This window comes from Bacillus atrophaeus (assembly GCF_001584335.1).
GTDB lineage: Bacteria > Bacillota > Bacilli > Bacillales > Bacillaceae > Bacillus > Bacillus atrophaeus.
Map to the genome: position 1 here is coordinate 978029 of NZ_LSBB01000001.1, position 43534 is coordinate 1021562.

At 42.5% G+C, this 43534-nt stretch carries 38 protein-coding genes, 1 tRNA gene, 3 pseudogenes and 2 riboswitches (1 of these 44 only partly in view); of the genes and pseudogenes, 28 read left to right on the top strand and 14 right to left on the bottom strand.

Annotated features, from left to right (window positions below):
• The 5 genes from AXI57_RS04820 to AXI57_RS04840 form a co-directional block, all read left to right on the top strand.
• On the top strand, positions 1 to 966 hold the 3' portion of the coding sequence (locus AXI57_RS04820) for a hemolysin family protein (RefSeq protein ID WP_003327200.1). The gene continues 324 nt to the left of window position 1, outside the view; 966 of the gene's 1290 nt are visible here — the last part of the coding sequence; the start codon falls outside the window, past its left edge; the stop codon is at positions 964 to 966.
• 239 nt (positions 967 to 1205) lie between these two features.
• Positions 1206 to 2867: a glycoside hydrolase family 13 protein gene (locus tag AXI57_RS04825; RefSeq protein WP_061669383.1), complete on the top strand. Its 1662-nt coding sequence runs from the start codon at positions 1206 to 1208 to the stop codon at positions 2865 to 2867.
• Positions 2868 to 2985: 118 nt separating this feature from the next.
• Positions 2986 to 3384 carry a secondary thiamine-phosphate synthase enzyme YjbQ gene (locus AXI57_RS04830; RefSeq protein WP_061669384.1) on the top strand — a complete coding sequence of 133 codons (399 nt, stop codon included), beginning with the start codon at positions 2986 to 2988 and terminating at the stop codon, positions 3382 to 3384.
• A gap of 16 nt (positions 3385 to 3400) precedes the next feature.
• Complete coding sequence (locus AXI57_RS04835) at positions 3401 to 4426, top strand: nitronate monooxygenase (protein WP_061669385.1); 1026 nt, start codon at positions 3401 to 3403, stop codon at positions 4424 to 4426.
• Between the two features lie 31 nt (positions 4427 to 4457).
• Entirely contained in the window at positions 4458 to 4712 is a 255-nt protein-coding gene (locus AXI57_RS04840; RefSeq protein WP_003327205.1) for a hypothetical protein, read from the top strand.
• A 14-nt stretch (positions 4713 to 4726) separates the two neighbouring features.
• On the opposite strand, the gene AXI57_RS04845 is transcribed toward AXI57_RS04840, so the two are convergent.
• Positions 4727 to 5464 (bottom strand): protein-glutamine gamma-glutamyltransferase, encoded by a 738-nt coding sequence (locus tag AXI57_RS04845; protein ID WP_061669386.1) that lies wholly within the window; start codon positions 5462 to 5464, stop codon positions 4727 to 4729.
• Between the two features lie 170 nt (positions 5465 to 5634).
• Between AXI57_RS04845 and tlpB (AXI57_RS04850) the strand changes: the two genes are divergently transcribed.
• The 10 genes from tlpB (AXI57_RS04850) (at position 5635) to AXI57_RS04895 (ending at position 20976) form a co-directional block, all read left to right on the top strand.
• Complete coding sequence (gene tlpB, locus AXI57_RS04850) at positions 5635 to 7623, top strand: HAMP domain-containing methyl-accepting chemotaxis protein (RefSeq protein WP_061669387.1); 1989 nt, start codon at positions 5635 to 5637, stop codon at positions 7621 to 7623.
• Positions 7624 to 7807: 184 nt separating this feature from the next.
• Positions 7808 to 9793: a methyl-accepting chemotaxis protein gene (gene tlpB / locus AXI57_RS22550; RefSeq protein WP_061669388.1), complete on the top strand. Its 1986-nt coding sequence runs from the start codon at positions 7808 to 7810 to the stop codon at positions 9791 to 9793.
• Positions 9794 to 9971: 178 nt separating this feature from the next.
• A complete protein-coding gene (gene tlpB / locus AXI57_RS04860) occupies positions 9972 to 11954 on the top strand; it encodes a methyl-accepting chemotaxis protein (protein ID WP_061669389.1) in 1983 nt (660 codons plus the stop codon).
• A 121-nt stretch (positions 11955 to 12075) separates the two neighbouring features.
• Positions 12076 to 14064 (top strand): methyl-accepting chemotaxis protein, encoded by a 1989-nt coding sequence (gene tlpB / locus AXI57_RS04865; RefSeq protein WP_061669390.1) that lies wholly within the window; start codon positions 12076 to 12078, stop codon positions 14062 to 14064.
• A gap of 134 nt (positions 14065 to 14198) precedes the next feature.
• Positions 14199 to 16268, top strand: coding sequence for a bifunctional aldolase/short-chain dehydrogenase (locus tag AXI57_RS04870; RefSeq protein WP_061669391.1), 2070 nt, complete (start codon positions 14199 to 14201; stop codon positions 16266 to 16268).
• A gap of 101 nt (positions 16269 to 16369) precedes the next feature.
• Positions 16370 to 17140, top strand: coding sequence for a DeoR/GlpR family DNA-binding transcription regulator (locus tag AXI57_RS04875; protein WP_061669392.1), 771 nt, complete (start codon positions 16370 to 16372; stop codon positions 17138 to 17140).
• Between the two features lie 149 nt (positions 17141 to 17289).
• The gene (gene rhaB, locus AXI57_RS04880; protein ID WP_061669393.1) at positions 17290 to 18732 is read left to right on the top strand and encodes a rhamnulokinase; all 1443 of its coding nucleotides are present in this window, start codon (positions 17290 to 17292) and stop codon (positions 18730 to 18732) included.
• Between the two features lie 36 nt (positions 18733 to 18768).
• On the top strand, positions 18769 to 19083 hold the full coding sequence (rhaM, locus tag AXI57_RS04885; protein ID WP_004429944.1) for an L-rhamnose mutarotase: 315 nt from the start codon (positions 18769 to 18771) through the stop codon (positions 19081 to 19083).
• 30 nt (positions 19084 to 19113) lie between these two features.
• Positions 19114 to 20388 (top strand): L-rhamnose isomerase, encoded by a 1275-nt coding sequence (rhaA, locus tag AXI57_RS04890; protein ID WP_061669394.1) that lies wholly within the window; start codon positions 19114 to 19116, stop codon positions 20386 to 20388.
• 63 nt (positions 20389 to 20451) lie between these two features.
• Positions 20452 to 20976 carry a type 1 glutamine amidotransferase domain-containing protein gene (locus AXI57_RS04895; protein ID WP_004429950.1) on the top strand — a complete coding sequence of 175 codons (525 nt, stop codon included), beginning with the start codon at positions 20452 to 20454 and terminating at the stop codon, positions 20974 to 20976.
• Between the two features lie 42 nt (positions 20977 to 21018).
• Here the strand turns inward: AXI57_RS04895 and AXI57_RS04900 are convergent, their stop codons facing one another.
• Positions 21019 to 22002: a Gfo/Idh/MocA family protein gene (locus AXI57_RS04900; RefSeq protein ID WP_061669395.1), complete on the bottom strand. Its 984-nt coding sequence runs from the start codon at positions 22000 to 22002 to the stop codon at positions 21019 to 21021.
• A gap of 289 nt (positions 22003 to 22291) precedes the next feature.
• On the opposite strand from AXI57_RS04900, the gene AXI57_RS04905 reads away from it, so the two are divergent.
• Both AXI57_RS04905 and AXI57_RS04910 read left to right on the top strand, forming a co-directional pair.
• Complete coding sequence (locus tag AXI57_RS04905; protein ID WP_004429956.1) at positions 22292 to 23458, top strand: AI-2E family transporter; 1167 nt, start codon at positions 22292 to 22294, stop codon at positions 23456 to 23458.
• A 90-nt stretch (positions 23459 to 23548) separates the two neighbouring features.
• Complete coding sequence (locus tag AXI57_RS04910) at positions 23549 to 24379, top strand: undecaprenyl-diphosphate phosphatase (RefSeq protein WP_061669396.1); 831 nt, start codon at positions 23549 to 23551, stop codon at positions 24377 to 24379.
• Positions 24380 to 24428: 49 nt separating this feature from the next.
• Here the strand turns inward: AXI57_RS04910 and AXI57_RS04915 are convergent, their stop codons facing one another.
• On the bottom strand, positions 24429 to 24635 hold the full coding sequence (locus tag AXI57_RS04915; RefSeq protein WP_063236606.1) for a hypothetical protein: 207 nt from the start codon (positions 24633 to 24635) through the stop codon (positions 24429 to 24431).
• Between the two features lie 37 nt (positions 24636 to 24672).
• Between AXI57_RS04915 and AXI57_RS04920 the strand changes: the two genes are divergently transcribed.
• Positions 24673 to 24745 (top strand) — tRNA-Ala (locus tag AXI57_RS04920).
• A gap of 113 nt (positions 24746 to 24858) precedes the next feature.
• On the opposite strand, the pseudogene AXI57_RS20645 reads toward AXI57_RS04920, so the two are convergent.
• From AXI57_RS20645 to AXI57_RS04930, 5 genes and pseudogenes are all read right to left on the bottom strand, one after another.
• Positions 24859 to 25125 (bottom strand): annotated as a pseudogene (locus AXI57_RS20645) (tyrosine-type recombinase/integrase); the annotation flags it as partial.
• Positions 25126 to 25177: 52 nt separating this feature from the next.
• Positions 25178 to 25594, bottom strand: a complete 417-nt coding sequence (arr, locus tag AXI57_RS04925; protein ID WP_061669398.1) for an NAD(+)--rifampin ADP-ribosyltransferase — start codon at positions 25592 to 25594, stop codon at positions 25178 to 25180.
• 187 nt (positions 25595 to 25781) lie between these two features.
• The gene (locus AXI57_RS22450; RefSeq protein WP_081112742.1) at positions 25782 to 25898 is read right to left on the bottom strand and encodes a DUF3967 domain-containing protein; all 117 of its coding nucleotides are present in this window, start codon (positions 25896 to 25898) and stop codon (positions 25782 to 25784) included.
• 20 nt (positions 25899 to 25918) lie between these two features.
• Positions 25919 to 26047 (bottom strand): annotated as a pseudogene (locus AXI57_RS20655) (hypothetical protein); the annotation flags it as partial.
• A gap of 37 nt (positions 26048 to 26084) precedes the next feature.
• A complete protein-coding gene (locus AXI57_RS04930) occupies positions 26085 to 26273 on the bottom strand; it encodes a hypothetical protein (protein ID WP_061669399.1) in 189 nt (62 codons plus the stop codon).
• A 625-nt stretch (positions 26274 to 26898) separates the two neighbouring features.
• Between AXI57_RS04930 and AXI57_RS22555 the strand changes: the two are divergent.
• The 3 genes and pseudogenes from AXI57_RS22555 to AXI57_RS04945 all read left to right on the top strand — a co-directional run bounded on the left by AXI57_RS22555 (position 26899) and on the right by AXI57_RS04945 (position 30039).
• Positions 26899 to 28478: pseudogene (locus AXI57_RS22555) on the top strand (MFS transporter).
• Between the two features lie 334 nt (positions 28479 to 28812).
• Positions 28813 to 29658 carry a glucosaminidase domain-containing protein gene (locus AXI57_RS04940; protein WP_061669400.1) on the top strand — a complete coding sequence of 282 codons (846 nt, stop codon included), beginning with the start codon at positions 28813 to 28815 and terminating at the stop codon, positions 29656 to 29658.
• 120 nt (positions 29659 to 29778) lie between these two features.
• Positions 29779 to 30039 carry a YiaA/YiaB family inner membrane protein gene (locus AXI57_RS04945; RefSeq protein WP_010789278.1) on the top strand — a complete coding sequence of 87 codons (261 nt, stop codon included), beginning with the start codon at positions 29779 to 29781 and terminating at the stop codon, positions 30037 to 30039.
• A 34-nt stretch (positions 30040 to 30073) separates the two neighbouring features.
• Here AXI57_RS04945 and AXI57_RS04950 read toward each other — a convergent pair whose 3' ends face one another.
• From AXI57_RS04950 to cudC, 4 genes are all read right to left on the bottom strand, one after another.
• Positions 30074 to 31411 (bottom strand): TrkH family potassium uptake protein, encoded by a 1338-nt coding sequence (locus AXI57_RS04950; RefSeq protein WP_061669401.1) that lies wholly within the window; start codon positions 31409 to 31411, stop codon positions 30074 to 30076.
• Between the two features lie 6 nt (positions 31412 to 31417).
• Positions 31418 to 32086: a potassium uptake protein KtrA gene (gene ktrA, locus AXI57_RS04955; RefSeq protein ID WP_010789276.1), complete on the bottom strand. Its 669-nt coding sequence runs from the start codon at positions 32084 to 32086 to the stop codon at positions 31418 to 31420.
• 80 nt (positions 32087 to 32166) lie between these two features.
• Positions 32167 to 32315: riboswitch (cyclic di-AMP (ydaO/yuaA leader) on the bottom strand.
• A 128-nt stretch (positions 32316 to 32443) separates the two neighbouring features.
• Positions 32444 to 32983 carry a biofilm surface layer hydrophobin BslA gene (gene bslA, locus AXI57_RS04960; protein ID WP_003327215.1) on the bottom strand — a complete coding sequence of 180 codons (540 nt, stop codon included), beginning with the start codon at positions 32981 to 32983 and terminating at the stop codon, positions 32444 to 32446.
• Between the two features lie 210 nt (positions 32984 to 33193).
• On the bottom strand, positions 33194 to 33751 hold the full coding sequence (cudC, locus tag AXI57_RS04965) for a choline uptake/conversion transcriptional regulator CudC (RefSeq protein ID WP_061669402.1): 558 nt from the start codon (positions 33749 to 33751) through the stop codon (positions 33194 to 33196).
• 202 nt (positions 33752 to 33953) lie between these two features.
• Between cudC and betB the strand changes: the two genes are divergently transcribed.
• The 3 genes from betB to AXI57_RS04980 all read left to right on the top strand — a co-directional run bounded on the left by betB (position 33954) and on the right by AXI57_RS04980 (position 37328).
• A complete protein-coding gene (gene betB / locus AXI57_RS04970; RefSeq protein WP_003327217.1) occupies positions 33954 to 35426 on the top strand; it encodes a betaine-aldehyde dehydrogenase in 1473 nt (490 codons plus the stop codon).
• A gap of 17 nt (positions 35427 to 35443) precedes the next feature.
• On the top strand, positions 35444 to 36652 hold the full coding sequence (gene gbsB / locus AXI57_RS04975) for a choline dehydrogenase (protein WP_010789274.1): 1209 nt from the start codon (positions 35444 to 35446) through the stop codon (positions 36650 to 36652).
• A 94-nt stretch (positions 36653 to 36746) separates the two neighbouring features.
• Positions 36747 to 37328, top strand: a complete 582-nt coding sequence (locus AXI57_RS04980) for an MOSC domain-containing protein (protein ID WP_061669403.1) — start codon at positions 36747 to 36749, stop codon at positions 37326 to 37328.
• Between the two features lie 21 nt (positions 37329 to 37349).
• On the opposite strand, the gene AXI57_RS04985 is transcribed toward AXI57_RS04980, so the two are convergent.
• Entirely contained in the window at positions 37350 to 37829 is a 480-nt protein-coding gene (locus tag AXI57_RS04985; protein ID WP_003327221.1) for a DinB family protein, read from the bottom strand.
• A gap of 223 nt (positions 37830 to 38052) precedes the next feature.
• On the opposite strand from AXI57_RS04985, the gene AXI57_RS04990 reads away from it, so the two are divergent.
• The 4 genes from AXI57_RS04990 to AXI57_RS05005 all read left to right on the top strand — a co-directional run bounded on the left by AXI57_RS04990 (position 38053) and on the right by AXI57_RS05005 (position 42164).
• Positions 38053 to 38580, top strand: a complete 528-nt coding sequence (locus AXI57_RS04990; RefSeq protein WP_061669404.1) for an NfeD family membrane protein — start codon at positions 38053 to 38055, stop codon at positions 38578 to 38580.
• An 18-nt stretch (positions 38581 to 38598) separates the two neighbouring features.
• Positions 38599 to 40149, top strand: coding sequence for a flotillin lipid rafts scaffold protein FloT (gene floT, locus AXI57_RS04995; RefSeq protein ID WP_003327223.1), 1551 nt, complete (start codon positions 38599 to 38601; stop codon positions 40147 to 40149).
• A 178-nt stretch (positions 40150 to 40327) separates the two neighbouring features.
• Positions 40328 to 41515: a processed acidic surface protein gene (locus tag AXI57_RS05000; RefSeq protein ID WP_061669405.1), complete on the top strand. Its 1188-nt coding sequence runs from the start codon at positions 40328 to 40330 to the stop codon at positions 41513 to 41515.
• Positions 41516 to 41579: 64 nt separating this feature from the next.
• Positions 41580 to 42164 carry a class D sortase gene (locus tag AXI57_RS05005; RefSeq protein ID WP_061669406.1) on the top strand — a complete coding sequence of 195 codons (585 nt, stop codon included), beginning with the start codon at positions 41580 to 41582 and terminating at the stop codon, positions 42162 to 42164.
• Positions 42165 to 42200: 36 nt separating this feature from the next.
• Here AXI57_RS05005 and thiT read toward each other — a convergent pair whose 3' ends face one another.
• A complete protein-coding gene (gene thiT, locus AXI57_RS05010; RefSeq protein ID WP_061669407.1) occupies positions 42201 to 42779 on the bottom strand; it encodes an energy-coupled thiamine transporter ThiT in 579 nt (192 codons plus the stop codon).
• 98 nt (positions 42780 to 42877) lie between these two features.
• A riboswitch (TPP riboswitch) is annotated at positions 42878 to 42979 on the bottom strand.
• Positions 42980 to 43534 lie beyond the last annotated feature (555 nt).

Here is a 43534-nt window from a genome sequence, read left to right on the forward strand (position 1 = left end):
ATCGTCATTACATTTTTGCACGTCGTGATTGGCGAGCTGGCTCCAAAGACCATCTCCATTCAAAAAGCGGAGGCTGTCAGCCTGTGGACAGCCAAACCGCTCATTGTGTTTTACAAAGTGATGTATCCGTTTATTAAAGCTTTAAACGGGTCCGCGCGTTTTTTAGTCAAGCTGTTCGGCTTCCATTCGGTGAAGGAGCATGAGGTGGCGATCAGTGAGGAAGAATTGAGGCTGATCCTTTCAGAAAGCTATAAAAAGGGAGAAATCAACCAATCTGAATTCCGGTACGTCAATAAAATATTTGAATTTGATAATCGCGTGGCCAGGGAAATTATGATACCGAGAACGGAAATGGCAACGATTTCAATTGATCAAACCATTGACGAAGCGATTCATTCAATCATAAACGAACGATATACGCGTTACCCCGTGATAAAAGAAGATAAAGACCATATTATCGGCATTATAAACAGTAAAGACACGTTTAAAGCGTTTTTTCTCGGACAGTCGATTAAACTGAGCCAATTAACGCGGCCTGTTATCAGAGTCATTGAAAGCATTCCTGTTCAAGAGCTGCTGATCCGTATGCAGAAAGAACGGATTCATATGGCGATTCTCGTCGATGAATACGGAGGAACCGCAGGGCTTGTCACCGTCGAGGATATCTTAGAAGAAATCGTCGGAGAGATTCGGGATGAATATGATCAGGATGAAATGCCGCACATCGTGAAAAAAGGCGAGCACCATTATATTATGGATGGCAAGGCTTTAATAGACGAAGTAAATGAGCTGCTTGATATCGCCATTGAAAATGAGGAGATTGACACAATTGCGGGCTGGCTTCTGACACAAAAAATGGAACTGAAAAACGGCGATGTCTTTTATACGGAAGGGTGCGAATTTAAAGTTCTCGATGCTGAAGATCATCACATCCGGTTTGTAGAAATTAAAAAAACAGATTTTTAAGGTAAAAACAGTCGCATATTACGCAATGCGGCTGTTTTCGGCGCGGTGAGCATTCGGGACAGAAATCTTCGGAGGCAGCGGGCAAGTCAATTTCTCAAAATGGGAATGTTCAAGTCAAATAACACTTTTATTATCAGTCTCTTGCAAATAGCGAGAGACTTTTTTCTGAAAAAAGAATGCTTCTTAGCCTTTTTTCTCCATATCATATAATAACCGTACTATGAGTAAGGAGTGGTTTCATGGAAAAGGCTTGGTGGAAAGAAGCGGTGGTATATCAAATCTATCCCCGCAGCTTCAAGGATTCGAATGGGGATGGAATCGGCGATATCAACGGGATCAGATCAATGCTGCCTTACATAAAAGACTTGGGGGCGGATGTCATCTGGATATGTCCGGTCTTTGACTCGCCCAATGCGGATAACGGATATGATATAAGGGATTACAAAAAGATTTTAACTGAGTTTGGAACCATGGATGATCTTGATAGCCTGCTTAATGAAATACACGAGCTTGGCATGAAGCTGATTATCGACCTTGTCGTCAACCATACGAGTGATGAGCATCCGTGGTTCATTGAGTCACGCTCGGCCTTAGACTCCGAAAAAAGGGACTGGTACATCTGGAAAGATGGAAAAAACGGCAAAGAACCGAACAACTGGGAAAGCATTTTCAGCGGATCAGCCTGGCAGTACGATCAAACGACAGACCAATACTATCTCCATCTGTTTGACAAAAAGCAGCCGGATCTGAATTGGGAAAACCAAAACATGCGGTTTGCCGTTTATGAAATGGTGAATTGGTGGCTGGACAAAGGAATTGACGGATTTCGGGTGGACGCCATTTCTCATATCAAGAAAAAGAAAGGGCTTCCCGATCTGCCGAATCCCGAGGATCTTCCATATGTCCCCTCTTTTCCGTACCATATGAACGTGGAAGGGATCATGGATTTTTTAAAAGAACTGAAAAAAGAAACGTTTTCCCGCTATCCGATCGTGACAGTCGGAGAGGCGAATGGCGTTACGGCGGACGAAGCAGCGGATTGGGCCGGAGGAAAATCCGGCATTTTTGATATGATTTTTCAATTTGAACACCTTGGTTTGTGGGATATTGACGCAGATGAGCGCATTGATGTCGCGGAGTTGAAAAGGATTTTGTCTAAATGGCAAAACAGTTTGGAAGGCGTAGGCTGGAACGCTCTCTTTATGGAGAATCACGATCAGCCCCGCTCGGTCTCCGCATGGGGAGACGATCAAACCTATGTAACTGAAAGCGCAAAAGCACTCGCCGCTATGTACTTTTTGATGAAAGGCACCCCGTTTATCTATCAGGGACAAGAAATCGGCATGACAAATGTGGCCTTTCCTTCAATTGAAGATTACGATGACGTGGCGATGAAACGGTTATACGATATAGAGACGGCCAAAGGGGTTCCTCATAAAGAAGTGATGAAGATGATCTGGAAAAAGGGAAGAGATAACTCAAGAACTCCGATGCAATGGAATGAAAGCAAGTACGCAGGATTTTCGGATGCTCCCCCGTGGATCGGCATCAATGACAATTACACATGGCTGAATGCTAAATCACAAATGAAGGATAAGGCATCCGTTTATCATTTTTATAAAAATCTAATCGCACTTCGACGAAAACATGATGTATTTATTTACGGTTTGTACCAATTGCTTCTGCCGGAAGATAAACAAATCTTTGCTTACTTGCGAAAGAGCAATCGGCAAACCGCGCTTATCCTGACAAACCTGACGAAGACACCCGCTCTATACAGACATCCCGCCTATCCGTTAAGCTCAGATTCGCTCGTCTTATCGAACATCGAGACAACACATCATCAGCATACCACCTCAATCCTCTTACAACCTTACGAGACAAGAATATACGTATGGTAGCCAGGCTCCAGTTTCATACTGGAGTTTTTTTGTGAATTAAGTTTATGACCGCAAATTTACAGGAAAAAAAGAAGATAGAACGAATAATCAAGTAGATAGAAGTGAAAGGGGAGAAAACATGCTGAAACAATTGCAGATTAACACGGAAAAACGGGATGAAATGCTTGATATCACTCATGAAGCTGAAGCATTTCTGCAAGAAACCGGAGTGAAAAGCGGCACGGCGCTAATCTACTGCCCTCATACGACAGCCGGCATTACGATAAATGAAAATGCCGATCCTGATGTAAAAAAAGACATGCTTAGAAGATTCGATGAGGTATATCCGTGGGAACACGAACTTGACCGCCATATGGAAGGAAATACGGCAGCCCATTTGAAATCAAGTACAGTCGGGGCTTCCCAGCATGTCATCATCGAAAACGGCCGCTTGCTGCTCGGTACATGGCAAGGCATTTATTTTTGCGAATTCGACGGCCCGAGAACCCGGACATGCTATATCAAAATAACGGGATAAACAGGAGGCTTTGCCCATGAAGGAATGGATGAATATTTTATCGCTGACAAAGCCTGTCATACAGGCTCCGATGGCCGGCGGGCTTGTCACGCCACGTCTTGCCGCCGCCGTCTCTCGTGAAGGAGCGCTTGGAAGCCTTGCGTCAGGCTATCTCAGCCCGCAAGTTCTGGAAAAGCAAATAGCTGAGATGCAGGCGTTAACAAGCCGCTCTTTTCAGGTGAATGTATTTGTCCCTGAATCGAGAGAAACACCGGACGAAAAGGCACTGGAGAAATGGAAAACCAGCATACCGCTGGCAGAACAGGCTCCGCCGATGACCACTGAGGAGCAGGATTGGGAAGATTTTTATGAGAAAATAAAGCTTATCATCAAATATAAGGTAAAAGCATGCTCATTCACATTCGGGATGCCGCCCGCTGCCACGGTGCGGGAGCTAAAGGACAATGGCTGCTTTCTCATTGGCACGGCCACATCAATAGAGGAAGCTGTTGCCCTTGAAGAACGGGGAATGGATATGATCGCGCTGCAAGGAAGCGAAGCGGGAGGACATCGCGGCACCTTTCTGCCGGCAAAAGGTGAATCCTCTCTGGGCTTGATAGCATTCATTCCGCAGGCGGCTGATGCCGTTAACGTTCCTGTCATCGCGGCCGGAGGGATTTTTGACCGCCGTGGAGTACAGGCTGCTGAAATCCTCGGCGCTCAAGGAGTTCAGGTTGGAACCGCATTTCTTATGTGTGCAGAAAGCGAAGCATCAAGAATATACAAACGGGAACTGCTTGCCGCTCATGGCACGGATACTCGGCTGACCTCATTGTTTTCAGGAAAACCGGCAAGGGGGATCGTCAATGAGTGGATGAAGCAAAAACAGTCAGAAGAGGCGGACACATTGCCTTATCCTCTTCAGAACACTTTAACAAAGCCGATGCGCCAAAACGCGGCCGCTCAGCAAGATTCCGGGCATATATCCCTGTGGGCCGGACAATCAGCAGGAGGCCTGCATGCTGCGACAGATGTGAAAACCTTATTAGACCAACTCTGCTAAACCTAAGGCGAATCAACGGAGGTGACTGCTAATGAATATCCTTCAGTATTCGTATAAAAAAAGAGGAGAAATACAATTTGTATTTGAAGGCTGGCCTCATTCTAAAGTAATCATGGCGCCGATCAAAGGTTATTATTTTGTCCGCTTGATCAGATGGAGCGGACGCGATCCGATCGTCACAAGGCATGACCTTGAAAAGATGGAGTGGGCCGCGAATCAGTATCTTGGCACAGTCCCGTTCTACAGAAAAAGAAAAGCATTACAAATCCCATCGTCATCCCGATAGACGATGGGATTTTTTTAATGCATCGTACGATAGAGAGATGGAATGTCCAGTCTTGTCGCTTGTGCAAGAAGGTAAGCGGACTGTACGGCGTCTTTTTTTCTAAAGGAATTCAGCTTTTCAATGATTTTTTCACCGCTCAAAATGCCAAGGCCGTGGGCGAAATACTGATCCTTTTCTAATAAAATGACATTTTCCCCTCTCCACTGCGCTTTTTGCGGATTAAAGTCCGGATTATTAAAATATAAACAATCTCCTATTACAAAATCGCGGCCGGCTTCCGTGTAAATCGGCAGCTTTTCATAGTGCCAATCATAAAGCGTTATTCTCTGGAAGTTCAAATCAAACCTGTCATCACCGATGGTTTTAAGTACGGCCATATAATAAATCACGACGATAGCGGTCGCACATTCAAACGCGTAAAATGTCCCGTTTTCAAAAATATCCCGAATAGCCTTTGAAGGCGGCATTTTGTATTTCAACTCTAAAGCCCCTTCAGGCGAAACTCTCCAGAATGCCTTATTCCCATACGTTTTGACGAAGGTAGCGAATTTCGCGCCGCTTTGATGCAGCGCTCTGGCCGATGCCACGATGTTTTTGCGTATATTTAGTTCGAAAATAAGTTCAGCGACAGAATTGTAGTCAAACTGAATGGGTGAAGCGATCATCTCGTTTAGCAGCGGATGCAGACCCTCTTCAATCTGCCAGTTTGCCGTATCCTGGGGACGGAGCCATTGTCCTGATACAATAATCATCTAAAGCCCCCCTAAGCTTTTTTATAAGATATGCATCAAGCTTGGGCAATGAAAACTCTTTTCGGAGAGGCCCAAAAGTGAGATAACCGTAAAAAAGACGATCTTGATATTATAAAACTTTTTAAAGCAGCCGATATATAATGTATCTAACCCCGAAGGAGCAACAATACATGAAGACATTTATTAATTGGCTTAGACGTCCGTCCATATCAAAGAAATTAATTATTTCCTTTTGCATCATCCTAATCATCCCGATTCTCATTTTAGAATGGAGCTCATATCGCACGGCAAGCGGCACGCTCGATCAGGAAATCATGGGAAACGCAAAAAATAATGTCAACACATTCGATACAACCATTACGAATAATTTAGACGGCAAGGCGAAGGCGGTTTCTTATTTCAGTGAACTGCTGAAAGCCAAATCATTTGAAGGGAAAAACCAACAGCAGCTTGAAGAGAAATTCTCGCAATATACCTCCATTAATGAAGATGTCGCCAGAATTTACGGAGGAGCGGAAGACGGCGCTTATGTACAAGCCCCGACAGAAAAAGTGCCGGACGGCTATGACCCGAGGGAACGCCCCTGGTACAAGGACGCGGTAAAGGCCGGCGGCACACTTATCGTGACTGACCCTTATGTAGCAGCCAATGACGGAAGCATGGTCATTACGATCGCGCAAGAATTAAAAGACGGTTCAGGCGTTATCGCTATGGATATTACGATAGACCAGCTTCTTGCACAGATGAAACAAATCAAGATCGGTAAAAAAGGCTATGTCTTCATCGCAACTAAAAATAAAACGTATGTGGCCCATCGAGACCATAAATCAGGTGAAAAGCTGTCCGGCGATTGGGTAGCCGACATGTATGATAATGACAGCGGGCAAGTACAATACAGCAAGAAAAATGAAGATAAAAAAATGGCCTTTACGACAAATAAACTGACAGGCTGGAAAATAGCCGGAACAATGTATAAAAGTGAAATCGAAGAGGCCTCACAGCCGGTGCTTAATATGGGCATGATCGTACTTGCCGCCTCCATTCTCATTGGCGGAATCCTGATCATTTTCATTGTCGGCTCAATCACAAGACCGTTAAAACGCCTCGTACAGTCGTCTCAAAAAATCAGCAGCGGCGATTTGACTGAAACGGTTCAAATCCGATCGAAGGATGAACTAGGCGAGCTCGGCGATAGCTTTAACGAGATGGGAGAATCTTTACGCTCCTTGATCAGCGCCATTCAAGATTCTGTCGACAATGTCGCGGCTTCATCTGAACAGCTTACAGCGTCCGCTTCGCAAACAAGCAAGGCGACTGAGCATATTACGATGGCGATTGAACAATTTTCGAACGGCAATGAAGATCAAAGCGAAAAAGTCGAGTCAAGCTCCAAGCAGCTGAGTATGATGAATGACGGTCTGCACCATATGACCCAAACCACATCAGCCGTTACAGAAGCTTCTTTGCAGTCCACAGAAATTGCGGGAACCGGAGAACAGCTTGTCCAGCAAACCGTCGGACAAATGAATTCCATAAATGAGTCAGTGCAGCAGGCTGAATCTGTGGTAAAAGGACTGGAAGGAAAATCAAAGGATATCACAAACATTTTGAGAGTCATAAACAGCATTGCCGATCAGACGAATCTGCTTGCGTTAAATGCGGCAATTGAAGCTGCAAGAGCCGGAGAGTATGGCCGGGGCTTCTCGGTTGTGGCGGAGGAAGTGCGCAAGCTTGCTGTCCAGTCAGCCGACTCTTCAAAAGAAATAGAAAAACTGATTCAAGAAATCGTTTCAGAGATTGAAAAATCATTGCATATGTTTAAAGCGGTGAATCAAGAAGTCCAATCCGGGCTTAGCATTACAGACGATACAAAAGAAAGCTTCCAAAACATATTCGGCATGACAAATGAAATAGCCGGCAAGCTGCAAACGATGAATACCACAGCGGAGCAGCTTTCTGACAACTCACAGCACGTCACGTCAGCAGTCAGTGACATCGCGGACGTATCAAGAGAAAGTTCAGCAAGCATTCAGGACATCGCGGCATCAGCCGAAGAGCAGCTCGCGTCGATGGAAGAGATCAGTTCCTCAGCGAATACGTTAGCGCAGATGGCAGAAGAACTGCGCGATTTAACAAAACGATTTAAAATAGAATCATAAGAAAAAACAGCACTTTCCCGAGATGGGAGGTGCTGTTTTTTATATAGTCAATAAAATTAAGAATAAAGACCCTTTTATTACAGAGTATTTAGAACTAATTTTCATTTTTACCTTCTTTTTCAATGTAATTATAAGGAATATCATCCGATATAATATGTAAATTATTGAAAGAGGTATCCAGCTAATGAAAAAAACAATCACCACGGTGCGAAAATCATCTATTGGCAGAAGACTCATTATTTCATTTTTTTTAATCTTGATTCTTCCAATCGCTGTACTCGCAACAAGTGCTTATAAATCGGCGGTCTCATCACTTGAAAAACAGATGGTGCAAAGCGCGAAGGAAAATGTCGCAATATTAGATAAAATAATCAATGAAAAAGTTAACAGCAATAAAAAGTATACGGAATTTTTCAGCAAAGACGTAACCGCCGAGAAATTAAAAGAAAAGAACCAAAAAAAGCTTTACCAAGAATTTGAACAATTTATTCAGATGAATGACGAGGTTGAAGCTGTATTTTCAAGCAGCAATGACGGAACATTCACTCGCTATCCGAAAGCAGACATGCCGGATGATTTTAATTCCTTAGAACGAGACTGGTATAAAGAAGCGGTTGCACATAAAGGAGAAGCGATTATCAGTGAGCCATATGAATCCATCTCGACGGGAAAAATGGTCGTCACCATCGCCAGGCAGACAAAAGACGGTTCAGGGGTAGTTGCTGTTGATATGAAAATAGACGGTCTGGTCAAAACAGCAAAAGCAATTAATATCGGAGAGAAAGGATACGCCTTTATTTTAAGTGCAAATAAAAAAGTCATCGCCTATTCCGGTGAAAAAGCAGGAACTGAATTAAAAGGGAAGTGGGTTGATAAACTTTTTAATGAGAAAAACGGCGACTTCGAATACAAGCACGATAATAAGGCGAAAAAAATGGCTTTTGAAACGAGTGATACAACGGGCTGGAAAATCAGCGGAACGATGTATGCGGATGAAATTAAGCAGGCGGCAAGAGATGTCTTAATTAAAGCATGGATCGTACTCGGAATCGCAATCATATGCGGAGTGACCGCAATCTACTTTATTATCCGTTCGATCACAAAACCATTAAGGCACCTTGTCGCATCGGCGAAAAAGATCAGCAACGGCGATTTGACTGAAACAATAGAGGCTAGATCAAAAGACGAACTGGGGGTGTTAAGCCAAAGCTTCAATGACATGCTGCACTCCCTCCGTTCTCTGATTCACGGCATTAAGGACTCAGTCGAGAATGTAGCGGCTTCATCAGAAGAGCTGACGGCTTCGGCTGACCAAACAAGCAAAGCGACTGAACATATTACAATGGCAATTGAACGATTTTCAAACGGCAGCGATGCGCAAAGTGACAAAATCGAAACGACAACAGAACAGATAAACGAAATGAAAGACGGTCTGAGCGACATGGCGCGCGTCACAGCAGTAATTACGGAATCTTCCATTCAATCAACTGAAATATCGGGAGCCGGAGAACAGCTTGTCCAAAAAACGACGGGCCAGATGACTGCCATTGACCAATCTGTAAAAGAAGCTGAGCAGGTAGTGAAGGGCCTGGAGATTAAATCAAAAGATATTACAAATATTTTGCGTGTCATTAATGGAATAGCGGATCAAACCAATCTGCTTGCCTTAAACGCGGCCATCGAAGCGGCGCGGGCGGGAGAATATGGCCGCGGCTTTTCCGTAGTAGCTGAAGAAGTAAGAAAACTTGCCGTGCAATCGGCGGATTCAGCCAAGGAAATTGAAACCCTGATTAATGATATTGTCAAAGAAATCAATACATCACTAGGCATGTTCCAATCCGTCAATCAAGAGGTGGAGGCAGGACTTGTCATAACCAATCAAACCAAGGCAAGCTTTGATGATATATCGGAAAAGACAAACCAAATCGCGGGAGAAATGCAAAATATCAACGCCACAGTCGAACAGCTTTCCGCAGGCTCAGAAGAAATATCCGGGGCATCAGAGGAGATTTCAGCCATTTCAAAAGAAAGTGCGGCAAGTATTCAAGATATTGCAGCATCGGCGGAGGAACAGCTTGCTTCAATGGAAGAAATCAGCTCATCAGCCAATACATTAGCGGGAATGGCGGAAGAACTTCGCGAGCTGACAAAGCGTTTTAAAATAGAATAGAGTCTGAAATGTGAAAAAGCACCCCATCACAAGGGTGCTTTTTCATTTTAAATAGGTATATATTACTATCTAACTTTAGGTATAAAGTTCTTTTTATCTGATTTATCTTTTAACTTTGTATATATTTACCCATATAGAGCCGATATGAAGAATAACCTAGTTAAGGAGAAATGAATAAATGAAAAAACTAATCAATCTAATCAAACAGCGATCCATTACAAGAAAACTAGTTGTATCTTTCTTGATCATTCTTATTATTCCAATTTCTATATTGGCCTTTAGCGCCTATCAATCCACAAAGAGCTCGCTTGATAAACAGATGATGGGCAGCGCATTAGAAAATGTTCAGCAGCTGAATGAAATCATTAATGACAATATCGGCGAAAAAGAAGACAGCACTGCTTACTTTAGCGAATGGCTGAATCAAAAAGTGTACAAAGACAAAAAAGCTTCAATAAAAGACAAATTCGCACAATATATCAGTCTCAATAAAGATGTTGAATCTATTTACACAAGTGATCAAAACGGGTCATTTACGCGTTATCCGGACATCCCTATGCCGAGAAATTATAATCCGGTCGAACGGGACTGGTACAAAAAAGCTGTGGAAAGCAAAGGAAAAGTGGTGATTACAGATCCTTATAAAACAGCTTCCACAGATACAATGGTGGTGACGATCGCCCAGCAGACAAAAGACGGGTCAGGGGTAGTCGCCATTAATATGACCATCGACCAGCTTTTAGAAACGACGAAAAAAGTGAAAATCGGGAAAGAAGGCTACGGATTTATTCTGGGCAAAGACAAAAAAGTGGTCGCCCACCCTGAACAAACACCGGGAACCGAGCAAAAGGGCGATTGGGTGAATCAGCTTTATGATAATAAGAAAGGCGATTTTCAATATGCTTATGAAGGCTCAGAGAAAAAAATGGTGTTTGATACCAATACATTAACCGGATGGAAAATCTCAGGAACCATGTATCAGGATGAAATTCACGAGGCAGCTGTACCCGTGCTTCATCTCGCGTTAATCGTTCTTACGGCCGCCATTGCTGCGGGGCTTGTCGTAATGACGCTCATCATCCGCTCAATTACCGGCCCTCTGAAAAAACTTGTGGTTTCTTCAAAACGAATCAGTGAGGGAGATCTCACTGAAACCATTGACATCCGTTCAAAGGATGAATTAGGTGATTTAGGAAACAGCTTTAATCATATGGCAGGCTCACTCCGTTCGCTCATTCATGCCATCCAAGATTCTGTCGACAATGTCGCGTCTTCTTCTGAGGAGCTGACGGCGTCGGCTGAACAGACAAGCAAAGCAACTGAACATATCACAATGGCGATTGAACAATTTTCAAGCGGAAATGAAAGCCAAAGTGAAAAAATTGAAGAAGCAGCTGAGCATATCTATCAAATGAATGACGGCCTCTCGGATATGGCAAAAGCCTCCTCCGTCATTACGGAATCATCCATTCAGTCCACTGAAGCAGCCAGTAACGGAGGAAAGCTGGTTCACAAAACGGCCGGACAAATGAACATGATTGATCAATCTGTAAAAGAAGCTGAAAACGTCGTAAGAGGATTAGAAACAAAATCGAAAGACATTACAAACATTTTACGTGTCATTAACGGAATCGCAGATCAGACCAACCTGCTGGCACTAAACGCTGCCATCGAAGCGGCACGTGCCGGGGAATACGGACGGGGCTTCTCCGTTGTCGCGGAAGAAGTGAGAAAACTAGCGGTTCAATCGGCTGATTCCGCAAAAGAAATCGAAGGCCTGATCAAAGAAATCGTCAAGGAAATCAATACATCACTCGGCATGTTCCAATCAGTGAATCACGAAGTGAAGACGGGACTTGAGATTACAAACGAAACGGAATCCAGCTTTAAACAAATTTCTGAGATGACAAACCAAATTGCGGGTGAATTGCAAAATATGAACGCTACAGTCGAGCAGCTGTCCGCGGGCTCCCAAGAAATATCAGGGGCTTCAGAAGACATTGCGGCCATCGCTAAAGAAAGCTCAGCAGGTATCCAAGATATCGCGGCATCTGCCGAGGAACAGCTGGCCTCAATGGAAGAAATCAGCTCATCAGCGGAGACACTGTCCCGAATGGCTGAAGAATTAAGAGACATGACGAAGCGATTCACAATTGAATAAAGCCTGTTAACGTATAAAAATACCCGGGAGCACATTCTCGGGTATTTTTTTTAGTTTTTAAATTAAACCTTTTGACCTATCTGACGATAATAGTTTTATCTTAAAGAAGGAGTCACCACGAATGAAAAAATTAATGAAATGGATCAAACAACCATCAATCAGCAAACCCCTTATTGCTGCGTTTCTGGCAATATTGATTTTGCCAATTGGGGTATTAGCATATTTCAGCTATCAATCAGCAGGAAGTTCTTTGGACAAAGAACTGATGCACAGTGCCAAGGGCAACGTCGAGGAGTTGAACAACGTTCTGCAAAATAAGCTGGACGACAAAACAAAAGCTCTCGATTATTACAGTAAATTGATTAACACAGATTTATTTAATGGAAAGAACAAATCTTTATTAATTGAGAAATTCAAGCAATATACCATGCTGAATGACGATGTGTCAGCGGTCTATACAGCTTCAAACGACAAAACATTATATAGATATCCTGAAGGCGGCGTACCGAAGGACTTTGACCCGACAACACGGGATTGGTTCAAAAACGCCGTTGAGAAAAAAGGGCAAGTGGTTTTCTCTGAACCATACACTGATGCAGCAACAGATAAAACGGTCATCACCATTTCACAGCAAACAAAAGACGGATCAGGTATCGTTGCGCTTGATTTAAATCTGGATGAACTGCTTGCCGCCTCAGAAAGAATTCAAATCGGACGCAAAGGATTCACATTTATTACAACGGGCGATAAAAAATATATTACCCATCCGACGATTGACCCGGGTACAGCAGGTACAGGAGCGTGGACGAACGAAGTATATTCGAAAAATGAAGGCGAATTCCAATATACCTTCGAAGGGCAAGAAAAGAAAATGGCCTTTACGACAAATAAACAGACAGGCTGGAAAATCGCCGGCACTTTCTTTGTCAGTGAAATTAAAGATGCGTCAAGCCCGGTATTACACATGGCACTCATTATTTTTTGTGCATCATTGATGATTGGCGGCATTTTAATTTTCTTCATTATCAGAGCCATATCAAAACCTTTAAGAAAGCTTGTCTCAACATCTGCCAAAATCAGCGGAGGCGATTTAACGGAAGTCATCGAAATTCGATCGAAAAACGAATTGGGCCAGCTCAGTGAAAGCTTTAACGAAATGTCTGCATCACTGCGCTCTGTGATCGGCGTCATTCAAACATCAGTTGAAAATGTCGCCTCCTCATCAGAAGAACTGACGGCCAGCGCCGAACAAACAAGCAAGGCGACCGAACATATTACACTGGCTATCGAGCGGTTTTCAAATGGAAACGAAGCGCAAAGCGAGAAAATGGAAGCAAGCTCAGAACACCTTTCTGAAATGAATGCAGGCATCGCCGAAGTTGCCCGGGCTTCCGCTAAAATTACCGAGACCTCCATTCAATCCTCTGAAACGGCAGGAAGCGGAGAATCATTAGTGGAGCACACAGTCGGCCAAATGAAAACGATAGATCAATCCGTTCAGAAAGCGGAGGCCGTGGTAAAAGGGCTGGAGATAAAATCAAAAGACATCACCAGTATTTTAAATGTGATTAACGGTATAGCAGATCAAACAAATCTGCTGGCGCTAAATGCGGCTATCGAATCGGCCCGTGCCGGAGAATACGGCCGCGGCTTCTCAGTGGTGGCGGAAGAAGTAAGAAAACTGGCTGTCCAATCAGCAGACTCAGCCAAGGAAATCGAAGCGCTTATCCAAGAGATTGTAAGAGAAATCAGCACATCGCTGTCCATGTTCCAATCAGTCAATCATGAAGTCAAAGAAGGCTTGAACATTACAGATCAAACAGCATCAAGCTTCAAAAAAATCTTTGATATGACGACACAAATTTCCGGTGAATTGCAAAATATGAATGCAACGGTTGAACAGCTGTCAGCCGGATCACAAGAAGTGTCAACAGCTGTAGACGACATCTCAGCGGTTGCAAAAGAAAGCACGGCAAGCATACAAGACATCGCAGCCTCAGCCGAAGAACAGCTTGCCTCAATGGAAGAGATCAGCTCATCTGCCGAAACTCTCGCCAACATGGCCGAAGAACTGCAAGAGATTACGAAAAAATTTAAAATTGAATCTTAACCTAACAAGAGAGCGGCATGGTGACATGCTGCTTTCTTTTTTATAAAAACAAAAAAATAAAAATATTCAAAAATAAACAAAGGTTATATATAATAAAATGAGAAACAAAAACAGAGAAACGGAGGTTAACAAAAATGGTGAAGCATTTATGGGAAGAACAAAAGGCTGACCGATTGCCGCAGGGAGCCGAAGAATTGGTGTACCGTTCTAATCTGATCGGCTCAGACCGCGCTGTATGCAACTGGGGCGGCGGGAACACGTCTATGAAAACCTATGAGAAGGATTTTAGAGGCCGAGATATTGAAGTCATGTGGGTAAAGGGCAGCGGTTCAGACTTGGCAACAATGAAAGCGCATAACTTTACCGGCTTAAAGCTGGAAGACATACGTCCATTAATCGAAAGAGAAGAAATGACGGATGAGGAAATGGTAGAGTACTTGGCTCATTGTATGATAGACAGCAAACATCCCCGGCCGTCTATTGAAACGCTGCTGCACGCATTCCTGCCTTATCAACATATTGACCACACACACCCAGACGCCATCATAAGCATTTGCTGCGCAGATAATGGAAAACAAATCGCTGAAGACATATACGGAAACCGTTTTGTGTGGGTTCCATATGTCCGTCCCGGGTTCACCTTGTCAAAAATGATCGCCGAAGGTGTGGCAAACAACCCGCACGCTGAGCTGGTTTTAATGGAAAAACACGGCCTAGTCACTTGGGGAAATACGTCAGCAGAGAGCTATGAAAAAACCATTTCCATTATTAACGAAGCAGAGAGGTACATCAACGAACGAATTGAAGAAAAAAACGCTTTTGGAGGCGAAAGATACGAGTCTCTCCAGGCCGAAGAACGCAGACAAATCTTAGCGAAGATCATGCCTGTCATCCGCGGCGCGGTAAGCAGTGAAAAGAAAATGATACTCTCATACGATGACGCAGACGATGTTCTGCAATTTGTAAACAGTGTAAAAGCACCCGAGCTTTCACAAACCGGCGCAGCCTGCCCGGACCACCTCGTTCATACAAAGCGCGTTCCATTGTATGTTGACTGGAATCTGCAAGAACAAGACATTGATGCACTATTGAAAAACGTGAAAGCAGGCATCACACGTTTTAAATCAGAATATAAAGCGTATGTTGAACGCAATAAACAGAAAGGTGACCAGTGCTTTGAATCAGCGCCCAGAGTCATATTAATTCCGGGCATTGGTATGATAAACACAGGGAAAAGCCTGGAAATGTCCAAAGTAAGCGGCGCATTATACCATCGGGCGATTGCGGTGATGAAAGGTTCTTCCGCTTTGGGACGTTTTGTTTCTTTAAGTGAAAATGAATCTTACAATATCGAATACTGGCCGCTTGAGCTTTACAAACTCACTCTGGCACCGGCAGAAGCTGAGTTTTCACGAAAAGTGGCGTTTGTTACGGGAGGTGCAGGCGGAATCGGAAGTGCTGCCTGCCGCCGTTTCGTTTCGGAAGGCGCGCACGTTGTTGTAGCTGATCTTAATGTTGAGGGCGCTCAAAGAATTGCCGGGGAAATAAACAAAACATACGGAGAAGGCCGCGCAATGGCCCTGAAGATGGATGTTACAAAGGAAGAAGAGGTACAGCAGGCTTTCAAACAAACCGCGCTTACATACGGCGGTGTTGATTTTATTGTTAATAATGCAGGTTTGGCCACTTCAAGTCCGCTTGAAGAAACCACGTTAAAAGAATGGAATCTCAATATCAATGTATTGGGAACAGGCTATTTCTTAGTGGCCCGTGAAGCGTTCAAACAAATGAAGCAGCAGAATGCCGGCGGAAATATGGTCTTTGTCGGATCAAAAAATTCTGTTTACGCAGGGAAAAACGCAGCCGCCTACAGCTCGGTTAAAGCGCTCGAAACGCATTTGGCAAGATGTATCGCTGCTGAAGGAGGCGAACATGGCATTCGGGTCAACTCGGTTTTGCCTGACGCCGTATTGCAAGGATCGGCGATCTGGGGGTCGAGTTGGCGGGAAGAACGGGCTGCGGCGTATGGCATTGAACCAGATCAATTAGAGGAGCATTACCGAAAACGCACAACCCTGTTAGTCAATATTTATCCAAAAGATATTGCGGAATCAATCGCTTTTTTAGCATCCTCTAAAGCGGAAAAAACGACGGGCTGCATGATTACGGTAGACGGCGGCGTTCCGGCAGCGTTCACACGCTAACAAAATACGGTAATGAACCAAGGAAAAAATATGCTATGATATAAAGACAAAAACACAGAATGAAACTGTGCACAACGTAGAATAGAGGAAGGGCGTTGCCGATGCTAGTAGCCGAACGACACCAAAGAATAGTCGAATTAGTCAATTTACGTTCAAGCATACGTGTATCTGAATTGAGTGATATATTCTCTGTAACCGAAGAAACCATTCGGCGCGATCTTGAAAAACTCGAAAAAGAAAACAAGCTGAGCCGCAGTCATGGGGGCGCGGTCAGTATTCAGCAGCAGGAGTCGGAGGTTCACTTTTCTGAACGGGAAATCACAAATGTATCGGAAAAGAAAGCGATCGCCCGTGAAGCCGCTGAATATGTGGAAAGCGGAGACCGAATCATTCTTGATGCAAGCACAACCGCGTGGTACATGGCAAAAATACTTCCCGATATTCAGGTGACCGTCATTACGAATTCAATGAAAGCGGCGATTGAACTCAGTCAAAAAGACAAAATTGAAGTGATATCGACGGGAGGATTTTTGCTGTCTGAATCTTTATCATATGTCGGGCCTCTAGCGGAACGTTCCCTTGAGACCTATCATGTAAACAAAACATTTCTTTCCTGTAAAGGGTTTGATATAAACGGCGGATTGAGCGACTCAAATGAATGGCAGGCGCTGTTAAAGAAACGGATGATTGAACGGTCAGACCAGACAATCCTGATGGCGGATTCAAGTAAATTCGGCAGCCGTGAGTTTTCTCATATTGCGCGTATTCATGACATCAGCCGGATCATCACCGATTCCAAGATCAATCCGGAATACACGAAAGCGCTTGAAGAGAAAAAAGTAAAAGTGACAACCGTACACCCCTCATCATAAAAAGACAAACTTTTGCTTGTTTGTCTTTTTATTTCCTGTAAAACAAAAACAAAGAAAGAATATACTGTTGAAATGTTTTTGTTTGTATAATAAGATAATCATAAAAAAAGAAATGAATGGCCGATTCTCTGAAGGAGAGTGGAGAGCAGATGGTCTATGCCGCGGTAGATATAGGGGCGTCGAGTGGAAGAGTAATGATAGGAGAAATAAAAAATAGCAAATTATTAACAAGGGAAATTCACAGATTTGCAAACGGATTTACGATTCATAACGGGGTTTGCTGCTGGGATATTGACCATCTATTGGAGCAAACCATAAAGGGTCTGGAAAAAGTAAAATCTCTTGGCTATGAGCACTGTACCGTCGGCATTGATACGTGGGCGGTAGATTATGTTTTATTAGACCAAAAAGGAAAGCGCTTACGAGAAGTTGTCTCATATCGGGACAAAAGAACAGAACGAACGATTGACATACTGACTGTTGCCATCTCCAAAGAAACCATTTATCAGAAAACAGGCATACAATTTTTACCCTTCAACACGATCTATCAGTTATATGAAGAGGACCATGCAGTTTTGGAAAAAACAGACCGAATTTTAATGGTGCCTGATTATTTAGGCTATTGCTTAACCGGCAACTGTGTAACAGAAGCAACCAACGCTTCTACCATGCAGCTCTTACATGCCTCAAAAAGAACATTTGATAAAGACTTGCTTGATGCGATATCCGTAAAGAAGGAGCAATTCGCTCCGTTGATAGAACCGGGACAGGAACTCGGCATGCTGAAAAACGAGCGATTTCCCGCCTTTGATCTGCCGATATGCAAAGTGATAACCGTAGCCTCCCATGACACAGCCTCAGCGGTCATCGCGGCGCCCGCTGAAAGTGATGAGTGGGCCTATATCAGCAGCGGGACGTGGTCGTTAATCGGTGTGGAAAACGCCACGCCTATTCTCACTGATCTGGCTATGTATAGCAACTATACAAATGAATGGGGCGCTTTTAAGACCATTCGATTCTTAAAAAATATTATCGGTATGTGGGTGTTGCAAGAAGTAAGAAAACAATTAAAAGAAGATTACAGTTTTGCACAGTTAGTAGAAGAAGCACAAAAAACAGTGCCGTTCCAGCAATTTGTTAACTTCAACGATGATCGTTTCCTACATCCTGATAACATGATAAAGGAAATACAGGATTATTGCCGGGAAACGCACCAAAAGATTCCTCACACAGCAGGTGAATTGGCCTGCTGCATCTACACCAATCTGGCCATCATTTATGCAATTGCCATCAAGGACTTAGAACAAATCACAGGGAGACTCATTCAGCAGCTTCACATTGTCGGCGGCGGCGCTCACAATGATCTGCTAAACCAGCTAACAGCCGATATGTGCGGCAAAACGGTATACGCCGGACCGGCGGAAGCGACGGCAATTGGAAATCTGCTCATGCAAATGATTGCATCAAAAGAAATACAGGACCTAAAACAAGCACGCCTATTGGTAAAGAACTCATTTGACATCAAAGCCTTCACTCCGCAGGAAACAGACCGGGATTCTATGATTCAATTATTTAAGCGGACAGTTTTGTAAGCGCTGTTAATTCAGATAATGAAAGCGGTGATGATCTTGAAAAGAAAAGCAGGCGTTATGTTTGTTCATCAAAATAAGTATCAGGAATACAAGAAACGTCACGACGAAATTTGGCCAGAGATGGCAGAAGCGCTGAAAGCTCATGGCGCACATAACTATTCTATTTTTCTAGACGAACAAACAGGCTGTTTATTTGCTTATTTAGAAATAGAGAGTGAAGAGAAGTGGAGCAAGATGGCGGAAACGGAGATTTGTCAAAAATGGTGGAAATCAATGTCGCCATTAATGAAAACAAATCCTGACCACAGCCCGGTTTCAAAAGACTTACAGGAAGTATTTCATTTGTCTTAATCTTTATTCAGAGAAAGGATTGAAGCCGAGATGACAAGTAATGAGAACTTTGAAAGAGCAAAACAAGAGTACGAAAAATGGGGAATAAATGTAGAACAAGTCTTAGAGAAAATAAAACAAGTCCCGATTTCAATCCATTGCTGGCAGGGTGATGACATCGAAGGGTTTGAACCGAATAAAAGCGAACTTTCCGGAGGTATTGACGTGACGGGAAACCACCCCGGAAAAGCGCATACCCCTGAAGAATTAAGAAGAGATTTAGAGAAAGCACTCTCTCTTATTCCGGGAAAACACCGTGTAAACTTGCATGCCATTTATGCAGAAACAAGTGGGGAAGCTGTCGAACGTGATGAACTGCTGCCCCGCCATTTTGAAAAATGGGTGAGATGGGCAAAAGATCGCGGCCTTGGATTAGATTTTAATCCGACATTGTTTTCACACCCCAAAGCGGCCGACGGTCTTACACTCTCCCACCCTGATATAGAGATCAGGGAATTTTGGATCAATCACTGCATAGCGTGCCGACGTATCGGTGAGTATTTTGGCAAAGAATTAGGAACGCCTTGTTTAACAAACATCTGGATACCGGACGGCTATAAAGACATCCCAAGCGACAGGCTGACACCGAGAAAAAGATTAAAAGAGTCATTAGATCGAATCTTTAAGGAAAACATCAGCGAGAAACACAATCTCGACTCTGTAGAGAGCAAATTATTCGGATTGGGTTCAGAGTCATTTGTCGTCGGCTCACATGAATTTTATCTCGGCTACGCGCTTAAAAATAATAAGCTGTGCTTACTTGATACTGGCCACTTTCATCCGACAGAAGCGGTGTCAAACAAAATCTCAGCAATGCTGCTTTACAGTGACAAGCTCGCCCTGCACGTCTCGCGCCCGGTCCGCTGGGATAGTGACCATGTCATCACGTTAGACGATGAACTGCGCGAAATTGCCCTTGAAATAGTCCGTAATGAGGCATTGGATAACGTCATGATCGGCCTCGATTTCTTTGATGCCAGCATTAACCGAGTCGCCGCTTGGACAATCGGGACGCGCAATATGATTAAAGCGTTATTGTATGCAATGCTTGTGCCGAACGGACATTTAAAACAATTACAAGAAGAAGGGCGCTTCACAGAAAGGCTGGCTTTATTCGAAGAGTTCAAAACGTACCCATTCGGCGCCATCTGGGATTACTACTGCGAACAAATGGGTGTTCCGGTAAAAGAGGCATGGCTGAAAGAAGTAAAGCAATATGAACGGGAAGTTCTGTTTAAAAGACAGGCGCCGTCCCAAACAGTGTGAGAGCTTTTATTTCCTTAACCGCGAATCATGTCGTACACTGGGGGAAAGAAAGGAGCTGTCTATATGAGACTTGAAGGGAAAAAGGTCATCGCTTTCGTCAGTGATGATTTTGAAGATTTAGAGCTTTGGTATCCTGTTTACCGGCTGAGAGAAGAAGGGGCAATCGTCCATTTGGCAGGAGAAAAGGCGAACCATCAATATAAAGGGAAATACGGTGTTCCGGCTGTTTCCGATTATGATTTCAAAAGCATTAACGTGAATGAATACGATGCGGTGCTTGTTCCAGGCGGCTGGGCTCCTGATAAACTCAGAAGATATCCGGAGGTTTTGGAGATCATTCGCACGATGAATAAAAAAGAAAAACCAATCGGCCAGATTTGTCATGCAGGCTGGGTGCTTATTTCCTCGGGAATATTGTCAGGTAAAAAAGTAACAAGCACACCGGGCATTAAGGATGATATGACAAATGCAGGGGCTGAATGGTTTGATGAAGCAGTTGTTGTAGACGGACATCTCGTTTCAAGCCGCCGCCCGCCCGACCTTCCGCAGTACGCAAAAGCGTTTGCCGACATTTTAGCGGGTGAATAATGTAAGGAAATCCGCCGACGGCCAACAGCCGCGGCGGATTTTTTAATGATCAGCTGGAAAAACCACACCGATTTGTTTTCTGGCTTCATCCATAATGTTTAAGGTCATCAACGAGCGGCCGAATGTATTTCCGGCAGATTCAAGCTGTTGCTCTTTGATTAATGTGATGAATTCGGCAGCTTCATAAAACATGGCAGGTTTATCGTCGGCGACTGATATGTCCTCAACACGTCCGTCACGGTATCGAATTTCAACCTTTTCAGGCCGGTGAACGGTATCTAATATTATGGTTCCGTCTTCTCCCTGAATTTCTGCAGGGGAATAAGATGTAGCAATCTTAGAATGCATCAGAACGGCTTCCAACCCGTCATACGACAGAATAACCGTTCCCTCTCCATCAACGCCGGATGATAAGAGGTATCCGCTCGCTTTGACTTCCTTTGGTTCGCCGAACAGTACAACCGCGGGATATATACAATACACTCCTATATCCATTAATGAACCATTGGACAATTCAGGCTTAAACGCATTAAGCACGGTGCCGTTTCTAAAAGCATCATATCGGGAAGAGTATTGGCAGTAGCTTGCGGTAAATCTTCGGACTTCCCCGATTTTATGTATGTGGTTTTGTATATTGACGAAATTAGGGAGAAAGGTTGTCTTCATGGCTTCCATTAAGACAACTTCATTTGCCTTAGCCGCTGAAATCATATCGGCAGCATCTTTGGCGTTTGAAGCAAGCGGTTTTTCGCACAATACATGCTTGCCGTGGTTCATAAAGAGAATGGCCTGTTCTTTATGATAAGCATTCGGGCTGGCGATGTATACGGCGTCAAAGCAGTCGCTCGCCGCCATGTCCTGAAGGTTTGAGAAAGAATGGGCGGCGCCGTGTGTTTTTGCAAATTCGGCAGCGCGTTCATCTGATCTTGAATAAACAGCAGTTAACTGAAAATCTTGAATATCAGACGCGGATTGGAGAAAACGTTCCGTAATCCAATTAGTTCCTACAATTGCAAATCGAATCATAATGATTGCTCCTTTTTATACAAGATATCTTTAATTATAGCTGTTTTTTCTGAGAAAAGGGATAAAGAGAGACGGAAACAAATATGAAAGCGAAAACGGCGAGCTTTGGCGGCACAAGCATTTTTTATTTTATCTGAAAATCTAAGCTATATCGGGATGGACCGCGGCAATACTACCAGTGTCAGTTGCATGAACAACAGAAAAATCCAATTCTTAAGCGGTTTTCATTTTTCATTATATGAGCGATAGTGTACAATTTAAATAAAATATGTATGACGGAGGAACGACAGTGGAAACGTTGCAAACATGGAGCGGCAGATTCAAGCGATTCTTCTTAGATAATAAATTTGTCTTATTTTTACTTGTTTTGCTGCTCATCGGCTTAAATATACTGGTTTTTACTAAAACATCATTTATCTTTACTCCAATTATCGTTCTGCTCAAAACAATATCACTGCCAATTATTTTAACGGGCATTGTCTTTTATCTGCTAAATCCTATAGTCGATTTCCTTGAACGGAGAAAAGTAAAAAGGATTTATTCCATTTTGCTGCTATATATCTTAATTATCGGGCTGATTACGATCACCATCGTGTCAATCATTCCATTTTTGAAAGAGCAGATCATGAGTTTGATTGATAATCTGCCGAGATATGTGGATATTGTAGAAGATCAGACCGCACAGCTGATCGGCAGTGATTTTGTCAATCAGGCGCAGCAGACGATGAATATTAATATTTCAGATCTGGCCAACAAAGTATCAGATCAGGCGGCAACAATTGTGAACAGCACATTTACAGGCGTGGGGAATTTTATCGGCGCGATTACCGAGATCGTGATTTCTATTATAACGGTGCCATTTATTCTTTTCTATCTGTTAAAAGACGGAAAGAAATTGCCGGTTTACATATTAAAATTTGTGCCGACTCGCTTAAAAGAACAGACATTCACTGTATTAAGCGAAATGAACCACCGTTTAAGTTCCTATATCAGAGGCCAGATTATCGTCAGCTTCTGCATCGGTTTTTTGCTATTTATCGGTTATCTGATTATCGGTCTAGATTATGCATCTCTGCTTGCGATCATCGCAGCATGTACAAGCATTGTTCCGTATTTGGGCCCGACAATCGCGATTACACCCGCCATTATCATTGCGCTTGTCACATCGCCTCTTATGCTGCTGAAGCTTGTGATTGTGTGGACAATCGTCCAGCTGATTGAAGGGAAACTGATTTCTCCGCAAATTATGGGGAAAAACCTTCATATTCATCCCATCACCATCATTTTCGTTCTCTTAACCGCAGGCAAGCTTTTCGGCGTTGTCGGAATTATTCTGGCAATCCCCGGCTATGCCGTAGTTAAAGTGATAACAACCCATTTATTTGACTGGTTTAAAATGCGCTCCAATTTATACGGTGAAGAAAAAAATGGACGTGCTGCAGGTCATAAAAAGTAGGCATGACCGATATTTATAGAAGACGGGCTTTCCATTAATGGAAAGCTTCAGTTTTGCCAAAAATAAATGTCTGATGAAGGGAAGAAAATCATGACTCTATGGGAGATTTTTGTAGCAGCTGTTTTAGGGATAGTAGAGGGGTTAACAGAGTACGCGCCGGTTTCTTCTACGGGACATATGATCATAGTTGATGACATCTGGCTCAAATCTAAGAGCCTCATGACGCCTGAAGCGGCAAACACATTTAAAGTGGTCATCCAGCTAGGTTCAATTCTGGCCGTAGCCATTGTATTTAAAGACCGTATTCTGAATTTGCTGGGAATGAAAAAAAACATCACAAGCGATCAAACGAAAGGGCACAAACTGAGCATTGCCCAAATTGCAGTAGGTCTTGTTCCTGCCACAATCCTCGGCTTTTTGTTCGAAGATTACATTGATCAATATTTGTTTTCCGTCAAAACCGTAGCATTCGGTTTAATCGCCGGTGCCATATTGATGCTTGCGGCCGACTTTATGAACAAAAGAAAAGAAACAACGGAAACGGTGGACCGAATCACATATAAACAAGCGATCGGAGCCGGATTATTTCAATGTCTCGCATTATGGCCGGGCTTTTCCCGTTCAGGCTCAACAATCGCCGGAGGTGTCATTCTCGGTTTAAATCACCGAGCCGCCGCCGACTTCACTTTCATTATGGCGATTCCGATCATGATTGGCGCAAGCACTTTAACGCTTGTGAAAAACTGGGATAGCTTAAACGCGGATCTTCTGCCGTTTTTTTCCGTCGGCTTTATCAGTGCGTTCATCGTGGCTCTGTTCGTCGTCCGCTTTTTCTTACGGCTCATTAACAAAATCAAGCTTGTTCCATTCGCGATCTACAGAATCATTCTCGGCATTGTGTTGCTGATGATCTTCTTCTAAAATAAAAATAAGACCTCTGAGCAGGTCTTATTTTTTATTTAGGAATCAATCATTTAAGATGATGCAGCAATAAAAATGTCTTCCTTATCATAAATCTAATTCCATAAAACAACACTTCAAATAAATCAGCATATTCAAACCACTCGCTTCTTTTTTTCTTACTTCTCTTTTCCATAACAGTCACCTCGTCTGCTATACGTACGAAAATCAAATAAAAAAGTTCCTCTAAAAAGAAAAAAACAACTTGTGTTTCCAAAAAAAATCTTCTATAATAAAACATGACGTTATAACACGGGGCCATAGCTCAGCTGGGAGAGCGCTACGCTGGCAGCGTAGAGGTCAGGGGTTCGAGCCCCCTTGGCTCCATACCTTCAAAACCCTTATTCTATAAGGGTTTTTTTGTTTGTCAGGAATAGAGCCAATAACCCAAATAAGCAATTGGGAACGATTTGGGGACCGAAATTTTATTTTGAGGTCATTTAGTTGCTTTTCACCTTAAATTTCGGGTTAAATTGATCAAAATATTGAGCTGTCTCATTTTCAAGTTTTTCGGTAACGTGACCGAAAATATCTGATGTTATTCGTCTGCTTGCGTGACCAGCACGTTTTTGAATTGCACTCATATTTTCACCGGCTTCAATAAGGAGAGCCACCATTGTATGCCGCAGATCATGGAGCCGAATATCTTTGAGCCCGTACTTGTTCTTTATTTTCGCCCACTTTGCAGTAGAGGTAGTGTAGTAATAATTAGTTAAGTCTTTAATTGGGCATTCAGCTGGAGTTTTAATAATGTGATAATCAATCGTATATTACATTTTTTCCTTCTTCACTTAACTTTTTTAAAGATGTAAGCATATGATTTATTTCTTCATCTGAATGCCTTTCCCATGAACCTAATTCAGCTACTATTTTCAAAGGAGATTTAGATCTATAAGAACGTGTTGGGTTTCCAGGGAATTTTTTGTCAGTTAAATTCGGATCATTTTCAAAATCGCCTAATGGTTCTACAATATAAATTCTCTCTTTTGAATTAGATCTTGCTAATTCAGCACCCCATTTAGCAGCGTTTAATGTTCCAGTAAAATAGATATAGTTAGATTTTTTATCCTGATAATTGGATAAATACAACGGTTCAAGCAGGTCTCCAATTTTCAGTTCTGCTTTAGTACCATGAAAAAACGGACCAGGATCTAAGACGTTTTTTTTGTCATTCATATAGCCACATCCCTTATACTTTTAGACTTGCGTATAATAGTATAAGGCAGGACAAGAGCGAAAAAACAGTCTATAAATAATCCTCAGATAGGGTTATAATGTAAGTAGAGACTAAGATGTTATCGTAAACCATCTCAATAAAAAAGACTGCTTGCTAGTTAGCAGTCTTTTTTTACTTCCAAAATTCTCACCACTTCTTTTTTTCCTCAGCAACAGCAAGTTGTTTTCTCGTCTCTTGGATTTCACGTATATAGCTCATACTTTGTTGATCCATACGTTCCACAAGCTTTTTATTAAACTCCATTTGTTCATTTAATCTTATTTTTATGATTTGTGTCCTCCTGTCAATTTTACTCTTTGAAGCGCAGTTCCTGCCGGTATGTAAGAAACTGCTCTAAGAATTGCTTTCGATCCATATTTGCTTCTTGTAATCTCATCCATAACGAATCCAATTGATAAATAAAGCCCAACTCATATGAGAAGGGCTTTTTTAAATAATCCATATTTTCATTTCTTTATCCCAAGAAAGAGCGCCTTTGCGGATCAGGCTTTTTGTGACCTCTCGTATTTCTTGTTCGCCTTTCCCGGTCTTTCTTTTCAGTTCGGGAAGAGTTGGTTTTTTTCCATATAGACGCATATTAACAAAGATTTGATATAACTTGCGTTCAAAATCAGTCATTTGTCCATCTCCTTGCACAAATTGTATACGAACGAGAGTTCTGATATCAACTCAGAAAAATAGAATTGTTTTCAACATAGATTTGTTCAAAGAAGAAGTGCGTTATAATTCCATTTGGGGACAGATGGGGACGAATTGGGGACCAACTTCTTCATTTTTAATCAAAAAAGAATATTTTTAATCAGAAACTTATGTAAGAAAACCCTATAAAATAGGGTTTGGGAATAAAACTGCTGTTCGTATCAGAAACGTATCTCCACACTGGCAGCGTAGAGGTCAGGGGTTCGAGCCTCCTTGGCTCCATAAATATGATTGTCTGGCAAAAGCTTTTGAAGCTTTTGTTTTTTTGTGCTGAAACCCAGTGCCGTTGACAAATCCCAAGCAGTTTGAAATAATGACTGAGTTTAATGCTCATTTTTTCACATATTATAATAAAATAATAAATGATAAAATCCTTCGTCATAGATGCACCTATGGGGCAAGGATTAATGGTAAGCTAATGGCCTATTTCATCTATTAGCTTCTTTTGCTTTGATAAAAATGATACGCACAAGGGACAGTCAATCGTCAGGCCCGTCCGCGTTTTCTTCTATTTAATCAGGACATTATAGAAAGGAATGACAACATGAAGACAAAACATTACTGGGTGATTTCTTTACTTGCTGTCTTAGCTGTCGGACCGGGGTTAATGTCCAACACCGCATTGGCGGCAGTTCAAAGTCTTGTTCAAAAGACTGTGGTGACGGGGAGCTTTGCTTCACTAAACCCCATTATTATCGGAAATATGGCCTTTGCTTTATTTGTACCGATGGGTCCCTTGCTGAGAAAAAGATTTGGCGCCCGGCCGATATATATGGCATCATTGTCCGTTTTTATAGTAGGGGCGCTTCTATTTGCATTATCCAATGATATCTTATGGCTGGTGGCAGGCCGTTTTTTACAAGGAGCTGCTACTGGCGTCATGCTGATGATTATGATTCCTATGCTCGTTTTGTCATTTCCGCTGGATCGTCGGAACTACGCATTATTAGTTCTCATCGGCGGATTTTATGGTTCGGTTATTACCGGAACAATATTAGGAACAATAGCCTTAAACTACGGCCATTGGAGATGGCTGTTTTATACCTTTGGCATTCTCTCTTTAATAGGAATGATCGTTAGCTATTTCTTTCTGCAGGATGAACAACATGCAAGCACAGAAAAGGAGAAGTCATCATTTGACATCACTGGAGCCATTTTAACCGGATGTCTTTCTGTCACCGCAGCCTATACATTCATCTGCACAAGTGGGGCTTTTCATCAGGCTATGTATGGGCAGGTATTGGCGGAAGCATTTTTATTCTCCTGATCTTATTGATAGTAGAGTATAAAGTGAAAAATCCTTTTATCTCAATTAAAATGATGCTGATTCCAAAGCCTGTACTGGGATTATTCATTATAGCTGCGGGGACTATTGCTATTGCAGTAAGTCTCTCGGCGTTTCAGGGTCTGCTTCATGAGATGTATGATATTTCACGAGAACACCTGATTCTTTTGAATATGAGCCTTTTGATTGGAGTGGCCATTGCTGCTGTGATAAGCGCTCTCTTTTTTGATAAAATCGGACCGGGGATGCTCGGAATTATAGGTTCTCTCACTCTCGTTTTTGTTAATTTTCAATGGATTCATATAGAATCTCAAATGTCTTTATATATGTTTGCCGCCATTTTTATCATGTTGGCAGCGGGAACCGGACTGACAGTTGCCGCGGGTTTGATGGGAGCTGCTTTAGGCGGCCCTCTTCCGGATCTTGTAAAGAGAATGACAGCTGTTCAATTTTTGAGGCTCTTTGTATATATGGGAGTGCCAATATTGATAGGCTATTTTACGAAAAAGGATTCTGCCGGCAGGCTCCTGACATCGAATAAAGGTATGGATCAAGAAGGAACCCAATCATTGCATGAAGCGCTGATCGCCACCTATCACGATCTTTTTCTTGTGTCCTTTATTTTAAGTTTGCTTTTAGTATGCTTATCGTTCTTTATGAATGCTACAGGCATGGGCCACAAGTTAGCTCACAAACCCCATGATAAACGTGAGAAACATGCAAAACAGGTATTTCAGCAAGTTGCCGGATTCACTCATCATAAAGTGATTCATGATAAGGAATATCGGGATGCGCTTAAAAATTTTAACAAGCCGTGTTTGACAAAAAGTGATACATGAGATACTTTTAGTAACTATATATGCTAGGGCAGAACCCTTTCTCATAACGAGGAAGGGTTTATTTTATTTTCATAATAAACTAGGTTATTGTAACTATTCTCCTCCGGTTTCCGTCAGACTACTAGTACTCTAACAGGAGACAGAACAAAAACGATTCTAATATAACTGTTCCTTTTCATACGACCGCTTGAAATGCGTATGCAGCAATGTATGAACAAGTTTGGCGTATCCGCAACTTTTCCCTAAGGAATTGAAAAATATTAGAAGTGCAAGTAAAATTCTTAAATGTATCGTTCTTTTACACTCGTCATCTTTTAATTAAAGGAAGGTTCTTATGTCCCGCAAAAAATCAAAACTTAAACTCTTTATATCTGTATTTTTCGTTGCAGCGACTGCTCTTGGGGTGTTTGTTCTTGTGACAACTTTATCAAAACCTATCGAAACAGCCAAAGAACCTGAAGAAATTGATGAGAAGCAGGTATTTATTGACAGCCTTTCAGGTCATGCGCAAATTTTATATGAAAAATATCACGTGCTTCCCAGCATCACAATCGCTCAGGCCATTTTGGAATCAAACTGGGGAAACAGCGAACTTGCCTCTGAAGCCAATAATCTGTTTGGGATTAAAGGGGATTATAAAGGAAAGCACGTCACCATGGAAACGGACGAATTTGAAAAAGGGGAAAGAAAAACGATTCGTGCAAAATTCCGGAAATACCGCACATTCTTTGAATCAATGAATGATCACGCCAAATTATTTGTCCGAGGCACGTCATGGAACAAAAAGAAATATCAGCCTGTACTAGAGGCCAAAGATTATAAAAAAGCGGCCGTTGCCCTCCAAAAATCCGGTTATGCGACAGACCCTGATTATGCAGACAAAATCAGCAGCATAGTCGAGAATTACGGTTTGGATGAATTCGATCAAGTAAACCCTTCTATCAAATCAGTAGATTTAAACGGCTCAGTTAAAGATAATGCGTTTGAAGATGTTTGGTCGAAGCCTTCTAAAGATGCAAAATCTATCAAACTATCTTCCGTACAGGATTTTGTCGGGGAGAATATTAAGGTAGTCTCTAAAAAGCAAAAAGGCGAATCAGTCTGGTACCAATTCCAAATCAATGATAAATTAGTCGGCTGGGTTGATGATTCAGCTATTCAATTGAGTGAGGAAACGTAAGCGTCGATCGGTTGCGATAAACATATAATCAATATTTTAAATTTTAGTTCCAATGGAGGAAATATACGGTATAATAATTCACAGCAGTTTGTATATTCATACACCAGGGGAGGAATAAAGATGCAAAAATATAGAAGAAGAAATACGCCTGCCTTTACGATATTGGCCTATTTCACTTTTTTTGCGGGAGTCTTTTTATTTTGTATCGGGCTCTATAATGCAGATAACCTTGAACTGAACGAAAAAGGGTACTACATTGCTGTGATGATTCTTGTGGCGGTTGGCGCAATCCTCACTCAAAAGGTGACAAGAGACAACGCGGAAGATAACGACATCATTGCTGAGCAGGAAAAAAAACAAAACCACTCACATGCAGAATGAAAAAGCTGGCGCCGACGCGCCAGCTTTTTTGCTGTTATCCTGTAAATACTTCACCGTCAGGATAGCGGATATTTGATTTTTCAGTTTTGGCGAATGAAAAAACCAATGTCAAAGGGCCGATTCTTCCAATAAACATTATAACAATGATGATACATTTGCCGGCTGTTGACAATTCCGGGGTCAGTCCCATAGACAACCCGACTGTACCAAAAGCTGAAAAGGTCTCAAATACGATCTGAAGAAATGGAGCATGTTCTGTTATAGTGAGGGCAAAAATGCCTATAAACACTATAAATAAGCTGATGACGCTGACAGCTAAGGATTTAATGATCACGGCGTGTTTAACGGTACGGCGGAAAATAACGGTATCTTTATTTCCTTTTAAAAACGCGATAACAGACATCATGATAACGATAAAGGTAGTCAGTTTTATTCCGCTCGCTGTAGAACCGCTGCCGGCACCGATAAACATCAGAAGCAAAATGAACACAAGAGTGCACTCTCTCATGCTGCCGAAATCAACAGAGTTAAATCCGGCAGTTCGAGGGGTCACAGCTTGAAAATAAGAGGCCCATAGCTTTTCAGTAAAATGCATAGAGCCTAGAGTGCCTGGATTGCTGTATTCAAGAGTCAGAATCACAAGCATTGCAAGTACGTTTAATAAAAGGGTGCCTGAAAGCATCAGTTTAGTATGAAGCGAAAACGCCTTAAACCGGCGATATGTCCATATATCATACAAAACCGTAAACCCGATTCCTCCTGTAATAAATAAGAAGGTAATGATAATATTGACCGCAGGATCACCTGCAAAACCCATTAAATTATCCGGCCATAAAGAAAACCCGGCGTTGTTAAAAGCGGATACTGCGTGAAATAAACTGGTAAAAAGACCGTATCCCCATCCGTATTCAGGTACAAAACGAAAAGACAAAAGGAAAAAGGCTGTCAATTCAATGCTGATTGAAAATATAAACAGTACTTTTACGAGACGTATCACTCCGCCGATTGTTGATTGATTCAACGCTTCTTGAACGAGCATTCTTTCTTTCAGGCCGATTTTTTTCCCTAACATAATGACGATGAGCACGGCGAATGTCATAAAACCAAGGCCGCCGATCTGAATCAGAGCCATGATGACAATCTGGCCAAATACAGTAAATTCAGTCCCAGTATCAACAACAGCCAGCCCTGTAACTGTAGTCGCCGAAGCAGACGTAAAAAGAGCATCAATCCACGTTAAAGGCCCATTTGACGCGATGGGCAGCTTTAGCATCAATGAGCCTATCATAATTGTAAGGAAAAAACCTATCGCTAGCACTTGAGGCGGGGAAAAACGAACCCATTTGATCACAGTTTCCTTTTGAAACGTCACCTTCGTCTACATCCCTTCGTTTTCAAAACGTTTAATATCTCTTTTATGGCCCATCAGCACAAGACAGTCTCGTTCATGGATGACCGCTTCCGGCGCGGGAGAAACGTTAATCTCACCATTATGCTTAATGGCCAGAATGGTGCAGCCGTATTTTGCCCTCACATTCAAATCAAGTATAGATTTAAAATGCAGTTTTTTCGTAGCGAGCAATTCGACGATACTGTACTCCTCAGATAAATCAATGTAGTCGAGAACATTTTCGTCAGAAAGGCTTTGCGCGATTCTAATTCCCATGTCTTTTTCGGGATGGATGATCCGATCGGCGCCTATTTTTTCAAGCACTTTATGATGATAATAATTTTGAGCCTTCACCCAGATATTCGGTATGTCCATCTCTTTTAATAATAACGTTGTCAGAGTGCTTGCTTGGATATTTGCTCCGATCGCGACAATGACATATTCGAAATTGCGGATCCCCAATGAATTCATCTCATTTTCTTCCGTCGCATTTGCAACAACCGAATGAGTTGCAAAGGAGGAGTGCGCGTTTACTTTATCTTCATTTATATCTACTGCCAGCACTTCATGGCCCATTCTGTGCAGCTCTTTACAGATGCTTCCCCCAAAACGGCCGAGACCGATTACAGCAAATTGTTTATTTTTTATTCTCCCCAATTTTCATGACTCCTTATAAACATAATGATCTATCGTAAAAAGATAAAAAAAGACCATTACAAAAAATGGCCGCAGAATAGACCTCCTCTCTGTATACGCCTGCGAGGTTAGCTGTCGGATTAGGGATTCAGAGTACCCCTTCTTACAACGTAAGATTCACCCCAAGATCGCTTTTTGAAACGATCGAAAATGGTTCCCCCGTTCATGTGTGATTAAGCGGTAAAAGAGACTGTATTGATGGATCACTCAAGAATGTACTCCTGTTTCAAGTGTTTGTCAATAAAATTTATAAGATGGGAAAAATACAAAAAAAGACCGAAACAAGCAAGCTTTGCTTGTGCCGGTCCATTGAAAAGATTAGTTGCAATTACAAGGCTTTGTAGGCGGTGTGCTGCGCTTTTCTACAACAATGCTATCTTCCGCATAAAACTTCGAACCGATGCTCAAAGATTTATTTTCTGCACGGAAAGTATATGTACCGGCAGCAGGAAGTGTTTTATTGTTTAGCTTCAATTTAAATTCTGCAGCGCCTAGTAAATCAAGGTTTAATGGAAGTCTTACCGTTTTTCCGTTATTAAGAATCTGTCTTTCGCGCAACGCATGCCCGTTGACAAAATCCTTTGTTGTCGCAGTAAATCCGCTCGGTAATGTAAACTCCATTACACCTAAACTAAGAATCGTGTTTGGACGGTAAGTCAATTCAATATCAGAAAACGACCATTCTTGTTTGCTTGTGCCAGTGATTTTTGCAAATAAGGATGCAGTTGCTGTCGTATGCATAGTAGGTTCATTGGCAGCTGACTTAGATTCAGCCGCAAAAGAAGTAGCAGGAACGGCCATCAGTAATACAAGGCCCAATAAACTTGTGATCAAAGAAGCGAATAGCTTATGTTTCATGTTAGTTAAATCCCCCTAAAAGTAGTTGTAATTGTAAATCCTGGCCCACCCTTATTTTCACCTCCTTCGAGGATTGTCGACCAATTTTTACCTATTAAAATTATCATCAATTGTTTTGGAAGTAAATGGGTTGTTATTCCTATATTTTCAAGATGATTGTCATGCAAAAGAAACACAAAACGACAAAATGAAAGAAAAAAACGCCCGTTTTCACTCAGGCGTTTTTCCTTCGGTTTCTATAGGGATAAATTTGAAAATCTCTCCGCTCTGAACGGATTCTGCAAGCCGCTTCAGCCAATCATAATATGCTTTAGAGCTTTCCAGCTGTTCATGTAAATGCCTAGCTTCATTTCTTGATTCCTCATGAAGTTCTTTTTTCTCCAGCACTGTTTGTAAATCAGCCTGGGCCTCCTCAATCGCTTTCAGATTAACCTGAACCTCCCGCTCCCATTTAGGAGGGAAAAAATTCGTGAAAAACTTAAAGAAATCCTTTTCCGCCACAAATGTATGCTTTCTGATTCCGCGGTGAAAGGTTTTTTTCACGACATTTAAATCCTGAAGCTTCTTTACCCCGGTGCTCATGCTGGGCTTGCTCATTTGCAATTCCTCGCGCATTTCATCAAGCGTCATCTCATCCCGCATATACATTGTTCCATATAATATCCCGACACTGCGGGTGATTCCGTAGAGATCCATCGTTTCAGCAATTGAATCTATCACAAGATCTCTTGCTTGTTCTATAGCTGCGAATTCTGGATTTTCATCCATACTGTCCCTCTTTTCCTTTAGAAAATTAAATTTGTTAAGTCATTTCTTTATGTTCTTTATCTTAACGAAACACAGAGAAAAGTCAAAACAAAAAATAAAACAAGCAGGGCTTTGACAGCATAAAAACCATATGTTACATTTAAATTGTTAAAAACATTAAATTTTTATTTAACAAACTTACTTTTCGGTAAGGAGGGCTTATATGAGTCAAACATTATATATTGACGGTGAATGGATCAGCGCAGAAAAAAAGCAGATCCGAAGCATTATCAATCCATTTAATCAAGAAGAAATTGCAACAGTAAGCGAAGGGGAACGGGAGGATGCTGTAAAAGCAATCGCAGCCGCCCGAAGAGCCTTTGATGAAGGAGAATGGTCAAACCTTCCGGGACTGGAACGCGGCAAGATTGTTCTGAAAATTGCGGAATTAATTAGGCGGGATCTGGACGAATTGGCAGAACTTGAATCGCTTGATACCGGAAAAACATTAGAGGAAAGCAAAGCGGATATGGATGATATCGCAAATGTCTTCCAATATTACGCCGGCCTTGCGGATAAAGACGGAGGAGAAGTTATTGCATCTCCGATTCCCGATTCAGAAAGCAGAGTCGTCAGAGAACCGATCGGCGTCTGCGGACAGATTACCCCTTGGAATTATCCGCTCTTGCAAGCAAGCTGGAAAATCGCTCCGGCATTGGCTGCTGGAAACACGATCGTCCTCAAGCCGAGTGAAATCACGCCGCTGACGACAATCAAAGTATTCAAGCTGATGGAGGAAGCCGGAATTCCAAAAGGTGTCGCAAACCTAGTATTAGGCCCTGGCGCAACGGTGGGTGACGAGCTTGCCAGAAACATAGATGTTGATTTGGTTTCATTTACAGGCGGCATCGAAACAGGCAAAAAAATCATGCAGGCCGCAAGCGGAAACGTCAAAAAAATTGCGCTTGAGCTGGGCGGTAAAAATCCGAATATCGTCTTTAAAGATGCTGATTTGGAAACGGCTGTTGATCAGGCGCTGAACGCCGTTTTCTTCCATGCCGGCCAAGTCTGCTCCGCAGGATCAAGATTGCTTGTGGATGAAGCCATTCATGATCAGTTTTTAGAAGAGATTGTGAAACGGACGAAGCGCATTAAGCTCGGAAATGGCTTCCATGAGGACACAGAAAGCGGACCGCTTATTTCTGCGGAACATAGAGCTAAGGTTGAAAAATATGTGGAAATCGGGATCGAAGAAGGTGCAAAGCTGGAAACAGGCGGCAAACGCCCTGAAGACCCAGCGCTTCAAAATGGCTTTTTCTATGAACCCACGATTTTCTCAAACTGTAAATCTGGCATGAGAATTGTTCAGGAAGAAGTGTTCGGCCCTGTTTTAACAGTTGAAACCTTCAGCTCAGAAGAAGAGGTTATCGCACTTGCGAACGATACCATTTATGGTTTGGCCGGAGCGGTTTGGTCAAAGGACATTGAAAAATGTGAACGTGTAGCCGCTCGTTTGAGAATGGGTACAGTTTGGATCAACGACTTCCACCCATACTTTGCACAAGCGCCTTGGGGCGGTTATAAGCAGTCCGGATTTGGACGCGAGCTTGGTAAAATCGGGCTTGAAGAATATACAGAAGTCAAACACATATACCGCAATACAAAACCAGCTGCAGTTAATTGGTTTCATTCATAAGAAGGAGGAGATTATAAATGACTTTAAATATGAAAGTAGAAAGCATGCATAAATTCCATACATTCGAAATTCCAACGGTGATCAAGCATGGAATCGGCGCGGTGAAACACGTAGGGGAAGAAGTGGGCGCGCTAGGCGTCTCAAAAGCGCTGCTTGTGACTGACCCTGGAATTTACAAAGCGGGGGTCGCGGATCCGGTTATAGAATCATTAAAGGAAGCGGGCATAGAAGTCGTCCTTTTCAATAAAGTAGAACCAAACCCTCCTGTTCGGCTTGTTAATGAAGGATCAACTATTTATAAAAAAGAAAACTGCAACGGTTTGGTCGCTGTCGGAGGCGGAAGCTCTATGGATACAGCTAAAGCCATCGGAGTAGAAGCGACACACGAAGGAAGCGTGCTTGATTATGAAGCAGCAGACGGAAAAAAACCGTTAGAAAACCGTATTCCTCCGCTTACAACGATTCCGACAACAGCGGGAACAGGTTCAGAGGTAACGCAATGGGCTGTTATTACAGATGAAGAGCGCGAATTCAAGTTTAATACAGGCGGACCGCTGATCGCAGCTCACTTAACAGTAATTGATCCTGAGCTTCATGTTTCTATGCCTCCTCATGTAACGGCAATGACGGGAATCGATGCGCTTGCTCACGCAATTGAGTGCTATACAATGAAATTTGCCCAGCCGATCACGGATGCCGTGGCGCTGATGGCGATTGAATACGGGGCGCACTACATCAGAAGAGCCTTTGCCGACGGAGAGGACCTCGAAGCAAGATACGGAATGGCACAGGCTGCAATGCTTGCCGGCCTTTCATACGGAAGCGAATCAGCAGGCGCGGCACACGCGATGAGCCAAACACTTGGCGGCATTATTCCTGTTGCTCACGGGCAATGTGTCGCAGCAATGATGGGACCTGTAATGGAATTCAATTGGAAAGGGTATCCTGAGAAATTTGCCCGTATCGCAAAAGCATTCGGCATTGATACAAGCAATATGTCTACAGAAGAAGCGGCGAAAGCATCTGTAAACTGGATGTATGATCTTGTAGAAGACTTAGAGGTTCCGACTTTAGAAGAGCAAGGCGTATCACCTGATATGATCGAGCGCTTATCTAAAGAAGCGATGAAAGATCCCCAAACATTCGGCAACCCGAGAGATTTAAATGAAAAAACGTACAACTGGATTTATAAACGCTGCTTTAACCTTACGCCTAAAACAGTATAATGAAACGCCCCGCTCCTTTACAGAGCGGGGTTTTTTTATGATAAGATAATTGAAATAGTTGGAATTCAATAATAGAAAAAGGATGTGCCGGCATATGTGGAAGCGTTTTGCTGCTGCAACAGAAGGGCTTTATATTGCGGATACAAAGAATTTTGTTACAAAACAAATGGATGAATTGCATTTTGATTATGGCGGCATACCCGGTGATTTACATTTCGGACTTACAAAACGGGCCGGTGCGCGGGAGCCGATGTATAAAAGAGGGACTGAAATTTTCAATCGCAGACAAATTTCAATTGTCTCTGCTGAAGAATGTGCAGAAATCGCCGGGAAAATGGGCGTGCCCGAAATTTTTCCAGAGTGGCTCGGTGCGAATGTGGAGATCAGCGGCCTCCCTGAACTGACTTCTTTACATGAAGGAAGCAGACTGATTTTTCCAAGCGGGGCCGCGTTATTGTGTGAGGGGGAAAACCATCCGTGTATACAGCCGGGAGAGGTGATTCAATCTTATTATCCGGACAAGCCTAAGCTTGCCTCGGCGTTTGTGCGCCACGCGATGGGCAGGCGGGGAATCGTTTGCGTCGTCGAGCGCCCTGGTGCCGTTTTTGCAGGAGATTCTATTGAAGTCCACTCTTACAATCCGATAAAGATAAAGCCAAAAGCAGAAAGGGTCTGAATTATCAGACCCTTTTTTTCATTATATCTTCTCTTTAATCTCTTTTATTTGGCTGAGATGCCGTTTTTCATGGTGGCCGATAAAATCAATGAACTGTTTGACTGTCAGCTCCTGAAAAACGGGATGAGGCAGCACTCTATTGAAGTCGTCCTCTTTTAATGAGGCGATGATAGACGTCAGCTGTTCTCTCACGACATCAAGCTCTTGTTTCATTTGGCTGCCTGACATGTAGCTTTGATCCGGTTCGAAATGGCTCGGAGCCTTGCGTTTGTTCGTTCTGTCCTCTGCCATTTCAAGCGGTTTTTCCTCTATTTCTTTTAACGGTGCATCCTTCACCCGATCTTTAAAGGCGGTCTGTGCAGCTGCATCAATTAGCTTTAAATGATCAAGGACTTCACGTATGCTCCATTCGTCCGCAGACGGTTTTTTGTTCAGCTGATCATCAGTAAGACCTTTAATTTCATTCCATGTTTCCAATCTGGCTTCATAAAAGATACTCATGACATCTCCTCCTGCAAAAAGCTTATCATAAACGGCCTCTATAATCATTTTTAAACTCCGCTAAGCGGCTTATCTATACAAATATGAAACTTTTTACCGCTAAAGCCGTATTAAAAGATAGCCCCAAAAGCAATCAATCCGTCAGCATCACTCAAGATCCTGTCCCCGCAAAGTGAAAATTGAAGTAACGATAACTTACCCAAGATAAGAAAGGATGAGGTAATTGGAACTCGGTTTTCCGATTCAAACGCTTTATCTTTATACACTCATCATAGCCGGAATCCTGACGCTGCTATTTGTATTTTTCAGTGATATGTTTGAAGGGCTGCTGGAGGCTGTTCCGATCTCTTTTCTTAATCCGGCTTTAGTGCTCGCGTTTTTCACTTTTTTTGCGGCATCAGGCTATATAGGAGAAACAGCCGTACCGCTTTCCAGCCCGATTATCGCACTTTTTTCTTCCATACTTTCAGTGCTGTTAGTCAGTTTGCTGCATATATTTGTACTTGTTCCGCTCTCATCTGCGGAAGAATCGCTGACCTACAGAGAAGGAGATCTAAAAGGCAGAGTCGGAAAAGTGATTACAGCTGTACCGGTTGACGGCTATGGAGAAGTATTGATTGAAGGGATCGGCGGCGCCATCTCAAAATCTGCAATCAGCTTTGACAACGAACAGATCGGTTACGGGACAGTCGTATTGATAGTCGATGTAAACAAAGGGGTTCTCTCCGTCACACCTCATGAACCATTATAAAACAAGGGGGAATAAAGAATGACCATGCCTATTTTAATTGTAATCGGAGTTGTATTCTTTTTACTTATCGCACTCATTGCCGTTTTTATTACAAAATATCGAACGGCCGGGCCTGATGAAGCATTAATCGTAACAGGAAGCTATCTCGGCAATAAAAACGTACACGTGGATGAAGGCGGAAACCGTCTGAAAATCGTCAGGGGCGGAGGAACCTTTGTCCTTCCGGTTTTCCAGCAGGCAGAACCGTTAAGCTTGCTATCAAGCAAACTCGATGTATCAACACCTGAAGTATATACCGAACAAGGCGTGCCAGTCATGGCCGACGGAACAGCGATTATTAAAATCGGCGGTTCAATCGGAGAAATCGCCACAGCAGCCGAACAATTTTTAGGGAAATCAAAAGAAGACCGCGAACAGGAAGCGAGAGAAGTATTGGAAGGGCATCTGCGTTCCATACTCGGGTCCATGACAGTAGAAGAAATTTATAAAAACAGAGAGAAATTTTCTCAAGAAGTGCAGCGTGTCGCGTCTCAGGATCTCGCTAAAATGGGGCTTATCATTGTATCGTTTACGATCAAAGACGTCCGTGATAAAAACGGCTATCTGGAATCCTTAGGGAAGCCGAGAATCGCTCAAGTAAAGCGTGATGCTGATATCGCAACCGCAGAGGCGGATAAAGAAACAAGAATAAAACGCGCAGAAGCTGCGAAAGATGCGAAAAAATCAGAGCTTGAACGTGCGACGGAAATAGCCGAAGCCGAAAAACTGAACCAGCTCAAAATGGCTGAATACCGCAGGGACCAAGATACAGCGAAAGCAAACGCCGACCAGGCGTACGATTTGGAAACGGCCAGAGCCCGCCAGCAAGTAACTGAGCAGGAAATGCAGGTCAAAATCATCGAGCGGCAAAAGCAAATTGAATTAGAAGAAAAAGAAATTCTGCGCCGAGAACGCCAATATGACTCCGAGGTGAAGAAAAAGGCAGATGCCGACCGTTACTCAGTCGAACAATCCGCAGCCGCGGAAAAAGCGAAACAGCTGGCAGAAGCAGACGCCAAGCAATACAGTATCGAAGCGATGGCAAAGGCTGAAGCTGAAAAGGTGCGAATTGACGGGCTTGCGAAAGCCGAAGCTGAAAAAGCAAAAGGAGAAACAGAGGCAGAGGTTATCCGTTTAAAAGGTCTCGCAGAAGCAGAAGCGAAAGAAAAAATTGCGGAAGCCTTTGAAAAGTACGGCCAGGCAGCAATCCTCGACATGATTGTCAAAATGCTTCCTGAATACGCAAAACAAGTATCAGCTCCGCTTTCTAATATTGATAAAATCACTGTCGTTGACACCGGAGGTAACGGTGAGGGCAGCGGCGCCAACAAAGTAACAGGCTATGCGACCAATTTGATGTCCAGCCTTCAAGAAAGCTTAAAAGCATCTTCAGGAATAGACGTTAAGGAAATCATTGAGAATTTTTCGGGAAAAGGAAATATCAAACAAAGTATTCATGAGCTAACGAATGAACTGAAAGAACCAAAACAGCCTATTAGGGAAACTTCAATAGAAGAAAAAACAGAGTAAGAAAGGGGCGGCACTGCTCCGAATAAAGATAGAATAACCTTGAAATAAAGAAACAGCAGGTAAAAAAGACTTGCTGTTTCTTTATTTTCACTAATCATATATTTTACGGAATAATACCTATTATTTTTAAGAAATTCCAGTATAATCTATTTGTATAGTAAAAAAGGGGGTCATATACATGACTAAAAAATTAATGTGCGTGATTATCTGCTTGCTGATCATCGTCCCGGCGATGCAAGTATCAGCGGCACCAAAGCAAGAAGAGCTTCAAAGCTATCTTAAAGAAATAGGAATGACAAAAACAGAATTGCAAACCTATTTAAAAGAAAATTATGATGAAGATTTGAATGACTTTACCTCCGCCGCTGAATTGCGGGAGTATCTGGGAGAGAGGCTGACGGATAAAGCGCTCACCGCTTACTTAAAAGAATACGGCATGAGCAAGAAAGAAGCGGAGCACCAGCTGTTTGTGTTCGGTTTTCTTCAAAAAAGCCAAGCCATTCAGGATGTGTATGTATTTGCCGATGACTTTGTCAGCGCACTTGATTACATAACAAGCTACACACCGCTGACCGACAAAAATTTTGCAGCCCTGCTGAAAAAATACGGACTGACTAAAAGTGAATACGCAAAGATGTTCCCTGGTGATGAAGATATCAGGTTATATACAGATTCAATAGAGGATGCAGAAGAGTATCTATCCGCAGCATTAGAAGAGAAGCAAGCGGAAGAACAATTTATGAAACTGTTCAGCCAAATCGGTATCGACCAAAATGAATTGGAGAATCTCTATCAACATATGTCCGCTTTGGAGAAAAAAGATCCTCAGTTTCCGGACAAGCTATTAGCTTTATCAGACCGCCTGCTTGATTTGCCAAGTTTTACGAGCATCAGTGAACTATCTGCCGGCGAAATTGCGGGTCTGCTCGATGTGATGAACGATTTTCAAGACACTTTTCAAGTGAAAACGAAATTTTACCTCATTAATGGGAACAGCAAAAAAGAACTTACAGCCCGGAGCCTGTTGTCTGTCAACCCGGCCCAAGGGTCCAAGCTTCTGGTTGAACTATATGACTTGAACGGAAAATTCCTGCTTGACGCTATTTTTACGGCGGACATGGTAGACTCTGAAACAGCACATCAAACCGGAAGCGATATCCGAAAAGCAGAACAGATTGTAAAAGAGAGCAAAACGTCAACAAAGCCTAAAAAAACCAGCGCCGCACAGGTGGAAAAAACGGTAAAAGGCGCCAAGCTCCCTAAAACAGCAGGCCATTATGCGGAGTGGTCTATGTTTGGGCTTTTATTGCTAGCCGGCGGACTGCTTATGATAAGAAAACTTCGTAAAACAGCATCATTGAAGTAAAAGAAATGAGTGACTGCACATTAAACGTTTTAAACAATCTAACAAACGAAAAACAGTCTTTATTTTGTCCATATGCCTAATAGCCGGAGGTCTATATATTACTTCCACAAATGCATGGAAGCTATTACAAGGTTACGCGCTGTTTCAATTCGGCCAGTTCAAAGAGCAAACAGCAAATGAAAAAAATGCTTCAGGCACCGCTAAGGCGGCAGAACCAAAAACAGAAGCTAAAGAAATTAACGAAACCTTTCAAACGGGAGAAAAAATCGGCGATTTGGTCATACCGAAGATAGGCGCCGAATTGCCGATTTACCATGGAACGGATGAGGACGAGCTTGTAAAAGGAGTAGGGCATTATGCAGGCTCCGTCTTGCCGGGTGAAAATGATAATTCGGTTCTTGCCGGCCACCGTGATACTGTATTCAGAAATCTGGGCGAAGTTGGAAAAGGGGATAAGTTAATCGTAAAAGCATCCTACGGCACATTCACTTATAAAGTCAAAAAGGTGCGAATTGTAGATTCAGACGATCGGACAATCATTGTACCTAAGCCGCGTGCCACGCTCACATTATCGACTTGTTATCCCTTTGACTTTATCGGCTCTGCTCCGGAAAGATATGTACTGGTTGCGAATCTAGAGGAAACATAAAAAACCAGCGGAATGATTCCGCTGGTTTTTGCAATGTTAAGCCTTCTCTGTCTGTAAAAGACGCGGAGCTGTGATAAATAATAAACAGAGCACAACAGCGCATATTATGAAAGAAGGCACCATATAGGTTGCATTATAACTTAAAGAATAAATCCATACCGGAGTGCCTTTAGGGGCAAAACTGCCAAAAAACACCGCGCCGGAAATGACATGGGCGGCATAGCGTAGAAAACTCCCGATAAAAACAGCGATAATGACAGAAGCGATCAATTTCCCTTTTTCTTTTGCAACAGCGGCTTTATAAACAACAGAAGCAAATAATCCGCTAATTCCTATGACAGCGAAAGCGACAAGATAGTCGAGCAGAAGCTGAACAGGATGCTGGGCGAACAGATTACCGATAGCAATCTGCACAAGACCGGTCAGAAGTCCGGAAGTAAGGCCAGCTTTTACTCCCCACCGGAACGAAATCAAAAAGATGGGTATCATCATAATGGAGATCGATCCGCCTTGAGGCATCCGGAGAAACATCCCGGAAATAATGTCTAATATGACTGCAGCCCCTGTCATGATTGCAATTTCAATAAGGCGTACCAGTTGTTTTGATTGATTCATAAAAATTCCCCTTCCATTAGACAATCCATAAGGACAAACAAAAAAGCAGTGCGGGAAGGATGGGGAAAGTTCCACGCACTGCTTTACGTTCTGCAATTCATTTGGCTTTGCCACATCCCTACGCCAGCGTTAACTAACAGGTTCAAAGGGTCAGAACGAAACCGTTCACTCTCAGCTTTAATGCTCCCCTTGCGGTCATCAAGTATTTAGTTCATTTCTACTATACAAGAAAATAAAAGAAACAACAAGATAACATGTAAGTGATTAAAACAGCATCATATACAGTTCGGTCCATTGAAGCATAAGCTTATAACGGTCTCTCTCAAAATCTAAATTTAGTTTACTCTTCATATAGAAGAAAATATTCAAAGGGGTAGTTGTAAGGTGAATTCAAATGGATCCAAAAGAGATGACACACTGTAAGCAGGTGTGCCAGTTTTTACGCACTTAACACTAATACTGAGCACTGAAGTATGCGGTGTTCAATTAGTATTCAAATCAATCAGTCCCTGAGATTAAAAGAGTTTAGAGGAATAAATAGAATTGCCGTATTTATGTTTCTGATTTTATTCTAGATTTTTTCAAAAAAACTATTGCAATAAATGTTTCAGAATGATATATTATTATTCGTCGCTGATAAACAACAGTGACACAACAACAAGCTTCAAAAAAACTTCAAAAAAGTTATTGACATAAACGAAGCTGGATGTTATAGTAATAAAGTTGCTTCAAACGAAGCGGACAAGATGATCTTT

Excerpts from the sequence above, each read along its gene's own strand:
- AXI57_RS04825 (WP_061669383.1), top strand. The coding sequence starts at position 1,206 with ATGGAAAAGGCTTGGTGGAAAGAAGCGGTGGTATATCAAATCTATCCC.
- AXI57_RS04830 (WP_061669384.1), top strand. The coding sequence starts at position 2,986 with ATGCTGAAACAATTGCAGATTAACACGGAAAAACGGGATGAAATGCTT.
- AXI57_RS04835 (WP_061669385.1), top strand. The coding sequence starts at position 3,401 with ATGAAGGAATGGATGAATATTTTATCGCTGACAAAGCCTGTCATACAG.
- AXI57_RS04840 (WP_003327205.1), top strand. The coding sequence starts at position 4,458 with ATGAATATCCTTCAGTATTCGTATAAAAAAAGAGGAGAAATACAATTT.
- AXI57_RS04845 (WP_061669386.1), bottom strand. The coding sequence starts at position 5,464 with ATGATTATTGTATCAGGACAATGGCTCCGTCCCCAGGATACGGCAAAC.
- tlpB (WP_061669387.1), top strand. The coding sequence starts at position 5,635 with ATGAAGACATTTATTAATTGGCTTAGACGTCCGTCCATATCAAAGAAA.
- tlpB (WP_061669388.1), top strand. The coding sequence starts at position 7,808 with ATGAAAAAAACAATCACCACGGTGCGAAAATCATCTATTGGCAGAAGA.
- tlpB (WP_061669389.1), top strand. The coding sequence starts at position 9,972 with ATGAAAAAACTAATCAATCTAATCAAACAGCGATCCATTACAAGAAAA.
- tlpB (WP_061669390.1), top strand. The coding sequence starts at position 12,076 with ATGAAAAAATTAATGAAATGGATCAAACAACCATCAATCAGCAAACCC.
- AXI57_RS04870 (WP_061669391.1), top strand. The coding sequence starts at position 14,199 with ATGGTGAAGCATTTATGGGAAGAACAAAAGGCTGACCGATTGCCGCAG.
- AXI57_RS04875 (WP_061669392.1), top strand. The coding sequence starts at position 16,370 with ATGCTAGTAGCCGAACGACACCAAAGAATAGTCGAATTAGTCAATTTA.
- rhaB (WP_061669393.1), top strand. The coding sequence starts at position 17,290 with ATGGTCTATGCCGCGGTAGATATAGGGGCGTCGAGTGGAAGAGTAATG.
- rhaA (WP_061669394.1), top strand. The coding sequence starts at position 19,114 with ATGACAAGTAATGAGAACTTTGAAAGAGCAAAACAAGAGTACGAAAAA.
- AXI57_RS04895 (WP_004429950.1), top strand. The coding sequence starts at position 20,452 with ATGAGACTTGAAGGGAAAAAGGTCATCGCTTTCGTCAGTGATGATTTT.
- AXI57_RS04900 (WP_061669395.1), bottom strand. The coding sequence starts at position 22,002 with ATGATTCGATTTGCAATTGTAGGAACTAATTGGATTACGGAACGTTTT.
- AXI57_RS04910 (WP_061669396.1), top strand. The coding sequence starts at position 23,549 with ATGACTCTATGGGAGATTTTTGTAGCAGCTGTTTTAGGGATAGTAGAG.
- arr (WP_061669398.1), bottom strand. The coding sequence starts at position 25,594 with ATGAATGACAAAAAAAACGTCTTAGATCCTGGTCCGTTTTTTCATGGT.
- AXI57_RS22450 (WP_081112742.1), bottom strand. The coding sequence starts at position 25,898 with ATGGAGTTTAATAAAAAGCTTGTGGAACGTATGGATCAACAAAGTATG.
- AXI57_RS04930 (WP_061669399.1), bottom strand. The coding sequence starts at position 26,273 with ATGACTGATTTTGAACGCAAGTTATATCAAATCTTTGTTAATATGCGT.
- AXI57_RS04940 (WP_061669400.1), top strand. The coding sequence starts at position 28,813 with ATGTCCCGCAAAAAATCAAAACTTAAACTCTTTATATCTGTATTTTTC.
- AXI57_RS04945 (WP_010789278.1), top strand. The coding sequence starts at position 29,779 with ATGCAAAAATATAGAAGAAGAAATACGCCTGCCTTTACGATATTGGCC.
- bslA (WP_003327215.1), bottom strand. The coding sequence starts at position 32,983 with ATGAAACATAAGCTATTCGCTTCTTTGATCACAAGTTTATTGGGCCTT.
- cudC (WP_061669402.1), bottom strand. The coding sequence starts at position 33,751 with ATGGATGAAAATCCAGAATTCGCAGCTATAGAACAAGCAAGAGATCTT.
- betB (WP_003327217.1), top strand. The coding sequence starts at position 33,954 with ATGAGTCAAACATTATATATTGACGGTGAATGGATCAGCGCAGAAAAA.
- gbsB (WP_010789274.1), top strand. The coding sequence starts at position 35,444 with ATGACTTTAAATATGAAAGTAGAAAGCATGCATAAATTCCATACATTC.
- AXI57_RS04980 (WP_061669403.1), top strand. The coding sequence starts at position 36,747 with ATGTGGAAGCGTTTTGCTGCTGCAACAGAAGGGCTTTATATTGCGGAT.
- AXI57_RS04985 (WP_003327221.1), bottom strand. The coding sequence starts at position 37,829 with ATGAGTATCTTTTATGAAGCCAGATTGGAAACATGGAATGAAATTAAA.
- floT (WP_003327223.1), top strand. The coding sequence starts at position 38,599 with ATGACCATGCCTATTTTAATTGTAATCGGAGTTGTATTCTTTTTACTT.
- AXI57_RS05000 (WP_061669405.1), top strand. The coding sequence starts at position 40,328 with ATGACTAAAAAATTAATGTGCGTGATTATCTGCTTGCTGATCATCGTC.
- thiT (WP_061669407.1), bottom strand. The coding sequence starts at position 42,779 with ATGAATCAATCAAAACAACTGGTACGCCTTATTGAAATTGCAATCATG.